Here is a 55562-nt window from a genome sequence, read left to right as displayed (position 1 = left end):
CCCGATATGCGCGGCACGGGAAGTCCGTTGTAATGCTTTAAGTGACAAATCCCGCAAAACAACGAGAACATTAGTACTCTTTTATCGATTCACTGGCGTCCAATGAACCCCTCACCAGGGACGCACATGAACCAGCCACAGCACGTACCGCACGATCCGCCGACCGGCTTCGATTTCGACTATGCGCCCGGTGCGCTGGAGGTCCGCATTTGCGAACTCGCCGTCGCCACGGCCGACCAAAGCGACCCGATCGTCGACGACGCATTGCGCACCGTCCTGCGCATCCTGCGGGAGCAGCATGCGACCGACGCCGCCTTCGTCCTCGAGCTGGTCGACGGTCGCCGCGTGCAGCGATCGCCCAACGGTGCCGCGTACGGCAGTTTTCATACGGCCTGCTTCGGCAACCCGCTCGACTTCGCCATGGCGCGCCAGGCCGTCCCGCGGACGACGAACGCCGCCTGCTATGTGAGCGTCCCGGTCGTCCTGCTCGACGGGCGGGTCTACGGCACCCTGTACGGTCCATGCTGTGATCTGGCGGAAGAGGCGCGCCAGCGTGATCTCGCGCGGCTGGAAATGACGGCACAGCTGGCGGCCCGCCTGATCGATGCGAGGCGTGCCCGGGCGCCGACGCCAGGCACGGCCGCGACGGCGCAAGCGTAGTCGCCCAAAACCAGAAAACCGCGCTCGTCTCCCGCATTTGATCCACCGCAAGGCACGGCGCGCGGCACCGGCGCAGGATGGTGACCCGACGGCTTCTCAAGGAGACACACCATGTACCGCTACATCCTGGTTCCGCTCGACGGCAGCAAGACGGCCGAGCGCGGCCTGCGCGAGGCGATCCGATTCGCCGACGCGCAGAAGACCAAAGGCAAGCTGCATCTGGTGCACGTCATCGATGAATTCCCCACATTGGTCGAGCTCTCGTCGATGAACAGCTTCGAGCTCTCGATCCAGCGCCTGCGCGACGACGGCCATGCATTGCTGGAGCGGGCTGCACGCACCGCCGCCGAAGCCGACGTGGAGGCCGACACGGCCCTGTGCGAAGTCACGCAAGGCCGCATTGCCGACGCGCTGGTGGACGAGGCCCGCAAGAGCGGCTGTGACCTCATCGTGATGGGCACGCACGGCCGCCGCGGCTTCAGCCGACTGGCGCTCGGCAGCGACGCCGACCTGGTGGTGCGCGCGAGCACGGTGCCGGTGCTGCTCGTGCGCGACACCTCGGCAGACACCTGAGGACACCGCCGTCGGCAAGCTGTCCCTCTGGCACGCCGCGGCCTTCGTCGGCGGGCTCCTGTTGCTGGGCGGGTGCGCGCCGCTGGCGGCCCCGCCGGCAGCGCTGCGCGACGGCCGCATGCCCGACTCGCGGGTCGAGTCGGGGTTCGCGTCGCTGGTGACACGACGCAGCGCCAGCGTGGTGGACATTGCGACGCTTCGCATCGGGCGCGATGCGAGCCCTGAACTCGAGTTCATGCCGGAAAACGACTTCGCCGACCGGCTGGCCTGGCCGCTCCCGGCGAGCGTGCAGCTCAGCCAGATCCGCGATCTCGCCTCGGGCCTGATCCTGTCCAGCGATGGCTACATCCTCACGAGCGCGCACGTGATCCGCAACGTGGACGACATCCAGGTGCGACTCGACGACGGCCGGCGCTTCCGTGCACGTGTGGTGGGTCTCGACGCGCGCAGCGACGTGGGCGTGCTCAAGATCGCGGCCACCGGGCTGCCCACTGCCGCCATGGGCGACTCCTCCCAACTGGCCACGGGCGACTGGGTGGCGGCGATCGGCGCGCCCTTCGGTTTCCATGGCACCTTCACCGCTGGTGTGGTCAGCGCCACCGGGCGCTTTCTCAATGGCGGGGGCGACATTCCCTTCATCCAGACCGACGTCGCCATCAACCCCGGCAGTTCCGGCGGTCCCCTCTTCAACAGCCGGGGCGAGGTGGTAGCGATCAATGCGCTGATCTACAGCGGCAATGGCGGCTACATGGGCATCTCCTTCGCGGTCCCCATCAATCTGGCGCTGAAGATTGCCCATGCGTTGCGCGACAACGGCATCGTCCGGCGTGTGCACCTGGGCGCCGAGTTCCAGGAAGTGACGCCGGCACTCGCGCAGTCGTTCGCCGCGCCCGGCACCACGGGCGCTCTGGTCGTGCAGGTGCACGACGGCGGTCCGGCGCACGCCGCCGGTCTGGCGGTCGGCGACATCGTGACCGCGATCGATGGTGTGCCCATGGCCCGCCCCATGGACCTGCTCGATGCCATCGCCGCACGGCCGGCCGGCACGCGGTGCCGCCTGACGGTCTGGCGGCGCGGCGCCAACACCACCGTCCGCGTCACGCTGGCCCTTCAACCGGGCAGCACGCCCCACGACGCCCCGCCCAGCGACCTCGCGTGGACCGATGACCTCGGCTTGACGCTGCGCGAACTCACCCCTGCACAGCGCCTGCAGCTTCGCATCGACAGCGGTCTGTGGGTGCACGATGCCGCGGGGCTCGCGCGCAGCGAAGGAGTCCGGCCGGGCGATGTGGTCATCGCTGTCAATGACCAGCGCGTGGCACACGTCGCCGACTTCAAACGCCTGCTCGCCGCATTGCCGCCGGGTGGCGGCAGTGTCGCGCTGCTGCTGATGCGTGACCGCCGGATGGCCTACCTGGCCATCGGCTTGCCGCCGAAGCCGTCCGCGCGCTGACACCCTCCAGGCCCCGCCGGCGACGCCCGACAATAGCCACTTCATTCACGGAGCATCTGCAATGGCGATCGAAATGGCTTTCTGGGCCGAGCCCGAACACATGGACGCCATCCGGGCGGCCAATGGCTTCGCGAGCGGGCTGAAGAATGTCCCCCTCTGCCCGTTCAATGTCGGCGACACCTTCAGCTACCCTGGCCCCACCCATGCCCTGGCCTACCGGGTCATCCAGCGGCATTACCAACCGATGGCGGATGGGAGTGCGAAGTGGGTCATGAAGATCGAACCCTGCGCGCACCCGGTGGCGGGGTAGTTCCTTGCCTCGCTACGCGACGCGACGCGACGAAACGCGTGGCTCCCAGACGCAAGAAAGCCCCGACTGGCGGGGCTTTCAGGGGCCTTTGATGCACCGTGAAGTGATCAGAAGCCAATTTTGGCGGAACCGGAGGGATTCGAACCCTCGATGAGGCTCTACACCCCATACTCCCTTAGCAGGGGAGCACCTTCGGCCACTCGGTCACAGTTCCTTTGGAGGCGTGATTATGCCAGTGTTCGGACCGTTTTCAGGCGGTCGGCTGGTCGAGATCGAAGGCTTTGTGCAAAGCACGCACCGCCAGCTCCATGTACTTCTCGTCGATCACGACGGAGGTCTTGATTTCGCTGGTGGAAATCATCTGGATGTTGATGCCCTCTTCGCTCAGCACGCGGAACATCTTGCTCGCCACGCCCACATGGCTGCGCATGCCGATGCCCACGATGCTGACCTTGCAGATCTTGGTGTCACCCACGATTTCGGCGGCGCCCAGCGTCGGCAGCACCTTGGCCTTGAGCAGGTCGGTGGCCTTGGCGTAGTCGTTGCGGTTGACCGTGAAGCTGAAGTCGGTCTTCCCGTCCTTGCTCAGGTTCTGGATGATCACGTCGACCTCGATGTTCGCGTCGGCGACGGCGCCGAGGATGTGGTACGCGATGCCCGGCTTGTCGGGCACGCCCAGCACCGAGATCTTCGCTTCGTCGCGGTTGAACGCGATGCCGGATACGACGGCTTGTTCCATGTTTTCGTCTTCCTCGAAAGTGATCAGCGTGCCGGACTTGGCCTCTTCATTGATGTCGATGTCCCAGGGCGTGAAGCTCGAGAGCACGCGCAGCGGGACCTTGTACTTGCCGGCGAATTCCACCGAGCGGATCTGCAGCACCTTGGAGCCGAGGCTCGCCATCTCGAGCATCTCCTCGAAGCTGACGGTCTGCAGCCGGCGTGCGTCGGGCTCGACGCGCGGGTCGGTCGTGTAGACGCCGTCGACGTCGGTGTAGATCAGGCATTCGGCCGCCTTCATCGCCGCGGCGATGGCCACGGCCGAGGTGTCGCTGCCGCCGCGGCCCAGCGTCGTGATGTTGCCGGCGTCGTCCACGCCCTGGAAGCCGGTGATGACCACCACCCTGCCGGCGGCCAGGTCGGCGCGCACGCGGGCGTCGTCGATGCTCTCGATGCGGGCCTTGGTGAAGGCGCTGTCGGTACGCACCGACACCTGCCAGCCGGCGTAGCTCACCGAAGGCACGCCCTCGGCCTGCAGCGCGATGGCCAGCAGCGCCGACGACGCTTGCTCGCCGGTGGACGCGAGCATGTCGAGTTCGCGGTCGTGGCTCGCGTCGGTCTTGCTGGACGCGAGTTCCTTCGCGAGGCCCAGCAGCCGATTGGTTTCGCCGCTCATGGCACTCGGGACCACCACCATCTGGTGGCCGGCGCGTGCCCATTTGGCGACGCGCTTGGCGACGTTCTTGATGCGCTCGGTCGAGCCCATCGACGTACCGCCGTATTTGTGAACGATCAATGCCATGGGTGAAATCAAGGAGAGAAAAAACGGACGCCGCGACCTCGGCGACGGCCCTGTGGACCGCTTCGTCGCTGGCCGGTTCAGCGCGGGGGCTGCGAGCTACGGCGAAGGCGCGACATTGTACCAACGCAGCCGGGGCCCATCCCGCTCGACGAAGCCGTCGGCCACCTTCAGCCGAATGCCGTGGCCGCGGGTGCGGCAGGCCTCGACCTGGTCGAGCAGCTGCTGCAGCTGGGCTTCGCTCGGCACCGCGCGGTGGGCGCTGCGCAGCCAGTGCCGCAAGGCGTTGGCGCGGCGCTCGCGCGACAGGGACTGCAACGCTTCGATGGCTGGCGGCATGCCGGCGGTCGCTAGGTCGATCTCCGCCAACTCGGCCAGCAAGGCCGACGCGCGCGCCGCGTTGCGCGCGCTGCGCGCGAAGGTGTCGCGGAACTGCGGCAAGGCCTCGGCCAGCGCCGGCAGCACCCGCCGGCGGATGCGGTTGCGCGTGTAGCGCTCGTCGGTGTTGCTCGGATCCTCGATGAACGGAATGCTTTCGGCCGCGAGCCACGCACGCAGGTCGGCCGCCGGCACGTCGAGCAGGGGCCGGTGGAAACGAACGCCGTGGCGGATCATCTCGCGCGGCATGGCGGCCAGGCCATCGAGCCCCGCCCCCCGGCCGAGCGCGATCAGCATCGTCTCGACCTGGTCGTCCGCATGCTGGGCGAGCAGCACGTCCTGCAGCCCCTGCGCGGACGCCAGTACCGCGAGCGCGGCGTAACGCGCGCGCCGCGCCGCGTCCTCGGGGCTGTCGCCGCTGTCGTGACGAGCATCGACCCGGCCGATGTGCAGCGGCACGCCCAGCGCGTCGCAGGTGGAAGCGCAGTGGCGCTCGAAATCATCCGCCACCGACTGCAGGCCGTGATGCACGTGCAGCGCATGCACCTGCCCCGGCCAGCGTGCCGCCGCCGCATGCAGCAGGGCCGTCGAATCGGCCCCACCGCTGTAGGCGACGCCCAGCGGAAGCGACACCGCCCACGAGGCGAGCGCATGGGCGGCGGGGTTGTCCATGGTGAAGGGCGGACCGGAACCGGTCCGCGAGCACGTCAGCGGGTGCTGTCGGCCTTGGTGTCCGAGAAACGGCCGTAGCTCTGCAGGCGCTCGTAGCGGCGCTCGAGCAGCTCCTTCACCTTCAGGTCGCTGACCTGGCGGAACGCATCGTTCAGCGCGCGCTTGAGGAAGGCAGCCATCTGCTTGTGGTCGCGGTGCGCGCCGCCGACCGGCTCGTTCACGATCTTGTCGACCAGGCCGAGCGCCTTCAGGCGGTGGGCCGTAATGCCCAGCGCGTCGGCCGCTTCCTGCGCCTTCTCGCTGGTCTTCCACAGGATCGAGGCGCAGCCTTCGGGGCTGATGACCGAGTAGATTGAGTACTGCAGCATCACCAGCTGGTCGCCGACCGAAATGGCCAGCGCGCCGCCGGAGCCGCCCTCACCGATGATGGTGACGATGATCGGCACCTCCAGCTGCGCCATCTCGAAGATGTTGCGGCCGATGGCTTCCGACTGCCCACGCTCTTCCGCGTCGATGCCGGGGTAGGCGCCCGGCGTGTCGACGAAGGTGAAGACCGGCAGCTTGAACTTCTCGGCCGTCTTCATCAGGCGCAGCGCCTTGCGGTAGCCCTCGGGCTTGCTCATGCCGAAGTTGCGCGCGGTGCGCTCCTTCGTGTCGCGGCCCTTCTGGTGGCCGATGACCATGCAGGGCACGCCGTTGAAACGCGCCAGCCCGCCGATGATCGACAGGTCGTCCGAGAAATGGCGGTCGCCATGCAGCTCGACGAAGTCGGTGAAGATCTCGTGGACGTAGTCGAGCGTGTACGGGCGTTCCGGATGCCGGGCGATCTTGGTGATCTTCCAGGGCGTCAGGTCGCTGTAGATGTCCTTGGTGAGCTGCTGGCTCTTCTTGCTGAGCTGGTCGATCTCTTCGGAGATATCGACCGCTGATTCCGTCTGCACATAGCGCAGTTCTTCGATCTTGCCTTCGAGTTCAGCGATGGGCTGCTCGAAGTCGAGGAAGGTTCGTTTCGCCAACGTCTTCTCCTGTTTTTAGTACGCGACCGGTACCGGGTCGAGCGACCGCCAAATATACCAAGTCGCCACGCTGCAATAAGGCGCCCAGCCCACACCCACCTCGCGCAGGTCGCTGCGGCTGACCGGCTCGCCCGAAAAGTAGTTCTGGCTCACGCCGTTGATCAGGCCGATGTCGTCCAATGGCAGCACGTTGGGCCGCATGAGGTGGAAGATGAGGAACATCTCGGCGGTCCAGCGGCCGATCCCGCGGATCGCCACCAGCTCGTCGATGATCATCTCGTCGGTCATGTCCTTCCAGGCGTCGATGTGCACGGCGCCGGAATCGAAATGGATGGCGAGGTCGACCAGGTACTCGACCTTGCGCGCCGACAGCCCCGCCGCGCGCATGTCGTCGACCTTGAGCTTGAGCACGTTGCGCGGCGTCATCTTGCGCGGCAGCGCCTCGAAGCGGTCCCACACCGACTGCGCGGCCTTCACGGAAATCTGCTGGCCGACGATGCTGCGCGCCAGCGTGGTGAAGGCGTCGCCGCGCGACTCCAGGCAGGCGTCGCCGAACTGCGGGATGAGCCGCTTCATCACCCGGTCTTTCTTGGACAGGTGCTTGCAGGCTTCCACCCAGTAGTCGGGCGTGATGATCTTGACGGGCGGGGAAACGGCGGGCGACATCGGGGTCTTGTCCTTCACTGCGCCGCAGCCCAGGTCGTGCCCGTGGCCGAATCCTTGAGCACGATGCCCTGCGCGAGCAGGTCGTTGCGGATGCGGTCCGCCTCGGCAAAATTCTTTGCCGCCTTGGCCGCCGCACGCTGCGCGATCAGCACCTGGATGGCCGCATCGTCGAGCGCACTGCCCGCCTGCAGGAACTGCTGCGGGTCGCCCTGCAGCAGGCCCAGCGTGCCGGCCAGCGCCTTCAGCAGGGCAGCCGTTTCGGCCGACGCCGTGCGGTTCACCTCGCCCGCCAGGTCGAACAGCACGGCGATCGCCTCGGGCGTGCCGAAGTCCTCGTCCATCGCGGCTTTGAAGCGCGCGGCCTGCGGCTGCGACCAGTCGATGGCAACGGTGGCCGGCGCCACCGAATGCAGGGCCGTGTACAGCCGCTTGAGCGCATTGCGCGCGTCGTCCAGATGCGCGTCGCTGTAGTTGAGCGGGCTGCGGTAGTGCGTGCGGACGAGGAAGAAGCGCAGCGTCTCGCGGTCGTACTTCTGCAGCACTTCTCGGATGGTGAAGAAGTTGCCCAGGCTCTTGGACATCTTCTCGTTGTCCACGCGCACGAAGCCGTTGTGCATCCACACCTTGGCCAGCGGCTTGCCGGTGGCGCCTTCGCTCTGTGCGATCTCGTTCTCGTGGTGCGGGAACTGCAGGTCGGCGCCGCCGCCGTGGATATCGAAGGTCTCGCCCAGTGTGGCGCAGCTCATGGCGGAGCACTCGATGTGCCAGCCCGGCCGGCCCGAGCCGAAGGGGCTCGCCCACTTCACCTCGGCGGGCTCGGTCGGCTTCGACGCCTTCCAGAGCACGAAGTCGAGCGGATCGTCCTTGCCGTCGAGCACCGCGACACGTTCGCCCGCATGCAGTTCGTCGAGCGACTTGCCCGACAGCTTGCCGTAGCCGGGAAACTTGCGCACCGCGTAGTTCACGTCGCCCATCGGCGAACGGTAGGCCAGGCCCTTCTGCTCGAGTGTCTCGATGATGCCGAGCATCTGCGGCACATATTCGGTGGCGCGCGGCTCGACGTCGGGCGGCTCGATCCCGAGCGCGGCGACGTCCTCGTGCATGAGCGCGATCATCTCGTCGGTCAGGGCGCGGATCGTGATGCCGCGCTTGACCGCGCGCTCGATGATCTTGTCGTCGATGTCGGTGATATTGCGCACGTAGGTCACGTCAAGGCCTGAGGCGCGCAGCCAACGCTGGACCACGTCGAAGGCCATCATCATCCGCGCGTGGCCGATGTGGCAGAGGTCGTACACGGTCATCCCGCAGACGTACATGCGCACCTGGCCGGGTTGCAGTGGAGAAAACTCCTCCAATTCACGCGACAGCGTGTTGTAGATGCGCAGACTCATGGAAATCGGAAAACGTCGGCCTGCGACTCGGGCGACGCAGGCGAACAAGGGTTTTGTCAGGGGTGTGGGGGCTGCCGCACGAGGGGTTCGGCTTGGCCCCTCGGCTACAATCGCGCCCAGTATAAACGGCCCCTGCGGGCACCTTCCGCCATTCTTCGGGCGAGTCTTGAAGCCCGCGCCGGACACTCTTCCCGAGCCTCATGAAGCAAGCCGTCACCCTCCTCCCGTTGTCGTGGTCCCTCCGTCATGCCGTGCGTCTATTCGGCATCCTGCTGTTCGCGGCGGCCGGCACGCTCGCGCATGCCGACGACTACGCCGACGTCAACCAGCTGCTCCGCCAGGGCAAGGCCGCCGAGGCACTGACCAAGGCCGATGCCTACATCGCCGGCAAGCCGCGCGACCCGCAGATGCGCTTCCTGCGCGGCGTGATACTCACCGAGCAAGGCAAGACGGCCGACGCAACCACGGCCTTCGTGCAGCTCACGCAGGACTTCCCCGAGCTGCCCGAGCCCTACAACAACCTGGCCGCGCTCTATGCGCAGCAGAGCAAGTTCGACCAGGCGCGCGATGCGCTGGAGAACGCGATCCGCCTGAACCCGAACTACGCCACGGCGCACGAGAACCTCGGCGACGTGTATGCACGGCTCGCGGCCCAGTCCTATGCCAAGGCGCAGCAGCTCGCATCCACCAACGCCAGCGCGGCACCCAAGCTCGCGCTGATTCGCCAGATCTTCACCGGCACGCCGGCCTCCATCTCGGCATTGCCGGGTGCGCCCGTCGAAGCGCGCAAGCAGACGCACACCAAGTAAGCCGTTCGCGCCTCGGGGCGCGCGGTGCCCGCCGAGGCACGTCCACTCCTGCAGAAAGCGAGTCATCCCTTGAGCTCCCACATCCTCTCGCGCCGCACGGCGCTGGTCCTGGCCACCACGCTCGCCCTGGGCACCAGCGCCTGGGCACAAGGCGCGGCACCGCGCGTGAAGCTGGCCACGTCGGCCGGCGACATCGTCGTCGAGCTGGCGCCCGAGAAGGCGCCGAAGACCGTCGCGAACTTCCTCCAGTACGTCCAGGACAAGCACTACGACGGCACGGTGTTCCACCGCGTCATCGACGGCTTCATGATCCAGGGCGGTGGCTTCACCGCCGACATGCGCCAAAAGCCGACGCGCGCACCGGTGCCGCTGGAGGCCTCGAATGGCCTCAAGAACGCCAAGTACACGATCGCCATGGCGCGCACCGGTGACCCGAATTCGGCAACATCGCAGTTCTTCATCAACGTGAAGGACAACACGATGCTCGACGCCCCCAACCCGGACGGCTACGGCTACACCGTGTTCGGCAAGGTCGTCGCGGGCAGCGAAGTGGTCGACAAGATCCGCGCCGTCCAGACCGGCAACAAGAGCGGCATGCAGAACGTGCCGCTCGACACCATCACCATCCAGTCCGCCACCGTCGTGGCGAAGTAACCCAGGAGCCATCCATGAGCAACCCCCAAGTCGAACTCGTCATCAAGGACCAGGGCACCATCACCCTCGAACTGGACCGCGCCAAGGCGCCGAAGTCGGTCGAGAACTTCATCGGCTACGTGAAGAGCGGCCACTACGACAACACGGTGTTCCACCGCGTGATCCCGGGCTTCATGGTGCAAGGCGGCGGCTTCGAGCCCGGCATGACGCAGAAGCCCACCGGCGCCGAGATCGAGAACGAGGCCAACAACGGCCTGAAGAACGACAAGTACACGGTGGCGATGGCCCGCACCAGCGCACCGCACTCGGCCACGGCCCAGTTCTTCATCAACATCGCCGACAACGGCTTCCTGAACCACACGGCGCCGTCGGCGCAGGGCTGGGGCTATGCCGTGTTCGGCAAGGTGATCGCCGGCACCGAGGTGGTCGACAAGATCAAGGCCGTCAAGACCGGCCGCAAGGGCTTCCACGACGACGTGCCGATGGAAGACGTGATCATCGAGAAGGCCACCGTCACGGTCGAGTAAGCCCGGGCGTCACGCGGCATGAGCATGGTGACCGAGCAGGCCTTCGCCGAACTCGTGGCGCCGGCCGCGTGGCACACGGTCGACCTGCTCTCCGACCTGCACCTGCAGGCCAGCGAGCCGGCAACCTTCGACGCCTGGCGCGGCTACCTCCAGACCACGCCGGCCGACGCGCTCTTCATCCTCGGCGACCTGTTCGAGGTCTGGGTCGGCGACGATGCCGCTGCCCTCCCCGGCTTCGAGGCGCAATGCGCCGACCTGCTGCGCGCCGCATCGCTGCGGCGGCCGATCTTCTTCATGCACGGCAACCGCGACTTTCTCGTCGGGCCGGATTTTGCTGAACGTTGCGGCCTCACACTGCTCGAAGACCCCACCGTGCTGGTGCTGCACGGAAAGCGCTGGCTGCTGAGCCATGGTGATCTGCTGTGCCTGGCCGATACCGACTACCTGCAATTCCGCGCGCAAGTGCGCACGCCGGCGTGGCAGCAAGCCTTTCTGGCCCGACCGCTGGACGAGCGGCGCGCGCTCGCGCGGTCGATGCGCACCCAAAGTGAACAGCGCAAGTCCACGCCCGGCATGGTCTGGGCCGATGTCGACGCCGATGCGGCCCGCGATTGGCTGGAGCGAGCCAACGCGCACACGCTGGTCCACGGCCACACCCACCGACCCGCCGAGCATGCGCTGGGCGACGGGCTGCGCCGCATCGTGCTGAGCGATTGGGATGCCGCCGCGCACCCGCCGCGCGCGCAGGTGCTGTGCGTGTCGGCCTCGGAAGCGCGGCGCGTTGACGTCCGCTGAGGGCCGGGATGTTCAAGTGGCTCCGCGGCCTGCGCGCCGCCCCCGCGATTCCCGATGCCGCCTGGCAGGCCACGCTGACCCGCTATCCGTTCCTGGCCGAGCGACCGGCGGCAGATGTCCAACGGCTGCGCGCCCTGGCAGCCGACTTCCTGCGCGACAAGGAATTCCACGGCGCGCACGGCTTCGCCATCACCGACGAGGTGGCGCTGGCCGTCGCGGCGCAAGCCGTGCTGCCCGTGCTGCACCTGCCCGGCGGGCTCGACTGGTACGGTGACTTCGTCGGCATCGTGGTGCATTCGTCCGAAGTGGTCGCGCGACGCAAGACCATGGACGAGACGGGTGTGGTCCATGAATACGACGAGGTGGTCGCCGGCGAGGCGATGGACCGCGGCCCGGTCATGCTGAGCTGGCAGGACGTGCTCGCCAGCAGCCTGACGGCGGCCGAGGGCTACAACGTCGTGATCCACGAGTTCGCGCACAAGATCGACATGCGCGACGGCGCCGCCGACGGCTGCCCGACACTGCCGCCCGGCTTCGGCGGCCACGCCAGCGCGCGCGACGCGCATGCCGCGTGGCGCGCGGTGATCCAGCCGGCCTTCGACGTCTTCCGTGAGCAGACGATCGTGGCCGAACGCTTCGGCGGCGAGCCGCCCTGGCTCGACCCCTACGGGGCCGATTCGATCAGCGAGTTCTTCGCGGTGGCGTGCGAGGCGTACTTCGTGAACCGCACGCGCTTCGGCGAGGAATTCCCACCGCTGCTGGCGCTGTTCGACGCCTTCTTCACCCCCCCGACCCGCTGAAAGACAAAAGGCCGCGCGCCCTTCGGCAACGCGGCCCATTCTCCTCAGGCTCTCAGCCTGCGGCGCTTACTTGCGCAGCAGGGCCTTCAGCGCGTTCTGCAGACGGCGCGCGGTGGCCGCGTCGTGCGCCGAGGCCAGCACCTTGCCCGCATCCTCGCCCCAGGTCTGCGCCGGCGCCGGGTCGCCACGCTTGGTCAGCAGCTTGAGCTGCAGTGCACGACGCGCGTCGATCTGGTCGGCCGGCGTCGGCACCTCGGCCGCCATCTCCAGGCGCAGCAGGGCTTCGCCCGCGTCGCCGGACGGCGGCTTGGCCACCGCCTGTGTCCATGTCGTGCGCACCGCGGGCGTCACGGCCCGACCGAGTTCCTGCACGCTCGGCAGTTCGGAGGCGTCACGCTTCTCCCAGGCACCCAGCAGGTGCGTGAGCGCTTCGCCGTGGGCCTGGGCCGCCAGCTTGCGCAGCGCCAGGTCGGCGCGCTCGAGCGCTTCGCGCTGGGCACGGAAGGCCGTGTCGCCCAGACGGGGACCGCGGTCTTCGAAACGCGGCGGACGGTCGCCGAAGCGGTCGCCACCCGGGCCGCCAGCCCGCGGGCCACGATCGTTCGGGCGCCCACCGGGGCCGCTGCGGCTGTCGCGGCGATCGCCGAAGCGGCCGGCCGGGCCTGCCGGCTCCGCCTTGCGGCTGCCCGGACGGTCGTCGCCGCGGCGCGCGGCCACCACCGGCTTCGGCGCAGCCTTGGGCGGCGCGGCCGGCGTGGCGGCCGCAGCGTTGTCGCCTTCGTCGGCGCGGGCGGAGAAGTCGGCGCTGCCGACCGGTGCGATCAGGTCGCCCGACGGCGCCGGCGCGGCGATCTGGCCTGCCTCGTCCGGTTCGGGCGCCGCCACGGGCGGCGGCGCTTCGGTTTCGCCCGGCACCGGTTGCACCGAGGCGCCTTCGCCGAACTCGGCGGCGGCCTGGCCAGGCGCGACGATCTCGGTCGCACCGACGGCCGGACCGTCGCTTCCGGACGTGACCGGAGCAGGTACAGGCGCGGGCGCCGGGCGCGCCGGCGCCTCGCCGCGCAGCGCGGCCTCGAGCTGTGCCACCGCCGCACGGATCTTCTGCACGTCACCGGAGGCGTTCGCTGCATCGAGCGCCTTGGACGCCTCCAGCACGTTCCGGTCATGCTCGCTCATCGCCGTGGAGGCCTTTTCGCGCTCGGCCGTCTTGCGGTTGAAGGCTTCGTCGATCGGGGCGCGGAACGCATCCCACAGCTTCTGTTCCTGGCGGCGGTCGAGCGGCACACTCTGGGCCTCGGCCTGCCAGCGCTGCTGCAGCGCCTTGACGGCGTCGATGCGCAGCATCGGCTGCGCGCCCAGATCGGTGGCCTCCGCGATCATGGCCTGGCGACGCTCGATGCTGGCGGCCTGCGCTGTTTCGAGCGGCGCACGGGCGGCGCCGAAGGCTGCATTCCACAGCGGCTGCAACTCGGCGAAGACTTTCTCTCCGACATGGCCGCCGTCGCGCCAGCGGTCGGCGAACTGGTGCAGCGCGCGGTTGTGCGCCTTCAGGTCGGACGCGCTGGCGTGCGCTTCGGCCCAGGCCTTCACCTCCTCGATCAACGCCACACGATGGGCGCGATGCTCGGCCGCGTCGGCACGTACCTTGTCGAGCCAGGCTTCGACCACCTTGTGAGCCTCGTTGCAGGCCTCGTCGAAGCGCTTCCAGAGCGCGTGGTTGGGCACCCCACCCTGGTCGGCCTTCTTCCATTGCTCGCGCAGCGTGCGCAGCGATTCCTGGATCTTGCGGCCGCCGAGCGCCTGGCCTTCCGGGCGCTTGAGCAGGCCTTCGGCCTTGGCGACGAGGTCTTCGCGCACCTTGTCGGCGCTCCAGCGCTGCCAGCCTTCGAGTTCGCCCGCGGCGACCAGCGCAGCGTGCACCCGGGCCTCGAGCGCCGCATCGACCTGCTTGCCGTGCTCCTTGAGCACCGCGCGCAGCGCGGCGGCTGCGCCGGCGCTGGCCTTGCCGTGGCCCTCGGCGGTTTCCTGTTCCAGCTTCGCCAGCGCGACCTCGACCGCGGCCTGGGCGGCCGCGCGCTTCTCGGGGTCGATCTTCGGGCCGGCCGGTTTGGCGGGCGCCGCAGCGGCGGCTTCGGTCGGCAGGCCGCGGGCCGCGCGCAATTCGTCGGCCCAGACAGGCACCGGCGGCAGCGGTGCCGCGGTATCGGCTGCGGCGGCGATAGCCTGCGCCAGCGCGCCGTGGAAAGCGTCGGACACAACCAGCAGCTGGGCCTTGGAGGCGTCGATCTGCGGGGCGAACTTGGCGTCCAGGCTGTTCCAGTTGGCGTCGGCGGTCAGCTCGGTGGCCTGCTGCTGCCAATGCGTCACGTCGGCACGCAGGCCTTCTTCAGCCGCCTGCGCATCGCGCCAGCCCTTGGTCGACAGCACCTCGAAGCGCTGCGCCAGAAGCACGGCGGCCTCGCGCTGGACCTGCGCGCGGTGCTGCAGGTCCTCGATCCCCTTCACGCGTTCGGCCAGCTGCACCTTGAAGCCGGCCAGCGGCTCGCGCGACAACGGCGCACCGGCCTTGGCGGCGTCGCGCTGCCAGGCGAGCGCGTCGGCGATGTTGAGTTTGGACTGCGCCAGCAGAGCTTCGGCCTTCTGTGCCCATTCGGCGGCGATCGCCTCCTGGCCCTTGGCGCGCTTGATCTCGTCGAGCTTCTCGCGCAGCAGGCGCGCGGCGCCCTTGTCACGGCCGCTGAGCTCCTTGAACACCTCCTGCATCTGGTCGGGCGACGGATTCGCCGCGAGCCACTCGCGGATGCGCTGCGCCCGTTCGCCGGACGTGGGGGCGGTGAACGCGCCGCCCGTGAGCGTGTCGAGAGACTGAAGGTCTTGGTGCTTGGAAGAGGTAGAGGTCACTGCGCGCAGGTCGTTGTCGGAGGAAAGAGGAGAAAAGCGAAGGCGCCGGCAGAAAGCCGGCGCACCCCGCCATTTTCACCGACCGGCGCGTGTTCCGTTCAACGGGTCGCCAGATTCAGTTCAGCGCCAGGTTTCCAATCGTTGCCGGAGGGGTTCGTGCGGACCGCGCCGAGGAAGAGTCGCTCGCTCGGCAACTGCTTGCCCAGGAGGTAGTCGCGCACCACCGCGCCGCGCTCCACGGCCAGCTGGCGAATGGCCTCGTCGTTGACGGTCAGGGTCGCCAGCAGCAGGTCTTCCATCTCCTTCTGCGGCAGGTCCTTGGCCAGGCCGATCAGGTTGCGCGGCTTGGTGATGTCGGCGCGCTTGTAGACGGCGGTGAGCAGTTCCGGGTACTCGGCGTCGGTGACCGAGGTCACGTCGGCCGCGTTCTGACCGGCACGCGCGGCCGTCCGGCGCTTTTCGGACAGCAGCAACTGGCGCAAGCGCTGGCGCTTGGCGGCCTCCCCTTCCTTCTCGAGGCTGGCGGTGCCCACCACGGTCAGTTGCAGGGCCGGACGGTCGGTCAGCGCCTTGGCCACCTTGTCGAGGCTTTCCTTGGCGCCCGCCGTCAGCGTGGCGCTGCCGGCATCGAAGGCGATCGCACTCGCCTCACCCGGGCCGCCACCGCCGAAACCGCCCGTCAGCAGGCTGAAGGGCGAGGTCACGGCCTTGACGATGAGGGTACCGATGGCCCTGAAGATCAGCGAACCGATGCTGAACTGCGGGTCGTTGAGCGAGCCGCTGATGGGCAGGTCGATATCGATCACCCCGTTGCGGTCGGCCAGCAGGGCCACCGCGAGCTTCACCGGCAGGCTGTTGGGGGCGCCCTGCACCTCCTCGCCGAACTGCAGCTGGTTGAGCACCAGCTTGTTCGTCGCCGCCAGGCGGCCTTCGGCGGAGATCTTGTAGTTGACGTCCATGCTCAGCTTGCCGCGCTCGATGCCATGGCCGGCGTAGCGCACCGCGTACGGCGTGAGCGGCGCCAGGTCGAGGTCGCGCATCTTGGCCGTGATGTCGAGTTCGAGCGGCTTGGCGAGCGGATTGATCTTGCCCGAGATATCGAGCGCCGCCGTCTGCTGCGCCTTGCCCCGCAGTTCGAGGTCCGCCATTTCGGGCTTGTCCGACGCGAAGGCGCTGAGCTTGCCGGTCAGCGCACTCAGGTCGGCCGAATAGTTCGGCTTGACGAACAGGTCGGTGAAGTCGATCTTGCCGTTGACCAGACTCATCGGGCCGAAGCGGATCACGGGCGCCGGGCCGCCTGCGTCACCAGTGGCTGCTGTGACCGTTGGCGCGGGGCGCGTGGATGTCGGCGCTCCACCGACCATGGCCTCGGCGGGGACCGTGGGGGTGCCCGACGCCGGTGCCTTGGCCGTCGTCGTGGTGCTGCCGCCCAGGTTGCGCCGCGTGTTGGCCTCGGGCGCCGCAGCCGCCGCCGCGTCCGCCTCCTGCTGCGACTTCTTGGTGAGGTTCTGCAGGTTGAGCCGACCCGTCGGGTCGACAATGACCCGCGCAAAGAAGTCGGTCAGCGTGGTTTCGCGCACATCGACCGTCAGCGGCGCACGCGGCACCATGGCGACCTGCAGGCCCCGGAGGCTGAGCGCCTTCCAGCTCAGCAACTGGTTGTTGGCGCGCTCCAGGCCCGGCGATTCGGACTGGGTGAGCGACGCACTGTTGGCGCGGAAATCTTCGACGGCGGTGTCGCCGGCCAGCTTCAGACCCATGCCTGCCGGCAGCGTCTCGTAGCGGACCGTGCCGCGGTAGCTGGCGAAGGCGCGACGGATGTCGATGTTGAGCGCGTCGCCGTAATAGGCCTTGAAGGCATGCGCCGGGAAGGCGGCCACCTCGAGCCGTCCCTCGGCCGACAAGGGCTTGAGCACGACCTGGCCCTTGTAGTCGAACTTGCCCGGCTCGGCGCGGCCGGCGGCGATGCGGCCCGACAACTGGACCGGCGACACGGTCGCGGTGTCGGGTGTGATCTTCTGCGCGTTGAGCTTGAGCGCGGTGACCTCGACCGCAACCGGCGTGCCGCTGGCCTTGTCGGCATAGGACACCGTGCCGCCGTCCACCACCAGCGAGGCGACGCTCAGGCGCCAGGGTTTGGTGTTCGTGCCCGCGGCCGTCGACGCGGGCGCCGCAGCCTCGGCGGACTTGGGTGCGGCGACCTTGGCCGCGGCCTGGTCCGACGCGCCGGACGGCGCCCGGAGCCAGCGCTCGAACATCCAGCGCTTCTCGTTGTCGCGCTCGATGCGGACCTTGGGGTTCGTCGCGGTGAACGAGGCGATGGCCAGCGTGTGCTGCGTCATGTCGGCCTCGGCATCGACCAGTTCGAAGCGGCCGACGCTCGCCAGGGCCGTCTTGCCCTGGGTGAGTGCCAAGCCGTCGGCCGACAGGCGGCGCGCCTTGAACTTGAGGTCGGGCGCGTTCCAGGACACCTCGATCTGTCCGCTGAGCTTGCCGTCCAGCGTCGGTTCCAGGCTCTGCGCGAGGTAGGGTGCTGCGAGCGACAGCGGCAGCGCGTCGACCTCCGCCTGCACGCTGGCGACCTTGTCGGTCGCTTCGCCCTGGAACTTGAGTCCGGCACCGGCCACCCGGGTCGACCCGCTGAACCGCGCCGGCTTCGCCGTCGGCCAGGTGATGCCGTTCGCCTCGATGGCGAGTTCCGACACATCGACCGCCGCGGCCGGTGCGGTGGTCTCGTCGCGCCAGCCGATGCGGCCACCGTTCAGCACGACCTTGTCCACCGTGATCTGCATCGGCTTTTTCTCTGCCGGAGCCACCGCCGCACTGGCCGGCGCCTTGGGCGCAGCGACCTTCTGTGTCGCGCCCGTGGCCGGATCGGTGGCCAGCAGGTTCAACTGCCCCCCCGCATCACGCGCCACGACGAGCTGCGGCGCCGCGAGCGCCACCTCACCCAGATGAATCACGCCGTCGAGCGGCCGCACGTCGACCAGTGCGACCTTCAGGGCGTCGAAGCCGAGCAGGTCGCGTCCCTTCGTATCCGCCAGCCTGGCCTGGTGCGCTTCGACCGTGCCGGTGATCTTCAGGCCCGCCACGGCGGCCTGTTCGAAGTCGATCTTGAGGTCGGCGTCCAGCAGGCCGGCCTTGACCTGGACCGGCAGGCCGGCCGGGATGTAGCCCAGGTACGGCGCAAGGTCGAGGCCCTTGAAGCGCAGTTGCGCATCGGTCTTGCGGTTGTCGGCGAACGGCGTGGTGAAGGCGGCCGAGTCGAAGGCGCTGCCATTGAGCGTGAAGGCCAGCTTGGGCTCGGTCGTGACCTCGCGCTTCGATTCCAGGTTGCTGAGGAAGGGCACCTTCAGCACCAGATCGCGCAGCGCGTGCTTGCGGCCGACCGTCTGGTCGTCGAAATCCACCGATCCATCGGTCACGCTGATGTTGTAGACCGCAAAACGCGCGGGGTCGGACTTGGGCGCATCCGGCGGGCTCGCGAGCTTGGCCAGGACGTCGTCGATGTCGTACCTGCCGTCGGCCAGATGCGTCAGGCGGACGGCCGGGCCTTCGACGCTCACCGCGTCGATCACCGGTGCCAGGCGAAGCAAGGATTGCAGCTCCGCATCGGCGTACAGCCGGCGGATGGCCAGTTGGGGCTGGCCGCCGTCCGCTGCAGCGATGCGCAGATCGGTCAGTGCCAGTTCGAGCGACCACGGCTTGAAGTCGACGGCACCGACCGTGACCTGGCGGCCGAGTTTCTCCGTGGCGATCTTCTGCAGCTGGCTCTTCGCCAGGGGCGGCACGGCCAGCCAGGCCAGAACCCAGAGGACCAACAACACCCCCAGCGCGACGCCTCCGCGACGCAACCACTTGTTCTTCTTCAACGATGCGACATCCATCGGGCGAGTGTGCCGCAAATGGAGGGGGTCGAAGCCCTGCTTCCGAGCGAAGGCTGCGCATCGAGAAGTTTGCCGCGACGGGCGCAAAAACGAGAAAGCCCGGCGGTTCGACCTGAAGTCTTGCCGCCGGGCTCGATGGCGGGCACGAGGCCCTTGCCATCTTTCGCTCGAGTGGAAGTGAATCGTTCCGCCCGTGCTGGCAGCAAGAGATTGCCGCCGTTGGCCTCCGCCGCGGGGTTCTCGAATCGCTTCTCGAACCGCTGGACTTCGGTACATGCCCGATCAGATCGGACGCCCTCAGATTAGGCTTTTCGACCCGCTGCGGCAACACAGATTGACAATCAAGATGCCCATCTGGCTATCAGAAAAGCAATCGGCGGCTTCAACCTACATAGCATATGGAAGAACATCCTTATGCTTGACCGTGTATTTGGCCGCTCCTAGAATCCGCCTCGCCCGGTTCTCACTACCTCTCCCCCCGGGCCGTCCCGATCCGCCGCCGAATACTTTCGGCCTCACCATGTTGTCAGCGCCCCTCCTTCTCGCGCTGACCTGGTACGTACCAATCCAAGCGCTGTCGTCCGACCTCTCGCCCTCCGGCGTGATCTTCAGACGCCGCACAGAAAGGAAGAGCGATGAACAAGACGTTGGAGACCACAGCCCGCGGGCTACGGACATTCGGTTCCGATGTGGTCGACGGCTTTTTTGAAATCACGCACAACGGCTTCGCCCTGCTCGGGCTTGCCACGGTGTTCGTCGTGCTGGCCTTGGCCGCACGCCCGGACCTGCGTGCCACCGGTGAAGCGCAACTCGCCACCTGGCTCGAATCGCGCAAGCCTGCGCCCGAAGCCACGGCGCTGACGCCCACCGCCATCGACCGCACGACGGCCGCGAGCCCGCTCGACCTGCCTAAGCAGCAAGCTGCCGTGGCTTACTGGCTCAGCAAGAAGTACCGGGTGGCCGCGGAGCCCCTGAGCGTTCTGGTGGCGGAAGCTTATGAACTCGGCAAGCGCACCAAGCTCGACCCGACGCTGATCCTCGCGATCATGGCGGTGGAGTCGAGCTTCAACCCCTTCGCCCAGAGCCATGTGGGCGCCCAGGGCCTGATGCAGGTCATGACGCGTATCCACGAGGACAAGTACGAAAGCGCGGGCGGCACGCTCACGGCCTTCGACCCTGTCACCAATATGCGCGTGGGCGTCAAGGTGCTGCAGGAATGCATCGCCCGCGCCGGCTCGCTCGAAGCCGGTCTGCGCTACTACGTGGGCGCCGCGAACCTCGACGACGACGGCGGCTACGCCGCCAAGGTGATGGCCGAACACGCGCGCCTGGTTCAGGTCGCGGGCGGCAAGGCACCGCCGGTCGCCCCGCCGGCGCTGCGTGCACAGGCACCGCAGAGCCAGCCCGTGCAGGTGGTTGCGCCGGCCAAGCCGGACGGGACAGCCGTGACGCCCCCGGAAAAGGTGGCGCTGCTCGCGGACTCCTGATCGATCCTCGCCGCCGGCCGAGGGCATCGCCCCTCGGCTACACTCGCGAGGTACGCGACTGGCGATAGGCGCCGCGCCCCCCACAGGGCCGACAGCGCTGACGTGGACTACCACTGGGAAGCGTACCGCCCGGCAACCGCCGGGCGATCAGCCGTTCGCCTGGGCAGCCCTTGTTTGATTGAAGAACAAGGACCACCGTCTTCAAAGGACTGCCATGTACCACCGCGACATCCTGGTCGAACAGACCGACCCCGAAATCTGGGCTGCTATCCAGGCCGAGAATGCCCGCCAGGAACACCACATCGAGCTGATCGCGAGCGAGAACTACGCCTCGCCGGCCGTCATGGCCGCCCAGGGCTCGCAGCTCACCAACAAATACGCCGAAGGCTACCCGGGCAAGCGCTATTACGGCGGTTGCGAGTTCGTCGACATTGCCGAGCAACTGGCGATCGACCGCATCAAGCAGATCTTCGGTGCCGACGCCGCCAACGTGCAGCCGCATTGCGGCGCCTCGGCCAACGAAGCCGTCATGCTCGCCTTCCTGAAGCCCGGCGACACCATCATGGGCATGAGCCTGGCCGAAGGCGGCCATTTGACCCACGGCATGCCGCTGAACATGAGCGGCAAGTGGTTCAACGTGGTGAGCTACGGCCTGGACGCGAACGAAGCCATCGACTACGACGCGATGGAGCGCAAGGCGCACGAATCGATGCCCAAGCTGATCATCGCGGGGGCCTCGGCCTACTCGCTGCGCATCGACTTCGAGCGCTTCGCCAAGGTAGCCAAGGACGTCGGCGCGATCTTCATGGTCGACATCGCCCATTACGCCGGCCTGGTGGCCGCGGGCGTGTACCCGAACCCGGTGCCGTACGCCGACGTCGTGACCTCGACCACCCACAAGAGCCTGCGCGGCCCGCGCGGCGGCATCATCCTGATGAAGTCGCAGCACGAGAAGGCGATCAACAGCGCCATCTTCCCCGGCCTGCAGGGCGGCCCGTTGATGCACGTGATCGCCGCCAAGGCCGTGGCCTTCAAGGAAGCGATGGCGCCCGAGTTCAAGGCGTATCAGCAGCAGGTCGTGAAGAACGCGCAGATCGTCGCCGAGACGCTGACGGCGCGTGGCCTGCGCATCGTGAGTGGCCGCACCGAAAGCCACGTCATGCTGGTCGACCTGCGTTCCAAGGGCATCACCGGCAAGGAAGCCGAGGCCGTGCTGGGCAGCGCCCACATGACCATCAACAAGAACGCGATTCCCAACGATCCTGAGAAGCCGATGGTCACCAGCGGCGTGCGCATCGGCACGCCGGCCCTGACCACCCGGGGCTTCAAGGACGAGGAAGCCCGCGCCACCGCCCACCTGGTGGCCGACGTGCTCGACAACCCGCGCGATGCGGCGAACATCGAGGCCGTGCGTGCCAAGGTGCATGCGCTGACCAGCCGCTTCCCGGTCTACCGCTGAGCACGAAGAAGGTCTGACCGCATGAAGTGCCCGTTCTGCGGTCATGCCGAGACGCAGGTCGTCGAGACCCGCGTCTCGGAAGATGGCGACTTCGTCCGTCGCCGCCGCCAGTGCGGCGACTGCGAAAAGCGCTTCACGACCTACGAACGACCGGACGTCAACTTTCCGGTGGTGGTGAAGAAGGACGGGAGCCGCGCCGACTTCGACTCGACCAAGGTCCGCGCATCGATGATGCTGGCCCTGCGCAAGCGGCCGGTCAGCATCGAGCTGATCGACGGCGCCCTCTTTCGCATCGAGCAGAAGCTGCTGTCCAGTGGTCTGCGGGAGATCGAGTCGACCAAGGTCGGCGAACTCGTCATGCGCGAACTCAAGAAGCTGGACAAGGTCGCCTACGTGCGCTTCGCCTCGGTGTACCGCAGCTTCGAGGATGTGGACGAGTTTCGGCAGCTGCTGCGGGACATTTGAGCTTGATCCGCTTGCCGCAGCAGTTCACCTGCCCGCGGCATTGCACTGGCTGGTGGCGCAATCGCCTTTCTTGTCGGGATCACAAACCCTTGGGCGTCCCGATGCCGAGACCACCACGGCGCTGCGACGCCCGCTTTCTGCCTTGAACGCGATACAGCCCATCTGGTACGCATCGCCCTTGCGCGAGAAGCCATTGGCGTCGTAGCTGAGCTTGCCTTCCAAGGCATTGCCCAGTCCCGCATCCACGGTCACGCCGCCAGGCAACGCATCGAAGGCGCGCAAAGTGGTGGCGACGCCCTCGACGGTGCTCTTGATTTCCCAACCGCTGTTCCAGTCGTTGATTGTTCTGGGGGTCAGCGTGACGGTCTGCGAACGCTTGAGCGCTTCGGCGCGTGCCATGCTCAGCGCCGCGACGAACTCGCTGGTGCTCGCCGCCAACCGCTGGTTTAGCAGAAGATCCCGGAAGCTGGGCACGGCGATCGCGCTCAGCACGGCCACCAGCGTGACGACGACCATCAGTTCGATGAGCGTGAAGCCACGCAGGCGCGCCGAAAGGTGCGTGCGCCGCCTCATTTCCAGCACCGTTCCTTGTCGTCGCCACTGCAACTCTTCTCACCCCGGCTGTTGATCGAGATGTCACCCACCCGCGGATCGGTCAAGCCATCCTTCAACCGAGCCGTCAGCGTCACACAACGCCGGACGTCGGGTGCCCCCTCGCAGACGCTCGCCGCCAGCGTGTACTTTCCACTGCCCGGCGTGTCCCCCGAGTCGGCCTTGAAGACGGGTGTTCGGTAGCTGCTCACCTGCGTGTAGAAGCGCTCCTGCTGTTGCATCTCTTGCATCAGTGCCGTGCGCGCTTCGGCGCGCCAGCCTTTGCGCACGGCGTCCATGTACGACGGATAGGCGATGGCTGCAAGGATCGCGATCACCGCGACCACGATCATCAACTCGATCAGGGTGAAACCGCGCGTCGAGACGCAGCGACCGCATGAAAAAGGCCGCTTCATTGCTTGATGTCCTTGTAGTTGAGGACCTGCCGCCAGTTGAGCCGACCCGCGATCTGCGAGACCTTGCCGCCCTCAATGGGACGCGTGATGGTCGCCCCGGGGCCGTCGCCCGCTCCCGTCCCCAGGTTGATGACGGCGACCTTCTTCGTCTCCTGCCGGCGTCCGAAGGAATCCGTGGACGTGTAGGCGCCGTCCCCCTCCTGGATGACCAGCGGCGAACTGAGAAGGCCGATGGTGGACGGGATGCAGGTGCTGCCGGACGACAGGCCGGTCATCGCATTGACCGCACAGCTGTGCCCTCCCCCTCCCGCACCACACGCATTCGGGTTCGGGATGAGCGTGTTGAAGACGAGATAGCCATCGCTCAGCACCATCCGCGAGACCTGCCGCTCGCCGTTGTTGGTGGCCTCCGGCAGGTCGAAGTACCAGCCTCGGCGCCGGGAGGTCTTGTCGTCGTAGGTCCCGTGGACGAACGCGTCGCCGGTGATGCTGAACTGGCCCTTGGCGTCCGGCGCTACTTCGCGCGACTGGAGCTGCGTGCGCGCCTGGTCCACCGGGATCGCCGAGTCGTTGTCGTAGACGCCGTAGATGGTCTGCGCCCGCCGTGTCGACAGGTCGCTGACCTCGACGAACTTCCCCGTGCCGAAGAGCACGATCGCGCCGCCGTTCGGACCGGCGCCCACCTCGGGCGCGACGGTGATGGGCTGGCGTTGCCCGATGCCGTCCTGCGCCACCACCAGCGGGGTGCCGTTCAGGGCCAGGGCCTTGCCGCTTTCGCTCCAGGGCGCATCTTCGGTGAAGCTGAACTTCCACAGATTGCCCTGTGTGTCGCCGGCGTACAAGAGGCGCGTGGAATTGTCCGAGGCCGCGAAATCGCCCACCGGGCCGAGCGCGTTGACCATCGTCTTGTCGGCCGGGTCCGGCAACACGATCTTGTGGTAATTGACGCCGCGCTGCCAAGGCGCTGCGGCCGCCTTGTCGAGCGAGAGCAGGAAGAGTGCCGCGGCCTTTGTCTTGTTGCCGTTGTTGAAGCCCGAAGGCACCACAGCGAACCAGCGATAGACGGCCGGCTTGCCGTCCTTGGCCGCAACGGTCCGGAATTTCAGCAGACGCGGCGCTTGCGTCACATGGCCCATGTCCGCGTCATCCTCGCCGGTGAACTCCCACAGGACGCTGCTGGCACCGAACGCCGACGGATCGGTCACGTCGAGTGCGAAAACGCCACGGCCACCGCCACCCAGGCCCGACACCAGCGCCGTGCGCCAGGTGCCATTCGCCAATTGCACTTCACCAGCGGCTGCGCTGCCGTCGACGTAGGGCTGATGGATGTAGTCCGGCGACGTGTAGCTCCCGAGCTTGGCGTACAGCGAGCCCGGCACATAGGCGAAGAGTTCGGCACCGCTGTCCGCGGCGAAGGCATGCAGCATGCCGTCGTTGGCGCCGACGTACACGGCATGCTGCCGGCCCTTGTGGGCCGTCATGAAGGCGTCGTAGCCCGCGCCCTGCACCGTGGCGCTGGGCGCACCGACCAGGAGCGGCGTCGAGTTGACGACGTCGCCCATGACCGAATCACGCACCCGGAAGATGCCACCCACCTTGTCGGCTTCCGCGCGCCGATCGCCGCGCAGATACGCCACCCGCTTCTCGCCCAGATCGTCCTTTGCACCCGTCTGCGAGAAAGGCTCCGCATTCAGGGCATCGGCCCGGGCTTTGTCGCTGCCCAGCACGGTCCAGTTGAACTCCGCACCGGCCCTGGTGCCGAGCTGCGTGTAGATCTTTCGTGCCTCCGGCTTGTTCGCAGCGGTCAGGAGGCTGCCCGCGCTCCAGGTCGGCGTGTCGGCCTTGCTCACCGCGCCGGCCTTGGCGTCGTAGCTCAGCGGGTACGCCAGCAGCGACCCCGACCAGCGCGTGCTGTCCAGTTGCGGGATGTAGACACGCGTGCCGCTCGCCGCGACGCGGGTGCCGGACAGCGCACCGCCCGCAATCGTGCCGCTGGCAGCCCCCGCCTTGGCGAAGATCTGACGAATCGCGGCGATCATCTCGTCGGGCTTGCTCGCCAGGAAGTAGTTCGCCGGCTTCGGCAGGCCGTCGTCGTCCACACCGGACTGCCACTCGGTGTTCGAGAGCAGCTCTTTGTCGCCGGCGGCCGGCGCGGTGACGAACGGGTTCCCGTCCTTGTTCTTGTCGTCGAAGCCGCCGTACTTGGCAGCCAGGTAGTAGGCGCTGCCGCGCTTTCGCTGGCGGATCGTTCCGTCGCCCCCCTCGTCGACGTCGATGGTGTAGGTCTTCACCCGAACGTCCGGATAGTCGGCGCGAATCCTTTGCGTGTTCGCCCAATACGCCAGGCCCGCCCACCCCAGCGCCCCTTGATCGGACCCACTGTCCAGGCTGGCCATGTTGGACGATGTGATCGGCGTCCCGTTCTTGTACTCGTAGGCGCGCGGACCGGCCTCGTTACCGCGTGTCGTCAACCCCGCTGGACCACCGGGCACGGTGTAGCCGAGGGTCTCCGCGTTCTCGAAGGCCCCCACGACGCTGGACCACAACGCCGTGTCGGGCTCCAGTCTGGACAGGTCCGCGGCCCGAAAGCCGGAGGGCCAGCCATCCAGCCCATCGTTGTGCAAACCAGGCAGCGAATGTTCGTGGTGGGTGTTCAGGTCACCGATCGCCACGACATAGTTGCGCTGGCAGCTTGCGGTCACGGGGTCCCAGCCGGTCTGCGCGCCGCCGCCCCACTTCGGGGTCTCGTTGTAGACCGGGAAGCCATCCTTCATCGCATCCGTCATGCCGGCCGTGGCTTGTGGGCTGGGCGCTTGGCCCTGGAGGTACCGCAGCGATTCGTAGTACAGCTCGCCGAGGGTGTCGAGGGTCTTGTAGGTGCCGGGGACCCGCCCCGTCCGGCCAAAGCGGTTCAGGTAGTTCACGACACCGCTTGAGCCTTCGGTACTGGCCAGAGGATTGGCGGCGAACACGCCGGTGGTCGCATCCCACTCCGCAGCTTCGTTGGCGATCTTCTCGAACTTGGCGTTCTCCGCGGTGGGGCCGGCGAACTTCATCGGCGCGCGCAGCACACCGCCGTAACGTGCGTTGGTGTTGTCCATCAGGTAGCCGAAGGCGGCAAAGCGCATCTTCTCGGAATACGTCTGGATGGTGCCGACCGGCTTGTAGTAGCCGCTGGGCTGCTTGGCGCAGAGGTCGCTGCGCAGCGGCCCTTCGACGGACGAGCAGACTTGCACGCGCGCGAAGTACGGGCCGGCTCCTGCGGGCCCATAAAGTTGATCGGTGCCCGGGTTGGTACAGCTGCCGGTGGACGTGGCGCCGATGAACAGCTGGTCGCGGCAGTTCGCGATGCGGATGCTCCCGTTGGCCCCCAACGTGCCCGACAGCGGCGTCAGCTTGTCCAGATTGCCATCCAGGACTCGCGCGGGAAAGTTGAAGCCCGCGTTGTAGAAGTTGTCCTGCAACACCGCACGCTGCAGCACCGTGTTGGTCGTGCTGTCCTCCACGCGATCGCCGCCGGTCATGGCGTAGCGCAGCATGTCGATGGCCGACGATGCGGCCCAGTTCAGCATGTTCCCGCTCCATCGCTGCGCGCAGACGATGGCCTTGCCGGACAGGCTGGCGCTTGCCGTCCGCTTGAACTGGCGATCGGCCAGCACGTAGTCGTAGCAGCCCATCGGGTCCCAATAGCCGATGTACGACTTGGTGATGTCGAAGTCGCCGCGATAGGCGGCGCCGGTCGTCGGAAACTCCACGGACAGGTCGAGCACCATGTTGGGCTTGACCCGCGAGGTGGTGGAGAACAGCGGCTCGTCGGACAGCCTGGCGTCGGGCGGCAGCGGGGCCGTGGGGGCGGCACCCGCCAACAGGGTGGCCGTGCACAGCCACAACACCATCGCCATGGCTGCGGCTTTCAGGTCGCCTTGTCGAATCTCGAACATGGGAAAGTCCTCTCAAGGGCAGCCGGCACTGACGGCCGGCTTGTACAGGTTGGTCTGCAAGACCACCTGCGTGTCGGTATCGACGCCGAAGCCGATGGCTGTCACGCGGAAGATGTGGGTGGCTTGGCCCGCGCGGGCACTCTCCAGCCGGTTGGCCTGCCAGCCCCCGTTGTTGCGCATGACCTCGACGATGTAGCGCGGCAAGGCCGCCGGCGCTGCCCCCTTGCCGACGACAAAGGTCTGGCCGGTGAAGGTGCCGTAGGCGACCGAGGTCTTGCTGCCAGGCGAGAGATCGGCCTTCATCCACGCGGGCGTGGTGCCCGGCGCGCTCGGCGCGCAGAGGCCCAGGTTGGTATTGCTGCCACACCCCTCCACGAAGGGCGCGACATCCTTGTTGTTGAAGAGACAGAGGCGGGATGCCGCGTTCGCATTGGGGCCGAGGATGTCCAGTTCGGCATCGACCAGTGCGGCCTCGGCCGCCTGCAGCGCCATCTCCTGGTCACGGTCGCTGCGAGCGCTGCGCTCGTTCACGAGCGAGAGCCGCGCGGCGCCCACGCCGAGCACGGTGACCACCACGAGGAGCAGCAATACCACGATCAGGGAGAAGCCGCCCGAACGATCACGTCGCAATGAGGGCGCGATGGACCTGCTCATGCCGGGTCCTTCACCACGTTGCGCAGCATCAGCGTGAACGTCGCGACGGACCGGAAGCGACCATCGTCCGGCGGCTCGAAAGCCACGTCCTTGAACGCCGGACCGAGCGGGTACAGCGTGTAGGACTGCCCTTCGATCTTCTTCAGGTCGCCATTCGCACGATCGCTGCGCACGACGATGCCCACGCGCACCGCGACGACCTTCCGCCACTCGACGCTGACCTGCGTCCCGGCGGCTTTGGCGCGGGCATCGATCGCCTTGGCATCGAGCCAGGTTTCCGGCACGCTGTCGCCATCGCCGTCGTAGCCGTAGACGACCTTGAATTTCTCGACGCCGCGGGCCAGTTGCTCCGAGTGGAAACCTCCTGCTTTCGTCCGAAATTTGCAGTAGAGGGCGGGCACGTCGTCGCTGCCGACCGACACATAGAAGAAGCTCCAGACACGATCGGCGGCTGTCGGCGTGGCAGACGGCCCTTTCTGGGGATGCCCCAGGCAGTCGATGATCGTGTCGTCGGCGACGTCCGCGTCGGCCTTGCTGCGGCCGAAGAAGCGGACCAGGAGCGAATCGTTCTGTGCCTTGTCGTCGGTATCGTGGGCGCCGATGCTGCCGTCGTTGCTCTTGACCGTCGCATTGGTCGCACCGACGACATTGAGCTCGTCGGTCCCGGCACCGTTGCCCAGGAGCACCGCATTGCTTGCGATCACCGCGACACCGTCGCTCAGCCGGTCCGGCGCGTAGTCGGCATAGCCGGCCTGGCGCACCACGCTCTGCACGACGTAGCGGGCAAAGCGCAGCGAATCCTGGGTGGCCTGAACGTCGGCGTCGGCGTTGAAGAGCTTCTTGCCGGCCAGGAAGGCGATGCTCGCCGCAAGGATCACGAGGAGGCCGATGGTCATCGCGACCATCAGTTCGACCAGGGTGACCCCGCACTGCGTGCCGCGACGGCCCTCAGAAGCTCTTCGGCGTGAAGTCATCGTAGTCCTGTCCGGGGATGAGTTGCATGACCACGCGCGGCGGGCGCTTCGCCTGATCCTTCTCGTCTTCCATGGGCATGCGAGGCGTCCAGCCGAGCTTGACGACAAGGTTGCGGCCGGTCTTGCTGCAGGGCCAGGCGTAGTGGCCGTCCTTGGCCGGCGGGTTGTCGTCGAAGCAGACCGCGACGCGTGCCTCGGGCAAGGTGGCGTCGACCCGTTCCAGCCAGGTACGGACGTCCCAGGCGGCCAATGCCTTGTCCCCGCAGGCCGCGGCCATGCCGATACAGGCCGTTTCGGTCGCGCCGGGCAGTGCGCCGCCGCTCTTCCAGTCGTCGACGACGTAGGCGTTCTCAGCGTTGTTGCGCGCTGCGATGTTCTTGTTGATCCGCGCTGTCTCGGACAGCTCGCGGACCAGGTTGACGGCGGTGGTGAACGAACCCGATTCGTTCGTGCTGCGCACGGCCGCCAGCAGCATGCCCACCGCCCCCAGCAACCCGATGCTGAGCACGACGATCGAGATCAGCACCTCGAGCAGGGAAAAGCCCCCCTCGGCGCGCCTGGATGACGCCATACCTTTCACTCCCTGATGTCGATCTGTCGCAGGCAGAGGCCCCGCGCAGTCGTTTTGCGAAGTCTAGGTTTGCGCCAAGGCCGGTCGTGCGCCGTTCATCCCGTGCAGCGCTACCGCTCGTATGATTCGAAAGACCGCTCGTGCAATTTCTCGCGCCGCTGCGCCACGCGAAGATCCAACGCACCACCCCCACCTCTTCCCCTCATGCCGCTCACTCCCGAAGACGCCGCCCGAAGCGCACACGCGCACCGTCTCGCTCTCGACAGCCTCCTGATGACGGACCCCAATCCCCGCGTCGGCTGCGTTCTGACCGATGCCCACGGCCGCATCCTCGGCACCGGCCACACCCAGCCCGTCGGCGGCCCGCATGCCGAAGTGATGGCGTTGCGCGATGCGGCGGCGCACGGCCTGTCGGTCGAGGGGGCGACCGCCTACGTCACGCTGGAGCCCTGCTCGCACCACGGCCGCACCGGCCCGTGCTGCGACGCGCTGATCGCCGCCGGTATCCGCCGGGTCGTGGCGTCCATCGCGGACCCGAACCCGCTCGTGGGTGGCAATGGCTTTGCGCGCCTGCGCGCCGCCGGGGTCGACGTCGAGGTCGGGCCCGGCGCGGTCGAATCGCGCGAACTCAACCTCGGCTTCTTCAGTCGCATGGTCCGCAGGACGCCCTGGGTCCGCATGAAGACCGCGGCCTCGCTGGATGGCAAGACGGCCCTCCCCAACGGCGCGAGCCAGTGGATCACCGGCGATGCCGCCCGGACCGACGGCCATGCCTGGCGCGCACGGGCCAGCGCCGTGCTGACCGGCGTCGGCACGCTGATCGAAGACGACCCGCGCCTCGATGTGCGCGGGATCGAAACGCCCCGCCAACCGAACCTGGTGATCGTCGACAGCCGGCTCCAGACGCCCCCCGGCGCCCGGCTGTTCGACATTCCCGGCCGCCAGGTCTGGATCTACGCGGCCCGCCGCGACGAGGCCCTCGCCGCGGCGCTGGAGGCCAAAGGCGCCACGGTGACGGTCCTGGCCAACACCGACGGCAAGGTCGACCTGGCCGCCATGCTGCGCGACCTGGCCATGCGGGAGGTCAACGAACTGCACGTGGAGGCCGGCCACAAGCTCAACGGCTCGCTGATGCGTGAAGGCCTGGTCGACGAACTGCTGGTGTACCTGGCGCCCAAGTTCCTGGGCGATGGCTTCGGGATGGCGAGCCAGCCCCATGCCGGTGGCCCGCTGACGGCGCTGGCCGACGCCCTCGCCCTGGACTTCCATTCGGTCGACCGTTTCGGGCCCGACCTGCGGATCCTCGCGCGGGTGCAGGGACACGATTCGTTCTGAGCGCCGGGCGTCCGGGGAGCGCCTTCGCGTTCTCTGCGAAAATGCGGGAATGTTCACCGGCATCATCACCGGCGTGGGGCGCATCGCCGCCGTACGCAACCTCGGAAGCTCCTCCTCCCACGGCAAGCGACTCAGCATCGCCGTACCGCCGGGCTACCTCGACGACGTCGGCCTCGGCGACAGCATCGCCCTGAACGGCGCCTGCATGACGGTCACCTCGCTCGACCCGGCGCAACAGCAGTTCACCATCGACATCTCGGCCGAATCGCTCGACAAGACGGCAGGTCTCGCCGAGGAAAGTGCGTCGGTCAACCTCGAGAAGGCGCTGCGCGCGAACGATCGGCTGGGCGGGCACATCGTCTCGGGCCACGTCGACGGCATCGGCCGCGTGACCCGCTTCGCACCCGTCGGCGAAAGCTGGGAACTGCGCATCCTGGCGCCGCAGGCGCTGGCCCGCTTTCTGGCGTACAAGGGCTCGATCACCATCAACGGCGTGAGCCTGACGGTGAACACCGTGACCGACAACGCCGAGGGCAGCGAGATCAGCATCAACCTCATCCCCCACACGGTGGAGAACACCTCGCTCGGCACCTTGAAGGAAGGCAGCGCGGTGAACCTCGAGATCGACACCGTGGCGCGCTACGTGGAGCGCATGCTCCAGGCCGGCGCCCTCCCCGTTCCGCAGAAAGACAGCACCCCATGAACGCCTCCGTCACGCCCATCGCGGGCACCCGCAACGGACGCACACCCGCGCCCATCTCCCCCGTGAGCGAGATCGTGGCCGAGCTCGCCGCCGGCCGTATGGTCATCCTGGTGGACGAGGAAGACCGCGAGAACGAAGGCGACATCGTCATCGCGGCCGACCACATCACGGCCGAGTCGATCAACTTCATGGCACGCCATGCGCGCGGCCTGATCTGCCTGACCCTGTCGCGCGAGATGTGCGAGCGGCTCAACCTGCCGCCGATGGTGGCGCGCAACGGCGCCAAGCATTCGACCGCCTTCACGGTGTCGATCGAAGCCGCCGAAGGCGTGACGACCGGCATTTCCGCCGCCGACCGCGCCCGCACCGTGCAGGCGGCGGTCGCGCGCGACGCCGTGGCGGCCGACCTGGTACAGCCAGGCCACATCTTCCCGCTGCAGGCGGTCGACGGCGGCGTGCTGATGCGCGCCGGCCACACCGAAGCCGGCTGCGACCTGGCCGCCATGGCCGGCTGCTCGCCCGCCTCGGTGATCTGCGAGGTGATGAACGAGGACGGCACGATGGCGCGCCTGCCCGACCTGCAGATCTTCGCCGCCGAACATGGCCTCAAGATCGGCACCATCGCCGCCCTGATCGAGCACCGCAGCCGCACCGAAACGCTGGTGCAGAAGGTCGGCTGCCGTGAGATCCAGACGGCCTGGGGCGGCTTCACCGCCTACGCGTTCCAGGACAAGCCCAGCAACGGCGTGCACCTGGCGCTGGTGCGCGGCAGCTGGGGCGCAGACGAGACGGTCGCAGTGCGCGTGCACGAGCCGCTGTCGGTACTCGATGCGCTGGAAGTCAACCGTTCGCTGCATTCCTGGAGCCTGGACGCCAGCCTCGCCTACATCGCAGCGCAGAACAAGGGCGTCGCCGTGCTGCTGAACTGCGGCGAGACCGGCGAAGACCTGCTGGCCCAGTTCGACGGCACCGCGCGCCCCGCGCAGGCCCCCGAGCGCGGCCGCATGGACCTGCGCAGTTACGGCGTGGGCGCGCAGATCCTGCGCGCATGCGGCGTGCACAAGATGCAACTGCTGGGCACGCCGCGCCGCATGCCCAGCATGGCGGCCGGCTACGGCATCGAGATCACCGGCTACATCCACAAGGACTGACATCGTGCTTCATGCAAACAAGGGCGCCGAAGCGCCACTCGACGGCAAGGGCCTGCGCATCGGCGTCGTCCAGGCGCGTTTCAACGCGGACATCACCGACGCGCTGGCCTCGGCCTGCCTGGCCGAACTCGCCGCCCTGGGCGTGGCCGAGGGCGACGTCGACCATGTCCAGGTCCCGGGGGCCCTCGAAGTACCCATCGTGTTGCAGGCCATGGCGCGGCGCGGCGGCTACCACGCGCTCGTCGCGCTCGGCTGCATCATCCGCGGCGAGACCTACCACTTCGAGCTCGTCGCGAACGAATCCGGCGCGAGCGTCAGCCGCGTCGCGCTCGACGCGCACCTGCCGATCGCCAACGCGATCCTCACCACAGACAACCTCGAACAGGCCGTTGCGCGGCAGACCGACAAGGGTCGCGACGCGGCCCGGGTCGCCGTCGAGATGGCGCGCCTCTTGGCAACGCTCAAATGACCGACTCCTCCCCCAAAGAACCCAGCGCCAAGACGCGCCAGACCCGTACCGGCCTGACCGCCACCGGCGCCCGCAAGGCCGCGGCCAAGTCCAACCGCAGCCGCTCGCGCGAGTTCGCCCTCCAGGCGCTCTACCAGCACCTGGTGGGCCGCAACGACCCGACCGACATCGACCATTTCACGCGCGACCTGGCCGGCTTCCACAAGGCCGACGCGGCGCACTACGACGCCCTGCTGCACGGCTCGATCCGCGAAGAAGTCGAACTCGACGCGATGATCGTGCCGCTGCTCGACCGCAAGCTGGCCGAGATCTCGCCTGTCGAACATGCCGTGATGTGGATCGGCGTCTACGAGTTCAAGCACTGCCTCGACGTGCCATGGCGCGTGGTACTCAACGAATGCATCGAGCTCGCCAAGGAGTTCGGCGGCACCGACGGCCACAAGTACGTCAACGCCGTGCTCAACGGCCTGGCGCCACAGCTGCGCAGCCTGGAGGTCGAAGCGGACCGCGCATCGGGGAAGGCGCGCGCATGAGGATCTCTTCGCGCGCCGAGAAGATCGAACCCTTCTATGTGATGGAGGTCGCCAAGGCGGCCGGCGCGCTGGCGCGCGAAGTGGCAGCCACCGACCGCCCGATGATCTTCCTGAACATCGGCGAGCCGGACTTCACCGCGCCGCCGCTGGTGCAGGAAGCGGCCGTGCGTGCGGTGCGTGCCGGCGCCACGCAGTACACGCAGGCGACCGGGCTCGACCTGCTGCGCGAGCGCATCAGCGATTGGTACCGCCAGCGCTTCAATGTCGAAGTGCCGGCCCGTCGCATCGTGATCACCGCCGGCGCATCCGCCGCATTGCAGCTGGCCTGCCTGGCCCTCATCGAGGCTGGCGACGAGATCCTGCTGCCCGACCCCAGCTACCCCTGTAACCGGCATTTCGTGACGGCCGCCGAGGGCACCGCCGTCCTCGTGCCGACCACCGCCGCCGAGCGCTTCCAGCTGAGCGCCGCCAAGGTCGAGGCCGCCTGGACCGACAGGACGCGCGGCGTGCTGCTGGCGTCGCCGTCCAACCCCACCGGCACCTCGATCGCGCCCGACGAGCTGCGCCGTATCCACGAGGTGGTGGCCAGGCACGGCGGTATCACGCTGATCGACGAGATCTACCTGGGCCTCTCGCACGACGACCTGTTCGGCCAGACCGCGCTGGCCATCGACGACCAGGTCATCAGCATCAACAGCTTCAGCAAGTACTTCAACATGACCGGCTGGCGCCTGGGCTGGCTGGTGGTGCCGGACGCGATCGTCCCGGCGGTCGAGCGGCTCGCGCAGAACCTGTTCATCTGCGCCAGCACGGTCGCGCAGTACGCGGCGCTCGCCTGCTTCGAGGCCGAGAGCATCGTCGAGTACGAACGCCGCCGCGCCGAATTCAAGGCCCGGCGCGACTGGTTCATCCCGCAGCTGAACGCCCTGGGCCTGACGGTGCCCGTTGTGCCCGACGGTGCCTTCTACGCCTGGGCGGATTGCTCCGCCTTCGCGCGCAAGCTCGGCATCGAGGGCAGCTGGGACTTCGCCTTCGAGGTGATGAAGCGCGCGCACGTCGCCGTCACGCCGGGCCGCGACTTCGGCACGGCCGAGACTGCGCGCTTCGTCCGCTTCTCGACCGCCAGTTCGATGGCGCACCTCGAAGAAGCGATCGCGCGGCTCAAGACGCTGGCCGGATGAGTTTCCAGTTCCCGATCCGCATCTACTGGGAAGACACGGATGCCGGCGGCATCGTGTTCTACGCCAACTACCTGAAGTTCATGGAACGCGCGCGCACCGAGTGGCTGCGCTCCCTGGGCATCGGGCAACAGGCGCTGCGCGAGCGAAGCGGCGGCATGTTCGTCGTGAGCGAGACGCAGCTCAAGTACCACCGCCCCGCCCGGCTCGACGACGAACTGCTTGTTACGGCCGAGTTGCGTCAGACCGGCGCCGTGTCAGCCACAATCGCCCAGCGCGTGCTCGCCAAAAACGAGCCGACCCTGCTGCTGTGCGAAGGCACGATCCGCATCGGCTGGGTCGACACCGCCACCATGCGGCCGTCGCGCATTCCTGCCGATGTCGCGGGAACCCTCGAGCGCGAATGCAGCTCCATCTCCCAACCGTTGAAGCCATGAACAACCAAGACCTCTCGATCATCAACCTTCTGCTGCACGCCAGCTTCGTCGTGCAACTGGTCGTGGCGCTGCTGATCGGCATCTCGATCGCGAGCTGGGCCGCCATCATCCGCAAGTACTTCGCGCTCAAGCGCATGCGTTCGCTCAACGACGACTTCGAGCGCGAGTTCTGGTCGGGCACCAGCCTGAACGAGCTGTTCTCGTCGGCCGCGCAGAACGCCAAGTTCGCCGGCCCGATGGAACGCATCTTCGCCTCCGGCATGCGCGAGTACCAGAAGCTGCGCGAGCGCCACATCTCCGATGCGTCCACCCTGCTCGACGGTGCCCGCCGCGCGATGCGTGCCAGCTTCCAGCGCGAGATGGACGTGGCCGAATCCAACCTGTCCTTCCTGGCGACGGTCGGCTCGGTGTCGCCGTACGTCGGCCTGTTCGGCACGGTCTGGGGGATCATGCATGCCTTCACCGGCCTGGCCGCGCTCGCCCAGGTGACGCTCGCCACCGTGGCCCCCGGCATCGCCGAGGCGCTGGTGGCCACCGCCATCGGCCTGTTCTCCGCCATTCCCGCGGTCGTGAGCTACAACCGCTTCGCTCGCGAGATCGACAAGATCGCCATCGCGCTGGAGACCTTCACCGAAGAGTTCTCCAACATCCTGCAGCGCAACCTGTCGACGCACGTGGCGTCGCAGGGTTCGGCCACCGGCCGCTGAGCGAACGCCCGCACGCACAAGGACCCGACCCGATGGCATCCGTTTCCTCCCGCGGCCGCGGCCGCCGCACGATCAACGAGATCAACATGGTCCCGTTCATCGACGTGATGCTGGTGCTGCTGATCATCTTCATGGTCACCGCGCCCCTCATCACGCCGAGCGTGATCAACCTACCCAGCGTCGACCGTGCCAACAAGCAGCCCGACAAGCCGATCGAGATCGTCATCAAGACCGACGACGAGATCCAGGTCAAGAAGGACCCCTCGACCGGCACCGGCGGCACGAACGTGCCCTTCACCCAGATCGGGACCGCCGTGAAGGCGGCGCAGGGCGGTGACGCCCAGCGCCCCGTGGTCATCAGCGCCGACAAGTCGGTCAAGTACGAGACGGTCGTGAAGGCCATGAACGAGCTCAAGCGCGCCGGCGTCGAGCGCGTCGGCCTCTCGGTGACGACGACGGGCGCGAAGTAAGGCATGTCGCTCGCAGCAGACCGCCCCGAGTTCGCTCCCCCACCGACACGCGGCACACCGCGTGCCGTGGCGCTCGCCCTCGTCGCGCACGTGGTGCTGATCGCTGCGCTGACCTGGGGCGTGCACTGGAAGCGCGACCCGGAAAGCGATGCGGTCGAAGCCGAGATCTGGTCGACCACCGTGCAACAGGCCGCGCCGCGCCTGTCGCAGCCGTCCGCGCCGACACCGGCCCCGGCGCCCGCGCCCACCCCGGCACCTCCCCCACCGCCGCCTCCGCCCCCACCGGCCCCGCAGGTGCGCGCGCCCGAACCGCCGCCGCCACGCGAGCCCGACATCGCGCTCGAGCGCGAGAAGAAGCTCAAGGAGCAGAAGGAACGCGAGCGCGAACTGGAACAGGCCAAGCAGCAGCAGGCGAAGGCCGAGGCCGCCCGCAAGGCCGCCCAGGAGAAGAAGGAACTCGAGGCCAAGCGCCGTGCCGAGGAAGAGGCCGAAGATCGCCAGGAGGCCAAGGAAAAGGCCCAGCTCGAAGCGCGCAAGAAGAAGGAAGCCGAAGCCAAGCAGCAACAGCAGCAGGCCGAAGCCGCCAAGAAGAAGGAGGCCGATGCCAAGCAGGCCGCCGCCGACCGTGCCGCCACCCTCAAGCGCATGCAGGGGCTGGCGGGCGCCAGCGGCAGCGACAGCGCCACGGGCACCGCGCTCAAGTCCTCCGGCCCGTCGGGCAGCTATGGCGGGAAGGTGGCCGCTGCCGTCCGACCCAACGTGGTGTTCCCCGATGCCGACCTGGTCAGCGGCAACCCGGGGGCGGAATTCGACGTGCGCCTGGCGCCTGACGGCACCATCGTGGGCACACCGCGCCTGGTCAAGTCGAGCGGCCTGCCCGCCTGGGACCAGGCGGCGCTGCGCGCCCTGCAGAAAACCGAGAGGCTGCCGCGCGACGTCGACGGCCGCGTGCCGCCGGCGCTGATCGTGGAACTCAAGCCCAAGCGCTGAGCCCGTCTGCAGCGCCCGCGCAGGTCAGCGGCGGGCGCTCTTCACCTTGGCCACCGCGTCCCAGATCTGCGCCTTGGCGCTGTCGCGCAGTGGGTTGCGCCCGACCGGCGAAGGCGCGATGCCGAAGCGGCCCATCACCCGGCGCGAGGCGTGGTTGAAGCTCAACGCGCGGCGCCAGGCCATGCTCTGCGCGGTATTGAAGATGATCGACATCGAGATCGACACGTCGTCCCCGCCGTTGCGCACATGGTGGCCGGCGACGAAGGGAATGTGGATCGCCTCACCGGGCGCGAACTCGAACTTGGTCCCCAGCGCATCGGCCTCGGGCGACCAGGACAGGCGGGAATTCGCATAAGCCACATAGGCCTCGCGGCTGACCGACGGCACCACGCGCTCGTCCCACTGCGGGAACACCGTGACCTCCTTGCTGCCGCGGAACTGCATCAGGAAGGTCGAGTAACGGTCGATGTGGAAGGGCGTGACGGCGTTGGGCGACGCGATGAACAGGTAGAGCTGCGGGTCGATCGCCTCGGTGCCCACGCCGCGGCGGCGCATCAGGGTCTGCACATCGGCGAGCAGTTCCCGGTGCAGCGGCGCGAACGACGGATCGACCTCCGGTCCCTGCACCATCACATAGCCATCGCTCACGCGGATGCTCTCGATGGTTTGCTCGATCGTGCGGTCGGCCGGGCGCTGCTTGAAGGTCGCCTCGAAGTCATCGCCCTTCTGCAGCAGCGCCTTGGAGTACATGACGCGTTCCTGGGGAAGCGATGGAATCACCCGCTGCAGGTTTTCCAGGCTCAGCGCCGGATGCCCCATGAGCTTGTGCTTGAACTTGAAGGCCTCCCGGTCCAATTGGTCGAGCACGGGGCTGTCTTCGAAACACTGCATGGACGTCCTCTTTAGGCAGCGGCGGGCCTGTTACAACGGGCGACGAATGTAATACTTTTTATTGATAAATACAAGGCCACGGGGCCGTCGGCCACCCTCAGTCGTAGATGACGGCCGCCTTGCCGGCCTCGGCCTGCGCGGTCCAGCTGGCCAGCGCCGCGTCGGTCGGAAAGAACTTGGCGCTGTCGCCCAGTTGCAGTTCCACCTGCGCGCCGTTGCGCGCCAGCGAAAGGCGTACCGGCAACCCGTTGCGCAGCTCGCCCGCCTCGCTCACCTCGACGCGCGGCGGAAAGTCCTTCACCAGGCGGGCGATGTCCGGCGCCTTGCCGTTGACCGCCACCCGCAGGAACTTGCCGAAGCGGCAGCGAGCCGCGGCCAGGTCCCAGACCTGCTGCACCTGGAAGCGCGCCTCGAAGCCGCCGCGGCCGGGCTGCAGCCGCCCGCTGACGATGACGAGTTCGTCGTCCTTGAGCGTGTTGCGGTTGGCGTCGAGCACGGCCTGGTCGGCCGTCGCCTCGATCGAATCCGACTTGTCGTCGAGCTTGAAGATCGCCAGCCGGCCGCGCTGGCCGTTGATGACGCGCAGGTCGCTCACGATGCCGGCGATGACCTGTTGCTCGCGACCGTCCAGCAGCTCGTCGATCGGCCGCTTGCAGAAGCGCCGCACCTCGTGCGCCACCTCGTCGAACAGGTGGCCCGACAGGTAGAAACCGACGGCCGTCTTCTCGTAGGTCAGCCGTTCCTTCACGCCCCAGGGCGTGGCCTCGACCAGCTCGGGCTCCTGCGCGGCCGAGCCGTGCTCGCAGTCGCCGAAGATGTCGACCTGGGCGGCGTTCGCATCGGTCGCCGCGGCGAAGTCGAAGGCGCGGTCGATCGACGCGACCAGCGACGCCCGGTTCTGCTGGATGGCGTCGAAGGCGCCGGCCTTGATCAGCGCCTCGACCGTGCGCTTGTTGATGCGCTGGCGGTCGATGCGCACGCAGAAGTTGAACAGGCTGGTGAAGGGGCCGCCCTCTTCCCGCGCCTTGACGATGGCTTCCACGGCCAGCTGGCCGGTGCCCTTGACCGCGCCGAGCCCGTAGCGGATCACCTTGTCGGTGACCGGCTCGAAGCGGTAGCGGCCGCGGTTCACGTCCGGCGGCTCGAAGGTCATGCCGAAGTTCTTGACCGCGTCCTCGAACAGTACCTTGAGCTTGTCGGTGTCGTCCATTTCCACGGTCATGTTCGCGCAGTAGAACTCCGCCGTGTAGTGGACCTTGAGCCAGCCCGTGTGGTACGCCAGCAGCGAGTAGGCCGCGGCGTGCGACTTGTTGAAGCCGTAGCCCGCGAACTTCTCCATCAAGTCGAAGATTTCGTCGGCCTTCTCCTGCGTGATGCCGTGGGTGGCGAGCGCACCGGCGCGAAACTTCTCGCGGTGCTCGGCCATTTCCTCGGCCTTCTTCTTGCCCATCGCGCGGCGCAGCAGGTCGGCGCCGCCCAGGCTGTAGCCGCCCAGGATCTGCGCGGTCTGCATCACCTGTTCCTGGTAGACCATGATCCCGTAGGTCTCGGACAGCATCTCCGCCACGGCCGGGTGCGGGTACTCCACCTCCTCGCGGCCATGCTTGCGCGCCACGAAGCTGGGGATCAGGTCCATCGGGCCCGGGCGGTACAGCGCGTTGAGTGCGATCAGGTCTTCCAGCCGGGTCGGCCGCGCGTCCTTCAGCATGCCCTGCATGCCGCGCGATTCGAACTGGAACACGGCCTCGGTCTTGCCGTCGGAGAACAGCCGGTAGGTCGGCACGTCGTCCAGCCGGATGTTCTCGTACGCGAAATCCTCCTGCCCTTTGTGGCGCTGGACGATGAACTCGCGCGCGATCTCCAGGATGGTCAGCGTGGCCAGGCCCAGAAAGTCGAACTTGACCAGGCCCACGGCCTCCACGTCGTCCTTGTCGTACTGACTCACGGCCGAGTCGCTGCCCGGCTGCTGGTAGAGCGGCGTGAAGTCGGTGAGCTTGCCCGGCGCGATCAGCACGCCACCGGCGTGCATGCCGATGTTGCGGGTCATGCCTTCGAGCTTCTGCGCGAGCTCGACCAGCATGCGCACTTCCTCTTCCTTCTCGATGCGCGCGGCCAGCAGCGGCTCGGCGGCGATCGCGTACTTCTCCTTGTCGGCTTCCGACAGATTCGGCGGTGGGTACTGGATCGTCACCGGCTTGCCCGGCTTGTTCGGGATCAGCTTGCTGATGCCGTCGCAGAACATGTAGCTCATGTCCAGCACGCGGCCCACGTCGCGGATGGCGGCGCGCGCGGCCATGGTGCCGAAGGTGGCGATCTGGCTGACGGCGTCGCGGCCGTACTTGTCCTTCACGTAGTCGATCACGCGGTCGCGGTTGCCCTGGCAGAAGTCGATGTCGAAGTCGGGCATCGAGACGCGCTCGGGGTTCAGGAAACGTTCGAACAGCAGGTTGTATTCGAGCGGATCGAGGTCGGTGATCTTCAGCGCGTAGGCCACCAGCGAGCCCGCGCCCGAGCCCCGGCCCGGGCCGACCGGACAGCCGTTGCCCTTGGCCCACTTGATGAAGTCGCCCACGATCAGGAAGTAGCCGGGAAAGCCCATCTTCAGGATCGTGTTGATCTCGAACTCGAGCCGCTCGACATAGCGGGGACGCTCGGCGTCGCGCTTGGCGACGTCCGGGTAGAGATGCGCCAGGCGCGCTTCGAGACCCTCGAAGGATTCGAGACGGAAGAACTCGTCGATCGGCATGCGCACGCCTTCGCTGACGAAGGGCGTCGGAAAGTCAGGCAGCTGCGGCTTGCCCAGCACCAGCGTCAGGTTGCAGCGCTTGGCGATCTCGACCGTGTTGGCGATGGCGCTCGGCACGTCGGCGAACAGCGCCTCCATCTCGGCTGCCGACTTGAAGTACTGGTCGCGCGTGAACTTGCGCACGCGCCGCGGATTGCCCAGGATCTCGCCTTCGGAAATGCAGACGCGCGCCTCGTGGGCCTCGTAGTCCTCGGCGGTGGCGAACTGCACCGGGTGCGTCGCGACCACCGGCAGCTTGAGCCGGGCCGCCAGTTGCACCGCGGCGATCACGTGCGGCTCGTCTTCCGGCCGGCCCGCGCGCTGCAGCTCGATGTAGAAACGATGCGGGAACAGGCCGGCCAGTTGCAGCGCCACCTCGGCCGCGCGCTCCGCCTGGCCCTGCAGCAGCGCGGCGCCCAGCGGGCCGGCCTGCGCCCCCGACAACGCGATCAGCCCGCCGTTGAGTTCCTGCAGCCACGCCAGCTTGCAGGCCGGCTGCGCCTGCCCGCGGCCGACGTTCTGCGTCCACGCGCGCGCCAGCAGTTCGGACAGGTGCAGGTAGCCCTCGGTGTTCTGCACCAGCAGGATGATCCGGGTCAGCACACCGGGCTCGCCCAGCCCGTCGACGAACACTTCCGTGCCCAGCACCGGCTTGACGCCGGCGCCACGCGCTTCCTTGTAGAACTTGACGCCGCCGAACAGGTTGTTCAGGTCGGTGATGGCCAGCGCGGGCTGGCGGTCGGCCTTGGCGGCCGCGACGACTTCGTCGATGCGGTTGGTGCCATCGACGACGGAGAATTCGGTGTGGAGACGCAGGTGCACGAACATCGCGTCATTGTAGGAAGCCGGCCGCCCGGGCGGCGTGCGCCGGCCTGTGTTAGGGCCGTGCTGTCGCATCCCTTGCCGCGGCGCGGCGTCGCCATTTCGCATCGGTCGCGAGCGATACCCCCAGGGGGCGTGAACTTATGCCGAAAGAGGGCCGCACGCCCGGGCAAAGCCATCCAGAATCAGCGACACGCCGAGGCATTTTCTCGGCGCTGCGATGCGAAAGGCGCTGCCGGTCGGCGCCGTTCAACCCACCAGGAACAGGCGATGCTCGTACGGTGCTATTGGCTGCTGCGAACCTTCGCACTCCACGTCGGGGCCGCCCTGGCGGTGTGCATCGCAATGCACACGCTCCTGCGCACCGCGGATGACACCTCCGCACCGGTGCTGGGGCTCGAGTTGCTCGGCATCGGTTGCACCGCGGTGCTGGCTTTCGTCTACGGGCTGTTCTGCGCGCACGGCGATCCGAAGTCCGTGGCGTTCCTGCTGATGCGGGAGAACACGGCCGAATGCGCCGCCATCGTCTGGGCCCTCTTCGGCGGGCTGACGGTCTGGGCGGCGCTCTACGACCCGATGGCGCTGCCGCTCACCGCGGCAGCGGCGCTGGTCGCGCTCGGCTGGTGGCGCCTCGCACGCAAGACGCACAGCCTGGTCGACCATGTGGTCAGAACCGGCTTCGCCGTCACGACCGAAGGCTTTTGAAGACAGGCGCTCCCCGCGCGGTGCCGGTCAGCCCGCGCCGTCGATGCCCAACCGGGCCGCCAGATCCGCCAGCGCCTTCCAGCTGCCCTCGCCCAGTTCGATGTGCGCCGCATGCCGCTCGCGGTTGCGCGCCTCGTACTCGCCCGGGTACTGCACGCCCTCGCCGCCGGGCTGCGGCGGACACGACAGCAGGTAGTCGATGAAGGCGCCGGCCTCGTGCGCTTGCCAGGCCGGCGTGCCGGCCGACGCGGGATCGAACACCAGGGCGAACAGGTGGTTGGTGGCCAAGCCGGCGCGCGGGTTCTCGGGCTGGATCGTGCCGCCACCCGACAGCACGCCGGCCAGCAGTTCGGCCACCACCCCCAGCGCATAGCCTTTGTGGGCCCCGAAGGGCAGCAGCGCACCGGGCGGCTTGGCGAACATCACCGCCGGATCGCAGGTCGGATGGCCCTGCGCGTCGATCAGCGCGCCCGCCGGCGCCGACTCGCCGTTGTCGGCCAGCACGCGCGCCTTGTTGAACGCGATGGCGCTGGTCGCCATGTCCAGAATCAGCGGCGGCCGGCCATCCGGCAGCGGGCTGGCGAAACACAGCGGGTTGGTCGTGAGCCGCGCCTCGGCGCCGCCGAAGGGCGCGACCATGGGCGGCCGATTGGTCACGTTGGTGAAGGCGACGAGGACCATGCCCGCCGCAGCCGCCTGCTCGCCGTAGTGGCCCATGCGGCCCAGGTGGTGGCTGTCGCGCAGCGTCACGACGCAGTGGCCGTGGCGGCGCGCGGCGTCGATGGCGGACGCCACCACCTGCTTGCCGACGTGCTGGCCGAAGCCGTGATGGCCGTGCCAGGACTGGAAGGGGCCGCTGTCGGTCAGCCGTTCGGGCCGCGCCGCGCCATCGAGTTGCCCGTCGGCCAGCGCCTTGGCGTAGCCCGGCAGGATGGAGATGCCGTGGCTCGCGTAGCCCACGCGGTCGGCCTCGATCAGGTGCGCGGCGACATCGTGGGCGATGTCGTCGGGCACCTGCTGCTTGTGCAGCACGTTGACGATCAGGCGGGTGGCCGCGTCGAGCGAAAGGCGTATGGCCATGGAAGCGGTGTCCTCGAAGAAGTCGGATCGATGCGTGATGCGCGAAAAGCGGGAACCGGCACAGTGCCCGCCCTGCGCGCCTATGTCCAGCCCAGCCAGCGCCAGTAGGTGGCACTGAACACCAGCAGCAGGACATAGCCGATCACCGTGACCACCCCGCCGACCCGGGCGAACTGGCGTGCATTGAAGGTATCGGTTCCCAGGCACACCATGTTCTGGGGTGCATTGACGGGCAGGATGAAGCCGAAGCTCACCGCGAAACCCAACACCATGGTCAGCCCCAGCCGATTGAAGTCGCCGGGCAGGATGGCCAGCACGGAGATGAGGATCGGCAGCAGGGCCGACGTCAGCGCCGTGGCGCTCGCAAAGCCCAGATGCACCGCAATCAGGAACGCCGACAGCACCGCCAGGATGCCCAGCGACCCGAGCGACGCCAGGCCCGTACGGGCGATGACTTCATTGGCCAGCCATTGCCCGGCCTGCGTGGTCAAGAGCGCCGTGCCCAGGCTGATGCCCACGCCGAAGACGATCACCGTGCCCCAGGGAATGCGCGACTGCACGTCTTTCCAGCTCATCACGCCCCAGCGTGGCAGCAGCAGCAGCACGAGCCCGGCATAGGTGGTGGAGGTGGTGTCGAAGCTGTGCAGCTTGCCCTCGGTCGACCAGGCCAGCAGCAGCGCCACCGCCACGCCGAGCAGCCGCTTCTGCGCGCCGGGCATCGGACCGAGCGCTGCCAGCTCGCGTTCCACCGCCTCGCGTCCCCCGGCGATGCGGTCCGACTCGGGCGGCAGCATCCACAGCACGGTGAAGTACAGCACCGCCGACATCAGCACCGCCCAGGGCGCGCCGGCCACCAGCCAGTCGATCCAGCTGACGCGCTGACCCAGCATCTTCTCCATGAAGCCCACCGTCAGCAGGTTCTGGGCGGCCGCGGTCTGGATACCGACGTTCCAGATGCTGGTCGCCTGCGCCACGACGATCATGAGGCCGGCGGCCACGTTGGAGCGGCGTTCGACCCCGAACGCGGCGATCACCCCCATCATGATCGGCACCACGCAGGCGCTGCGGGCCGTGGCGCTCGGCACCACCAGGCTCAGCAGCACCGTCACGGCAATGGCGCCCAGCAGGATGCGGCGCGTGCTGGTGCCGACGCGCGACAGCGTGTAGAGCGCGATGCGGCGGTCGAGCCCGGTGTGCGTCATCGCGGCAGCAAGGAACAGCGCGCCGGCCACCAGCGCCAGCGCCGCATTGGAAAAGCCCGTGAGCGCCATCGTGATCGCGGCCGAGGTGCCGTAGAGCTTCGCGGGGTCGGCCACCGTCGGCGCCGTGCCGATCAGGAAGGCCATCAGCGAGGTGATGATGATCGCGCTGGCCTCGTAGGAGACAGCTTCGGTGATCCACACCACGACCGCGAACGCGAGGATGGCAAGCATCCGTTGGCCGGCCGGCGGCAGCGTGCCGCCGAGCGGCAATGCGAGCACCACCAGCAGGGCAGCGATGCCCAGGGCCAGCCCCCATGGCACCGAGGCACGCGCTGCGGGTGGTTGGATGGGCGAGGTGGCGGCCGGTGAGGTCATGCGAGAAGGCGTCCCATGCGGATCGATGGCGCCGGCCCGCAGGGGTGCGCACCGGCGGTTCATTGTGGGAGGCCGAGGCGGGGCGGCGATTGACGGGCATCAACCGACGGCCCGTTCATTGCCGCGGTGCATCGGGCATGAACGCCTGCGTTTCTACAATCCCCGCATGCCCGAGATTCTCAATATTGCCGCCTACCTGTTCTCCGCCATCGACGATCCGCACACGCTGCGCACCACGCTGCTCGACGCGGCCCGGGCGCGGCAGCTCATGGGCACCATCCTCGTGGCGCCCGAAGGCATCAACCTCTTTCTTGCCGGCGCACCGGACGAGGTTCGCGGCTTCGTCGCAGAACTGCGCGCCGACCCGCGCTTCGCCACGCTCGAGACCAAGGAAAGCTGGTCGGCCACGCAACCTTTCCGCCGCATGCTGGTGAAGGTCAAGCGCGAGATCATCCGCATGGACCATCCGGCGATCCAGCCGGCGGCCGGCCGCGCACCGGGGGTCGAGGCCGCCACGCTCAAGCGCTGGCTCGACCAGGGGCACGACGATGCGGGCCAGCCGATCGCCCTGCTCGACACGCGCAACGCCTTCGAGGTCGACCACGGCACCTTCGAAGGCGCCATCGACTGGCGCATCTCGAAGTTCACCGAATTCCCGCCCGCCCTGCTGGCGCACAAGGACGAACTGGCCGGCAAGACGGTGGTGAGCTTCTGCACCGGCGGGATCCGCTGCGAGAAGGCGGCGATCCTGATGCGTGAAGCCGGTGTGGAGAACGTGCTGCAGCTCGAAGGTGGCATCCTCAAGTACTTCGAGGACGTGGGCGGCGCGCACTACCGCGGCGACTGCTTCGTGTTCGACGGTCGCCGCACGCTGGCGCCCGACCTGAGCGCGACCGGCAACGCCGCCAGCGCCCGGGCCGCCGAAGACCCGGACCTCGCGCGCAAGCACTGACCGCGGGGGCTCAGACCGGCGTGGTGCCGGTGTCCGGTTCGGGGCTCTGCACCTTGAAGGGGTGCCCGGGCAGCGGGATGAATTCGGTTTCGCCAGGCACGTGCCCCATGCGCTGCGCCGCCCAGTCGTCGCCGGCCTGCAGGATGCGTTCACGCCGGCTCGAGACGAAGTTCCAGGTGATGAAGCGCGGCCCGTCGAGCGGCGCGCCGCCGATCACCACCAGCCGCACGGCGTCCGCAGCCGTCAGCGTGGCGCCCTGCCCGTCCGGCAGCGCCACCATCGTGTGCGCACCGATCGGCGTGCCGTCGATGGCCAGGTGGCCGTCCACGACATAGATGGCGAGTTCGGCCGCCAGCGCCGGCAGCACGAAGGTCGATCCCGCCTGCAAGGCGACATCGAGATAGACCGTGGGGGCGAAGGTCTTGACCGGAGAGGCCAGGCCGAAGGCTTCGCCGATCAGCACGCGCACCTGCGCGCCCTGTTCGTCGCGCTCGGGAATGGCACGGGACGCGGTGTGCGTGAAGCTGGGCTCGACCTCCTCGAAGGCCTGCGGCAGCGCCGCCCACAGCTGCAGGCCATGGTTGACATACTCGGCGCCCATGAGGCGCTCGGGCTTGCGCTCGGAATGCACGATGCCGCGCCCGGCGGTCATCCAGTTGATGGCGCCGGGCAGGATCTCCTGCACGCTGCCGAGGCTGTCGCGATGCATCATCGCGCCCTCGAACAGATAGGTGACCGTGGCCAGCCCGATGTGCGGATGCGGCCGCACATCGTGCTGGTTGCCCGGCGTCTCGGTGGCCGGGCCGAAGTGGTCGAAGAACACGAAGGGCCCCACCGAACGGCGCTTCGCGGCCGGCAGCAAACGCCGGACCTTGAAGCCACCACCGAGGTCCTTGTCGTTGGGCTGGAGGACGAGTAGTTCGTTCATCGTGGGGCGGCGCGGCCCAAGGCCGCGCATCAGGGTGTGGATCAGCCGTGCAGCTTAGCCGCGATGGCGGCCACGCGTGCGCCGTAGAGCTTCGCGGTGTCGAGGTCGCCCTGCGGCACTTCGGCGGCGCTGGCATCCGACGGCGACTGCACCAGCAGGCCGACCGAGCCACCCAGGTTGTTCACGTCGTTGCGCGTGGCGGCCTTGGTGTTGGCTGGCGGCAGACCCAGGCTGACCCACAGGCCACCGTGCTGCGACGCGAGCGTGTTCAGGTACTGCAGCGTGACCTGCTTGTCGCCGTTGAAGCTGGCGCTGTTGGTGAAACCGCCAAAGACCTTGTCCTGCCAGCCGCGGGTGAACCAGACCTTGGACGAGGCGTCCGCGAACTTCTTGAACTGCCAGCTGGCACCGCCCATGTAGGTGGGCGAGCCGAAGATGATGGCGTGGGCCGCGTTCAGCGTTTCCCAGCCGCCTTCGGGCAGGTTGCCGTCGGCATCGATGGTGATGAGTTCTGCACCGGCGCCGTCGGCGACGGCCTGTGCAACGCGCTGCGTGTGGCCGTAGCCGGAATGGAAGACGATGGCGATCTTGGACATGGTGTGAGTTTTCTTTGGTCGGGATTCAGGGATTCGGAGGGATTCAGGATTCGGCGCTCAGCGCTTGTCGACACTCAGGCGACCGGGACCGAAGGCCCAGACAGTGAGCAGGCCGCCGACCACGGCGATGTTCTTGAAGAACATGAGCTGGTTGACGAAGGCCTTGTCGGCCGGCATGGCCCAGTAGTTGTGGAAGGCGAAGGTGGCGACCAGCGTGAACAGCGCGATGCCCAGGGCGGCCCAGCGCGTCTTGAAGCCGACCAGCAGCATGATGCCCAGGCCGAGTTCGACCAGGATGGCGACCGCGGCAGCCACCTGCGGCAGCGGCAGCCCGACCGAGCTGATGTAGCCGACGGTGCCGGCAAAGCCCATGAGCTTGCCGAAGCCGGCCGGGATGAACAGTGCGGCGATCAGCACGCGCCCGATCAGGGCGACGACATCCTGGCTGCCGGTGGTGGTGACGCCTGCGGCGCGGTTGGCGGTGACGGTGGACATGGAAAGACTCCTCAGTGGATTGAAAAAAGAACAAGGAAACCGCTGCCCGAAGGCAGCCGAACAGAAGAAGCCGCTGCCCAGGGGCAGCGGCGGGGACATCAGGCTCAGGCGGCGAGGTCGAACACCAGCACTTCGGCGTCGTTGCCGGCGGTCAGTGCCAGCTGCGTCTCGCCTTCGAGCATCGCGGCATCACCAGTCGCAAGCTTCGCGCCATTGACCTCGAGCTCGCCGCGCACCAGGTGCACGTAGCTCTTGCGCGCCGGGTCGAGCGTCAGCGAGGCCTTTTCGTCGCCGTCGAGCAGGCCGGCGTAGAGCCTGGCGTCGGCATGCACCGTCACCGAGCCGTCGCTGCCGTCCGGCGAGGCCACCAGGCGCAGGCGACCGCGCTTGTCGGCCGCATCGAACTGCTTCTGCTCGTAGCCCGGCTCGATGCCCTTGACGTTGGGCTGGATCCAGATCTGCAGGAAGTGCGTGGTCTGGTCGGCCTTGTGGTTGAACTCGCTGTGCATCACGCCGCGGCCGGCGCTCATGCGCTGGACGTCGCCGGGCGGAATGCTCTCGACATTGCCCATGCTGTCCTTGTGCGCCAGCTCGCCCGACAGCACGTAGCTGATGATCTCCATGTCCTTGTGGCCGTGCGTGCCGAAGCCGGCACCCGCCGCCACGCGGTCTTCGTTGATCACGCGCAGGTTGCCGTAGCCCATGTGGGCCGGGTCGTAGTAGCCGGCGAAAGAGAAGCTGTGAAAAGACTTGAGCCAGCCGTGATCGGCGTAGCCACGTTCCTGGGATTTGCGAATCGTCAACATCGTTGAACTCCTTGGCCCCTCGGGGCCTTTCGATTGCCGCGCCGTATGCGCAGCGGATGAGGTGAACTTTAGGGCGACTGAGCCGCCTGAAAGTCGTCCGCATTTGATGGCATCATTCAGTTTTTTTGAATGAAGGATCGCCATGCCCAGCGCCCGCGACGTGCTGACCCCCGATGCCCTCGCCATGCTCCAGACGGTGGTGCGCGCGGGCAGCTTCGCCGGCGCCGCACGCGCGATGGCCATGGTGCCCAGCGCCCTGAGCTACCGGGTGCGGCAGATCGAGGACGCGCTCGACGTGCTGCTGTTCGACCGCAGCGCGCGCCAGGCACGGCTCACCGAAGCGGGGGCCGAGCTGCTGCGCGAAGCCCCGCGGCTGCTGGCCGACCTGGAGGCGGTGGCCAACCGCGTCAAGCGCGTGGCCACCGGCTGGGAGCCGCTCTTCACCATCGCGATGGACAGCGTGATCGCCCGCGACCCGATGCTCGACCTGGTCGGCGCCTTCTATGCGCTGGAACCGCCCACGCGCCTGAAGCTGCGCGATGAAACGCTGCTCGGCACCGTCGAAGCGCTGGCCAGCGGCGAGGCCGACCTGGCGGTGGGCTCGGTCCTCGACGCATCGAGCCTGAGCTTTACCGCACCGGGCATCCGCACCCGGCCGCTGGGCGAATTGCGCTTCGTCTACGCGGTGGCGCCGCACCACCCGCTGGCCCGGCTGCCGCAGCCGCTGAGCGATGCCACGCTGCGCAATTACCGCGCCGTGGCTGCGGCCGACTCCTCGCGAGCCGGGCCGACGATGAACGTCAACCTGATCGGCGGACAGGACGTGCTCACCGTGCCCACGATGCAGGCCAAGCTGGCGGCTCAGCTGCACGGCCTGGGCAGCGGCTTCCTGCCGGAGGCGCTGGCGCGGCCCTACATCGAGGCCGGCCACCTGGTCGAGCTGCAGACCGAACGCGTGCGCCCGGTGGGCCAGATGCACCTGGCCTGGCGGGTGCGCTCCGCGGCCCGGCCGGGCCGTGCGCTCGAATGGTGGCTCGCGCAGTTCGAGCACGAAGGCACGCGCCGCGCGCTGCTCGAGCAACACCGGGGCCGCTGAAAGCCGATGTAGAGTCGACGGCCATTCCGCCCTGCTCGCCATTCGAAGAAAGAGACCCGTCATGAACACGTCCGCACCGACCGACCGTCACCGAACCCCCAGCCCGGCGCCGAAGCATTTCGCGATCGTGGGCGCCGGCATGGCGGGCATCGCCTGCGCACGCACGCTGGTCCAGGCCGGCCACCAGGTCACCGTGTTCGAGGCCGAAGACGGCGCGGGCGGCCGCATGGCCAGCGAGTCGACCGCCTTCGGCCGATTCGACAGCGGCGCGCAGTACTTCACCGTGCGTGACGAGCGCTTCGCCCTCGCGCTGCAGACCGTGCCCAAGCTTTGCCGACCCTGGAGCGCCAACCTCGTGCGTGTGCTCGACCCGCACGGCCGTGTGGCCGAAGCCGCGCTCCCCTCGCTCGAACCGCACTACGTGGCCCAGCCGGGCATGGACGCGGTGGTGGCGGCCTGGGCCAAACCGCTGGGCGACAGCCTGGTGACCGGCGTGCAGGTGACGCAGATCGAGCCCGACGCGCTCGACCGCCGCCGCTGGCAGCTGCACACCGAAGGCGGCCCCGGCGTGCCGGTCCACTCGGGTTTCGACGCCGTGCTGCTGGCCATTCCGCCAGCGCGCGCGCGGCTGTTGCTGGGCCGCAGCAAGGTATCGGCCACGCTCGAGCGCAGCATCGCGAAGGTGCACGCCTCGCCGTGCTGGACGCTGATGATCGCCTTCCCGCAGGCCAACCAGCCGACCATGTCGCACCTGGGCCCGCAATGGAACGCGGCACGCAGCACGCACCACCGCGTCGCCTGGCTGGCGCGCGAATCGTCCAAGCCGGGCCGCGACCCGGTCGAGCGCTGGACACTGCAGGCCAGCCCGACCTGGTCGCAGGAACACCTGCGCGACGACGCGCCGCGTGTCGAAGCCAAGCTGCTGCGCGCCTTTTCCGAGATCACCGGCATCTACGCCACGCCCAACTACGCCCGCGCCCGCTGCTGGCCCGAGGCGCAGACCCAGGCCCCGCTGGGCAAGCCGCACCTGTGGGACGCCAAGGCCCGCATCGGCCTGGCCGGCGACTGGTGCATGGGCCACCGCGTCGAGGACGCATTTCTCTCCGGCCTCTCGCTGGCCCTGACCGTGGCGTGACGCCGACCGGCCGGTTCGCGCCCTCGCCCACCGGGCCGCTGCACGCGGGCTCGCTGGTGGCGGCGCTGGCCAGCTGGCTCGACGTGCGCGCACGCGGACCGCAAGCCCGCTGGCTGGTGCGCATCGAGGACGCCGATACCGAGCGCTGCCTGCCCGGTCTGGGCGAGCACATCCTGGGACAGCTCGCCGCCTGCGGCCTGGTGCCGGACGACACGCCGGTCTGGCAGACGCAACGCACCGCGCGCTACCAGGCGGCGCTCGACGCGCTGATCGCGACAGACCGCGCCTACCCCTGCGGCTGCTCGCGCAAGGACATCGACGCCGCCCTGGCGGCCCGCGGCATGACGCACACGCGTCACGGCGAACGGGTCTACCCGGGCACCTGCCGCCACGGCCTGCAGGGCAAGCCGGCGCGTGCGTGGCGCTTCGCTGTCGACCCGCTGGCGGCACCGTCCGACCTGTCTGCTCACGATGTGCAGTGGACCGACCGTCGCCTGGGCCCGCAACGCCAGGACGTCGCCGCCGAGGTCGGCGACTTCGTGCTGCGCCGCGCCGACGGCCCCTGGGCCTACCAGCTCGCCGTGGTGGTCGACGATGCCGACCAGGGCGTGACCGACGTGGTACGCGGCGAGGACTTGGCCGACAACACGGCGCGCCAGATCCTGTTGCAGCGCGCGCTCGGCCTGCCGACGCCCAGCTACCTGCACACGCCGCTGGTGCTCGCGCCGGATGGGCAGAAGCTCTCCAAGCAGAACGGCGCAACGCCGCTCGACCTGGGCACGCCGGCCGCCGCCTTGGAGGCGCTCGACCGGGCCGCGCAGGCGCTCGGACTGCCTGCCACGCCGGCCACGACGACCGCCGATGCGCTGGCCGGTTGGGTCGGCCCCTGGCGCCATCTCTACAATTCGCGCCCGTGACAAACCTGCCCGCGACCGACCTCCCCCCCGACGTACCGGGCCCCACCGATCCTGCCGGCGCTGCCGACCCGGCCGCGACCAACCCACGCTATGGCCAACGCCTCAAGAGCTTCGTGAAACGAGGCGGCCGCACGACCGACGGCCAGCAGCGCGCCTACGACGAACTCGGCCCCACCTACCTGCTGCCCTACCGCGCCGCGCCGCTCGACTTCGCCGCCACCTTCGGCCGCGAGGCGCCCACCGTCCTGGAGATCGGCTTCGGCATGGGCGAGGCCACGGCGCACATCGCGGCCGTGATGCCCGAGACGAATTTCCTCTGCTGCGAGGTGCATGAGCCCGGCGTCGGCGCGCTCCTCAAGCGCATCGGCGAGCAGGGCCTGACCAACATCCGCATCTGTGCACACGACGCGGTCGACGTGCTCGACCACATGCTGCCGGCCGGCACGCTGGCCGGGGTGCACATCTTCTTCCCAGACCCGTGGCACAAGAAGCGCCACAACAAGCGCCGGCTGATCCAGTCGCCGCTGGTGGCCAAGCTGGCCGATCGGCTCAAGCCCGGCGGCTACCTGCACTGCGCCACCGACTGGCAGCCTTACGCCGAGCAGATGCTCGAGGTGCTGTCGGCCGAACCGATGCTGCGCAACACCGCCGACGGCTGGGCGGAGAAACCGCACTACCGGCCGCTCACCAAGTTCGAGAACCGCGGCCTCAAGCTGGGCCACGGCGTCTGGGACCTGGTGTTCGCGCGCCGCTGAACCGACCCGTCACGCGCGGGCACGTCCCGGTGGGCGCTGGATGGCACGGGGCTTGCGTAGCCTTTTGTTACTACCTTGGCCAGGAGCATCCATGGCGATTTCACGCAGGCAATGGTTGTCGTACGGCGCGAGCTGCCTGGGTGGCGGCTTCGGGGCGCCGCTTCTCGCGCAGACGGCGCCGGGGCCCCGGCGTGTGGTCTGGGGCCAGTCCGTTCCCTTGACAGGGCCCGCCAGCGAGATCGGCCTGGCCTTCGCGGGCGGTGCCAAGCTGTATGTCGATGCCTTCAACGACGCCAACCCCGGCGCGCGCATCGACCTCCGGCAGGTGGACGACGGCGCCGACCCGGCGCGTGCCGCCGCCAACGCGCAGAAGCTGCTGGCCGACGGCGCCGACCTGCTCTTCGGCTTCGTCGGCACCGCCAGCAGCAACGCCGGCGCCGCGGTCGCCCAGCAGCGCGGCGCCCTCTTCTTCGCGCCCTTCGGCGCAGCCGACACGCTGCGCAGCGCCGCGAACCCCCATGTCTTCCACGTGCGCCCGAGCATGGCCGACGAGGCCTTCAAGATGGTGCGGCACTGCACCACCATCGGCCAGTCGCGCATCGCCGTGCTGGCCGAGGACAACCCCCTGGGCCACGCCGGGCTGCAGGCGGTGAACGACGCCATCGCCGAGCTGAAACTGCCGCCGCTGGTCGGGTCGGCCTTCGTGCCGGCCGGCAGCACGACGGTCGACGCCGCTGTGGCGAGCCTCAGCAAGCTGCAGCCGCAGGTCGTGATCCAGGCGGCGCTGTTCCAGACCACGGCCGCGGTCATCCAGGAAATGCGCAAGGCGGGTTACGTCGGCCTCTTCATGAACTACTCGGTGGTTGGCCTCAACCCCCTCTTCCTGGCGCTGGGCAAGGACATCCGGGGCGTGGTCATCTCGCAGGTGGTGCCCTCGCCGCGCAGCACCTCGGTGGCCGTGGTGCGCGAGTACAACGCCGCCATCGACACGTCCGACCAGACGGCGACCTACGAAAGCCTCGAAGGCTTCATCGCCGCCAAGGCCCTGGCTGAAGGCATCCGCCGCACCGGCCGCACCTTCACGGCCGCGGCCCTGCAGCGCACCCTCTCGGGCATGACGGCCTACGACGTCGGCGGCTTCCGCATCAACCTGCGCGCCGGCGCCCGCGACGCGGCCTGGGGCATCGAGCTGGTGACCGTGACGGCGGACGGGCGGGTGGTGCGCTGAGGAAAACGGAGCCTGGTGGCGGTCGACGGTGCTTGCAGTCACTCGCCCGGATGGCACAGCAGATGCCACCGCACGACTGGCTGCCCGCAATAGCGCGCCTGCACCCGGGGGGCGGCCTCCGCGTCCCCCGACATGAGCCAGCGCCGGTCGATCCATATCATGGCTTCGTAGAGCGACCCGGGATCGCCCGTCGCATCGAACCGATCCAGCAGGACGTCGATGAGCGCCAGGTTCGAGAGCGTGTCGCCGCTCGACGCTCGGCCGCGCAACGGCTCGAGCATCGAAGCATCGGCGTCGAAGGGCCGCACAGCGATACCGCCCGAAGCGGGCCGATGGGGTACGGCCGCATTGGAAGATGCCGAGTTCAAGGCGCATCCCAGGGGCACGCCGAAAGCGACGCCCACGGTCAACGCGACGAGCAGTGGAAGCCCGCGCACGTGCCTGCCCAAGCCAGCGCGAAGCGCCAGGGGATCAAGGTATCGGATCGCAGGGTGCATGAATCGACGTCCTGGTTGCGCGAGGAACCACCGCGGGGGTTCGAGGCAAGTCGGCTCCTCGAAAAAGAAGGCGACTTTGCACCGTTGCGTCGTTGCCATCCATACGGCGCACGGCCTACTGCGGACAGCGTGTTTCGTGGTGGCCGCAGGACCTGGCAGGCCGCGCAGCGGCGTCGATGCGCCAGGGCGCGAGCGGGTCAGCGGTGCTGGTGGGCCGTGTCTTCGTTCGGGATGCCCTCGATCGGCGCCTCGGCCGTGCCGATGGTGCGGCGCGTGATCGCTTCGACCCTCTCGCGCGTGCCCTTCGGATCGGCGATCCACTGCCTGTAGAACTCGTAGGGGCAGTCGACCACGCCTTGGTCGCCTTCGTGCGAGTTCAGGATGCCGGTGTAGCCGCGGTGCACCAGCTTGAAGAGATGGTTCTCCGACTGGCCATGCTTGCGGAAGTCGCGGATGAGCGATTTGCTGAGCGCCGCGTACTGGATGCCCATTTCTTCCGTGCCGCATTCGCCCAGCGTGCGGCCGTCGAAGCCGATCAGCGCCGAATGGCCGAAGTACGAGTACACGCCGTCGAAGCCGGCCGCGTTGGCCACCGCCACGTAGGTGTTGTTGGCGAAGGCCATCGCCTTCGACATCAGGATCTGCTGCTCCTTGGCCGGGTACATGTAGCCCTGGCAACGGATGATGAGCTCGGCGCCCTTCATCGCGCAGTCGCGCCAGATCTCCGGGTAGTTGCCGTCGTCGCAAATGATGAGGCT

52 protein-coding genes, 1 tRNA gene and 1 riboswitch (1 of these 54 cut by a window edge) are annotated in these 55562 nt (G+C 68.2%); of the genes, 29 read left to right on the top strand and 24 right to left on the bottom strand.

Features of this window, described 5'->3' with window-relative positions; all coding sequences use genetic code 11:
* Window positions 1-126: 126 nt before the first annotated feature.
* The 4 genes from QTH86_RS03200 (at window position 127) to QTH86_RS03185 (ending at window position 2996) form a co-directional block, all read left to right on the top strand.
* Window positions 127-660 (top strand): hypothetical protein, encoded by a 534-nt coding sequence (locus QTH86_RS03200; protein ID WP_286646105.1) that lies wholly within the window; start codon window positions 127-129, stop codon window positions 658-660.
* 111 nt (window positions 661-771) lie between these two features.
* Entirely contained in the window at window positions 772-1233 is a 462-nt protein-coding gene (locus QTH86_RS03195; protein ID WP_286646106.1) for a universal stress protein, read from the top strand.
* 118 nt (window positions 1234-1351) lie between these two features.
* On the top strand, window positions 1352-2686 hold the full coding sequence (locus QTH86_RS03190) for a trypsin-like peptidase domain-containing protein (RefSeq protein WP_286646107.1): 1335 nt from the start codon (window positions 1352-1354) through the stop codon (window positions 2684-2686).
* A 61-nt stretch (window positions 2687-2747) separates the two neighbouring features.
* Entirely contained in the window at window positions 2748-2996 is a 249-nt protein-coding gene (locus tag QTH86_RS03185; RefSeq protein ID WP_286646108.1) for a hypothetical protein, read from the top strand.
* A 121-nt stretch (window positions 2997-3117) separates the two neighbouring features.
* Here the strand turns inward: QTH86_RS03185 and QTH86_RS03180 are convergent.
* The 6 genes from QTH86_RS03180 to cysS all read right to left on the bottom strand — a co-directional run bounded on the left by QTH86_RS03180 (window position 3118) and on the right by cysS (window position 8635).
* Window positions 3118-3210 (bottom strand) — tRNA-Ser (locus QTH86_RS03180).
* 36 nt (window positions 3211-3246) lie between these two features.
* Window positions 3247-4515: an aspartate kinase gene (locus tag QTH86_RS03175; RefSeq protein ID WP_286646109.1), complete on the bottom strand. Its 1269-nt coding sequence runs from the start codon at window positions 4513-4515 to the stop codon at window positions 3247-3249.
* Window positions 4516-4611: 96 nt separating this feature from the next.
* Window positions 4612-5562, bottom strand: coding sequence for a tRNA lysidine(34) synthetase TilS (gene tilS, locus QTH86_RS03170; protein WP_286646110.1), 951 nt, complete (start codon window positions 5560-5562; stop codon window positions 4612-4614).
* A 35-nt stretch (window positions 5563-5597) separates the two neighbouring features.
* The gene (locus QTH86_RS03165; RefSeq protein WP_286646111.1) at window positions 5598-6578 is read right to left on the bottom strand and encodes an acetyl-CoA carboxylase carboxyltransferase subunit alpha; all 981 of its coding nucleotides are present in this window, start codon (window positions 6576-6578) and stop codon (window positions 5598-5600) included.
* Between the two features lie 15 nt (window positions 6579-6593).
* Window positions 6594-7244: a DNA-3-methyladenine glycosylase family protein gene (locus tag QTH86_RS03160; RefSeq protein WP_286646112.1), complete on the bottom strand. Its 651-nt coding sequence runs from the start codon at window positions 7242-7244 to the stop codon at window positions 6594-6596.
* 14 nt (window positions 7245-7258) lie between these two features.
* Window positions 7259-8635: a cysteine--tRNA ligase gene (gene cysS, locus QTH86_RS03155; protein ID WP_286646113.1), complete on the bottom strand. Its 1377-nt coding sequence runs from the start codon at window positions 8633-8635 to the stop codon at window positions 7259-7261.
* A gap of 200 nt (window positions 8636-8835) precedes the next feature.
* On the opposite strand from cysS, the gene QTH86_RS03150 reads away from it, so the two are divergent.
* The 5 genes from QTH86_RS03150 to QTH86_RS03130 all read left to right on the top strand — a co-directional run bounded on the left by QTH86_RS03150 (window position 8836) and on the right by QTH86_RS03130 (window position 12220).
* The gene (locus tag QTH86_RS03150) at window positions 8836-9444 is read left to right on the top strand and encodes a tetratricopeptide repeat protein (protein WP_286646114.1); all 609 of its coding nucleotides are present in this window, start codon (window positions 8836-8838) and stop codon (window positions 9442-9444) included.
* A gap of 102 nt (window positions 9445-9546) precedes the next feature.
* On the top strand, window positions 9547-10098 hold the full coding sequence (locus QTH86_RS03145) for a peptidylprolyl isomerase (protein WP_444813785.1): 552 nt from the start codon (window positions 9547-9549) through the stop codon (window positions 10096-10098).
* 14 nt (window positions 10099-10112) lie between these two features.
* The gene (locus QTH86_RS03140; RefSeq protein WP_286646115.1) at window positions 10113-10625 is read left to right on the top strand and encodes a peptidylprolyl isomerase; all 513 of its coding nucleotides are present in this window, start codon (window positions 10113-10115) and stop codon (window positions 10623-10625) included.
* Window positions 10626-10649: 24 nt separating this feature from the next.
* On the top strand, window positions 10650-11420 hold the full coding sequence (locus tag QTH86_RS03135; protein ID WP_444813784.1) for a UDP-2,3-diacylglucosamine diphosphatase: 771 nt from the start codon (window positions 10650-10652) through the stop codon (window positions 11418-11420).
* A gap of 8 nt (window positions 11421-11428) precedes the next feature.
* Entirely contained in the window at window positions 11429-12220 is a 792-nt protein-coding gene (locus QTH86_RS03130; protein ID WP_286646117.1) for a M90 family metallopeptidase, read from the top strand.
* A 66-nt stretch (window positions 12221-12286) separates the two neighbouring features.
* Here QTH86_RS03130 and QTH86_RS03125 read toward each other — a convergent pair whose 3' ends face one another.
* Complete coding sequence (locus tag QTH86_RS03125; RefSeq protein ID WP_286646118.1) at window positions 12287-15121, bottom strand: DUF349 domain-containing protein; 2835 nt, start codon at window positions 15119-15121, stop codon at window positions 12287-12289.
* Between the two features lie 98 nt (window positions 15122-15219).
* Window positions 15220-19008, bottom strand: coding sequence for a DUF748 domain-containing protein (locus QTH86_RS03120; protein ID WP_286646119.1), 3789 nt, complete (start codon window positions 19006-19008; stop codon window positions 15220-15222).
* A 635-nt stretch (window positions 19009-19643) separates the two neighbouring features.
* Here QTH86_RS03120 and QTH86_RS03115 point away from each other — a divergent pair.
* The 3 genes from QTH86_RS03115 (at window position 19644) to nrdR (ending at window position 22419) form a co-directional block, all read left to right on the top strand.
* A complete protein-coding gene (locus QTH86_RS03115) occupies window positions 19644-20495 on the top strand; it encodes a lytic transglycosylase domain-containing protein (protein WP_286646120.1) in 852 nt (283 codons plus the stop codon).
* Window positions 20496-20539: 44 nt separating this feature from the next.
* Window positions 20540-20667: riboswitch (ZMP/ZTP riboswitch) on the top strand.
* A 42-nt stretch (window positions 20668-20709) separates the two neighbouring features.
* On the top strand, window positions 20710-21954 hold the full coding sequence (gene glyA, locus QTH86_RS03110) for a serine hydroxymethyltransferase (RefSeq protein ID WP_286646121.1): 1245 nt from the start codon (window positions 20710-20712) through the stop codon (window positions 21952-21954).
* A gap of 21 nt (window positions 21955-21975) precedes the next feature.
* The gene (gene nrdR / locus QTH86_RS03105; protein ID WP_286646122.1) at window positions 21976-22419 is read left to right on the top strand and encodes a transcriptional regulator NrdR; all 444 of its coding nucleotides are present in this window, start codon (window positions 21976-21978) and stop codon (window positions 22417-22419) included.
* A gap of 24 nt (window positions 22420-22443) precedes the next feature.
* Here nrdR and QTH86_RS03100 read toward each other — a convergent pair whose 3' ends face one another.
* Genes QTH86_RS03100 through pilV form a run of 6 tightly spaced genes read right to left on the bottom strand, consistent with a single transcriptional unit; the run spans window position 22444 to window position 29566 of the window.
* Window positions 22444-22992 carry a GspH/FimT family pseudopilin gene (locus QTH86_RS03100; RefSeq protein ID WP_286646123.1) on the bottom strand — a complete coding sequence of 183 codons (549 nt, stop codon included), beginning with the start codon at window positions 22990-22992 and terminating at the stop codon, window positions 22444-22446.
* The gene (locus tag QTH86_RS03095) at window positions 22989-23426 is read right to left on the bottom strand and encodes a type IV pilin protein (protein WP_286646124.1); all 438 of its coding nucleotides are present in this window, start codon (window positions 23424-23426) and stop codon (window positions 22989-22991) included. The genes QTH86_RS03100 and QTH86_RS03095 overlap by 4 nt, the downstream gene beginning before the upstream one ends.
* Window positions 23423-27367: a pilus assembly protein gene (locus QTH86_RS03090; RefSeq protein WP_286646125.1), complete on the bottom strand. Its 3945-nt coding sequence runs from the start codon at window positions 27365-27367 to the stop codon at window positions 23423-23425. The genes QTH86_RS03095 and QTH86_RS03090 overlap by 4 nt, the downstream gene beginning before the upstream one ends.
* 12 nt (window positions 27368-27379) lie before the next feature.
* Entirely contained in the window at window positions 27380-28021 is a 642-nt protein-coding gene (locus QTH86_RS03085) for a pilus assembly PilX family protein (RefSeq protein WP_286646126.1), read from the bottom strand.
* On the bottom strand, window positions 28018-28995 hold the full coding sequence (locus QTH86_RS03080; protein ID WP_286646127.1) for a PilW family protein: 978 nt from the start codon (window positions 28993-28995) through the stop codon (window positions 28018-28020). The genes QTH86_RS03085 and QTH86_RS03080 overlap by 4 nt, the downstream gene beginning before the upstream one ends.
* Entirely contained in the window at window positions 28970-29566 is a 597-nt protein-coding gene (gene pilV, locus QTH86_RS03075; protein ID WP_286646128.1) for a type IV pilus modification protein PilV, read from the bottom strand. The genes QTH86_RS03080 and pilV overlap by 26 nt, the downstream gene beginning before the upstream one ends.
* A gap of 204 nt (window positions 29567-29770) precedes the next feature.
* On the opposite strand from pilV, the gene ribD reads away from it, so the two are divergent.
* From ribD to tolA, 10 genes are read left to right on the top strand one after another with little or no spacing between them, the layout of a single operon-like run.
* Window positions 29771-30901 carry a bifunctional diaminohydroxyphosphoribosylaminopyrimidine deaminase/5-amino-6-(5-phosphoribosylamino)uracil reductase RibD gene (gene ribD / locus QTH86_RS03070; RefSeq protein WP_286646129.1) on the top strand — a complete coding sequence of 377 codons (1131 nt, stop codon included), beginning with the start codon at window positions 29771-29773 and terminating at the stop codon, window positions 30899-30901.
* A 49-nt stretch (window positions 30902-30950) separates the two neighbouring features.
* Complete coding sequence (locus tag QTH86_RS03065; protein ID WP_286646130.1) at window positions 30951-31604, top strand: riboflavin synthase; 654 nt, start codon at window positions 30951-30953, stop codon at window positions 31602-31604.
* Window positions 31601-32755: a bifunctional 3,4-dihydroxy-2-butanone-4-phosphate synthase/GTP cyclohydrolase II gene (ribBA, locus tag QTH86_RS03060; protein ID WP_286646131.1), complete on the top strand. Its 1155-nt coding sequence runs from the start codon at window positions 31601-31603 to the stop codon at window positions 32753-32755. Before QTH86_RS03065 ends, ribBA begins: the two co-directional genes overlap by 4 nt.
* A 4-nt stretch (window positions 32756-32759) precedes the next feature.
* The gene (ribH, locus tag QTH86_RS03055) at window positions 32760-33224 is read left to right on the top strand and encodes a 6,7-dimethyl-8-ribityllumazine synthase (protein WP_286646132.1); all 465 of its coding nucleotides are present in this window, start codon (window positions 32760-32762) and stop codon (window positions 33222-33224) included.
* Entirely contained in the window at window positions 33221-33757 is a 537-nt protein-coding gene (gene nusB / locus QTH86_RS03050; protein WP_286646133.1) for a transcription antitermination factor NusB, read from the top strand. The genes ribH and nusB overlap by 4 nt, the downstream gene beginning before the upstream one ends.
* On the top strand, window positions 33754-34938 hold the full coding sequence (locus tag QTH86_RS03045; RefSeq protein ID WP_286646134.1) for a pyridoxal phosphate-dependent aminotransferase: 1185 nt from the start codon (window positions 33754-33756) through the stop codon (window positions 34936-34938). Before nusB ends, QTH86_RS03045 begins: the two co-directional genes overlap by 4 nt.
* On the top strand, window positions 34935-35372 hold the full coding sequence (gene ybgC / locus QTH86_RS03040; RefSeq protein WP_286646135.1) for a tol-pal system-associated acyl-CoA thioesterase: 438 nt from the start codon (window positions 34935-34937) through the stop codon (window positions 35370-35372). Before QTH86_RS03045 ends, ybgC begins: the two co-directional genes overlap by 4 nt.
* Window positions 35369-36079: a protein TolQ gene (gene tolQ, locus QTH86_RS03035; RefSeq protein WP_286646136.1), complete on the top strand. Its 711-nt coding sequence runs from the start codon at window positions 35369-35371 to the stop codon at window positions 36077-36079. The genes ybgC and tolQ overlap by 4 nt, the downstream gene beginning before the upstream one ends.
* Before the next feature lie 32 nt (window positions 36080-36111).
* Entirely contained in the window at window positions 36112-36549 is a 438-nt protein-coding gene (locus QTH86_RS03030) for an ExbD/TolR family protein (RefSeq protein WP_286646137.1), read from the top strand.
* Between the two features lie 3 nt (window positions 36550-36552).
* Window positions 36553-37539 (top strand): cell envelope integrity protein TolA, encoded by a 987-nt coding sequence (gene tolA / locus QTH86_RS03025; protein ID WP_286646138.1) that lies wholly within the window; start codon window positions 36553-36555, stop codon window positions 37537-37539.
* Between the two features lie 24 nt (window positions 37540-37563).
* On the opposite strand, the gene QTH86_RS03020 is transcribed toward tolA, so the two are convergent.
* Together QTH86_RS03020 and dnaE are read right to left on the bottom strand one after the other, a co-directional pair.
* Complete coding sequence (locus tag QTH86_RS03020) at window positions 37564-38430, bottom strand: cupin-like domain-containing protein (RefSeq protein WP_286646139.1); 867 nt, start codon at window positions 38428-38430, stop codon at window positions 37564-37566.
* A 97-nt stretch (window positions 38431-38527) separates the two neighbouring features.
* A complete protein-coding gene (gene dnaE / locus QTH86_RS03015) occupies window positions 38528-42043 on the bottom strand; it encodes a DNA polymerase III subunit alpha (RefSeq protein ID WP_286646140.1) in 3516 nt (1171 codons plus the stop codon).
* Between the two features lie 264 nt (window positions 42044-42307).
* On the opposite strand from dnaE, the gene QTH86_RS03010 reads away from it, so the two are divergent.
* Window positions 42308-42742, top strand: a complete 435-nt coding sequence (locus tag QTH86_RS03010) for a hypothetical protein (RefSeq protein ID WP_286646141.1) — start codon at window positions 42308-42310, stop codon at window positions 42740-42742.
* 27 nt (window positions 42743-42769) lie between these two features.
* Here QTH86_RS03010 and QTH86_RS03005 read toward each other — a convergent pair whose 3' ends face one another.
* Both QTH86_RS03005 and QTH86_RS03000 read right to left on the bottom strand, forming a co-directional pair.
* Entirely contained in the window at window positions 42770-43816 is a 1047-nt protein-coding gene (locus QTH86_RS03005; RefSeq protein ID WP_444813783.1) for an Ldh family oxidoreductase, read from the bottom strand.
* Between the two features lie 86 nt (window positions 43817-43902).
* On the bottom strand, window positions 43903-45399 hold the full coding sequence (locus QTH86_RS03000) for a DASS family sodium-coupled anion symporter (protein WP_286646143.1): 1497 nt from the start codon (window positions 45397-45399) through the stop codon (window positions 43903-43905).
* A 166-nt stretch (window positions 45400-45565) separates the two neighbouring features.
* Here QTH86_RS03000 and QTH86_RS02995 point away from each other — a divergent pair, with 166 nt between their 5' ends.
* On the top strand, window positions 45566-46351 hold the full coding sequence (locus QTH86_RS02995; protein WP_286646144.1) for a sulfurtransferase: 786 nt from the start codon (window positions 45566-45568) through the stop codon (window positions 46349-46351).
* A 10-nt stretch (window positions 46352-46361) separates the two neighbouring features.
* Here QTH86_RS02995 and QTH86_RS02990 read toward each other — a convergent pair whose 3' ends face one another.
* From QTH86_RS02990 to QTH86_RS02975, 4 genes are all read right to left on the bottom strand, one after another.
* A complete protein-coding gene (locus QTH86_RS02990; RefSeq protein ID WP_286646145.1) occupies window positions 46362-47279 on the bottom strand; it encodes a pirin family protein in 918 nt (305 codons plus the stop codon).
* A gap of 41 nt (window positions 47280-47320) precedes the next feature.
* Window positions 47321-47875, bottom strand: a complete 555-nt coding sequence (locus tag QTH86_RS02985; RefSeq protein ID WP_286646146.1) for a flavodoxin family protein — start codon at window positions 47873-47875, stop codon at window positions 47321-47323.
* 57 nt (window positions 47876-47932) lie between these two features.
* Window positions 47933-48370: a DoxX family protein gene (locus QTH86_RS02980; RefSeq protein WP_286646147.1), complete on the bottom strand. Its 438-nt coding sequence runs from the start codon at window positions 48368-48370 to the stop codon at window positions 47933-47935.
* 104 nt (window positions 48371-48474) lie between these two features.
* On the bottom strand, window positions 48475-49176 hold the full coding sequence (locus tag QTH86_RS02975) for a pirin family protein (protein WP_286646148.1): 702 nt from the start codon (window positions 49174-49176) through the stop codon (window positions 48475-48477).
* Window positions 49177-49318: 142 nt separating this feature from the next.
* Between QTH86_RS02975 and QTH86_RS02970 the strand changes: the two genes are divergently transcribed.
* The 5 genes from QTH86_RS02970 to QTH86_RS02950 all read left to right on the top strand — a co-directional run bounded on the left by QTH86_RS02970 (window position 49319) and on the right by QTH86_RS02950 (window position 54307).
* Window positions 49319-50272, top strand: a complete 954-nt coding sequence (locus QTH86_RS02970; RefSeq protein ID WP_286646149.1) for a LysR family transcriptional regulator — start codon at window positions 49319-49321, stop codon at window positions 50270-50272.
* A 40-nt stretch (window positions 50273-50312) separates the two neighbouring features.
* The gene (locus tag QTH86_RS02965) at window positions 50313-51407 is read left to right on the top strand and encodes an NAD(P)/FAD-dependent oxidoreductase (protein WP_353505992.1); all 1095 of its coding nucleotides are present in this window, start codon (window positions 50313-50315) and stop codon (window positions 51405-51407) included.
* Entirely contained in the window at window positions 51404-52324 is a 921-nt protein-coding gene (gene gluQRS / locus QTH86_RS02960) for a tRNA glutamyl-Q(34) synthetase GluQRS (protein WP_286646151.1), read from the top strand. The genes QTH86_RS02965 and gluQRS overlap by 4 nt, the downstream gene beginning before the upstream one ends.
* Window positions 52321-53079, top strand: coding sequence for a tRNA (guanosine(46)-N7)-methyltransferase TrmB (gene trmB / locus QTH86_RS02955; RefSeq protein WP_286646152.1), 759 nt, complete (start codon window positions 52321-52323; stop codon window positions 53077-53079). Before gluQRS ends, trmB begins: the two co-directional genes overlap by 4 nt.
* Window positions 53080-53170: 91 nt before the next feature.
* Window positions 53171-54307: an ABC transporter substrate-binding protein gene (locus tag QTH86_RS02950; RefSeq protein ID WP_286646153.1), complete on the top strand. Its 1137-nt coding sequence runs from the start codon at window positions 53171-53173 to the stop codon at window positions 54305-54307.
* 38 nt (window positions 54308-54345) lie between these two features.
* Here QTH86_RS02950 and QTH86_RS02945 read toward each other — a convergent pair whose 3' ends face one another.
* Window positions 54346-54804: a hypothetical protein gene (locus QTH86_RS02945; RefSeq protein ID WP_286646154.1), complete on the bottom strand. Its 459-nt coding sequence runs from the start codon at window positions 54802-54804 to the stop codon at window positions 54346-54348.
* A 197-nt stretch (window positions 54805-55001) separates the two neighbouring features.
* Window positions 55002-55562, bottom strand: partial view of an aliphatic amidase gene (locus tag QTH86_RS02940; RefSeq protein WP_286646155.1) — the 3' portion only. 483 nt of this gene lie beyond the right edge of the window; 561 of the gene's 1044 nt are visible here — the last part of the coding sequence; the start codon falls outside the window, past its right edge — the gene reads right to left on this strand; its stop codon occupies window positions 55002-55004.

The organism is Variovorax sp. J2L1-78 (genome assembly GCF_030317205.1).
GTDB lineage: Bacteria > Pseudomonadota > Gammaproteobacteria > Burkholderiales > Burkholderiaceae_C > Variovorax > Variovorax arabinosiphilus.
Note: the sequence above shows the minus strand (reverse complement) of the source record. Positions and strands in the feature narration are given on the sequence as shown.

Bases quoted from the DNA above. Each gene is read 5' to 3' on its own strand.
- QTH86_RS03200 (WP_286646105.1), top strand. From the start codon at position 127: ATGAACCAGCCACAGCACGTACCGCACGATCCGCCGACCGGCTTCGAT.
- QTH86_RS03000 (WP_286646143.1), bottom strand. From the start codon at position 45,399: ATGACCTCACCGGCCGCCACCTCGCCCATCCAACCACCCGCAGCGCGT.
- QTH86_RS02990 (WP_286646145.1), bottom strand. From the start codon at position 47,279: ATGAACGAACTACTCGTCCTCCAGCCCAACGACAAGGACCTCGGTGGT.
- QTH86_RS03080 (WP_286646127.1), bottom strand. From the start codon at position 28,995: ATGACTTCACGCCGAAGAGCTTCTGAGGGCCGTCGCGGCACGCAGTGC.
- QTH86_RS03190 (WP_286646107.1), top strand. From the start codon at position 1,352: ATGCCCGACTCGCGGGTCGAGTCGGGGTTCGCGTCGCTGGTGACACGA.
- QTH86_RS03195 (WP_286646106.1), top strand. From the start codon at position 772: ATGTACCGCTACATCCTGGTTCCGCTCGACGGCAGCAAGACGGCCGAG.
- QTH86_RS03120 (WP_286646119.1), bottom strand. From the start codon at position 19,008: ATGGATGTCGCATCGTTGAAGAAGAACAAGTGGTTGCGTCGCGGAGGC.
- QTH86_RS03095 (WP_286646124.1), bottom strand. From the start codon at position 23,426: ATGAAGCGGCCTTTTTCATGCGGTCGCTGCGTCTCGACGCGCGGTTTC.
- tolQ (WP_286646136.1), top strand. From the start codon at position 35,369: ATGAACAACCAAGACCTCTCGATCATCAACCTTCTGCTGCACGCCAGC.
- QTH86_RS03135 (WP_444813784.1), top strand. From the start codon at position 10,650: ATGGTGACCGAGCAGGCCTTCGCCGAACTCGTGGCGCCGGCCGCGTGG.
- ribD (WP_286646129.1), top strand. From the start codon at position 29,771: ATGCCGCTCACTCCCGAAGACGCCGCCCGAAGCGCACACGCGCACCGT.
- dnaE (WP_286646140.1), bottom strand. From the start codon at position 42,043: ATGTTCGTGCACCTGCGTCTCCACACCGAATTCTCCGTCGTCGATGGC.
- QTH86_RS02985 (WP_286646146.1), bottom strand. From the start codon at position 47,875: ATGTCCAAGATCGCCATCGTCTTCCATTCCGGCTACGGCCACACGCAG.
- QTH86_RS03010 (WP_286646141.1), top strand. From the start codon at position 42,308: ATGCTCGTACGGTGCTATTGGCTGCTGCGAACCTTCGCACTCCACGTC.
- QTH86_RS03160 (WP_286646112.1), bottom strand. From the start codon at position 7,244: ATGTCGCCCGCCGTTTCCCCGCCCGTCAAGATCATCACGCCCGACTAC.
- QTH86_RS02980 (WP_286646147.1), bottom strand. From the start codon at position 48,370: ATGTCCACCGTCACCGCCAACCGCGCCGCAGGCGTCACCACCACCGGC.
- QTH86_RS03185 (WP_286646108.1), top strand. From the start codon at position 2,748: ATGGCGATCGAAATGGCTTTCTGGGCCGAGCCCGAACACATGGACGCC.
- QTH86_RS03090 (WP_286646125.1), bottom strand. From the start codon at position 27,367: ATGTTCGAGATTCGACAAGGCGACCTGAAAGCCGCAGCCATGGCGATG.
- nrdR (WP_286646122.1), top strand. From the start codon at position 21,976: ATGAAGTGCCCGTTCTGCGGTCATGCCGAGACGCAGGTCGTCGAGACC.
- QTH86_RS03150 (WP_286646114.1), top strand. From the start codon at position 8,836: ATGAAGCAAGCCGTCACCCTCCTCCCGTTGTCGTGGTCCCTCCGTCAT.
- ybgC (WP_286646135.1), top strand. From the start codon at position 34,935: ATGAGTTTCCAGTTCCCGATCCGCATCTACTGGGAAGACACGGATGCC.
- glyA (WP_286646121.1), top strand. From the start codon at position 20,710: ATGTACCACCGCGACATCCTGGTCGAACAGACCGACCCCGAAATCTGG.
- QTH86_RS02995 (WP_286646144.1), top strand. From the start codon at position 45,566: ATGCCCGAGATTCTCAATATTGCCGCCTACCTGTTCTCCGCCATCGAC.
- QTH86_RS02950 (WP_286646153.1), top strand. From the start codon at position 53,171: ATGGCGATTTCACGCAGGCAATGGTTGTCGTACGGCGCGAGCTGCCTG.
- QTH86_RS03065 (WP_286646130.1), top strand. From the start codon at position 30,951: ATGTTCACCGGCATCATCACCGGCGTGGGGCGCATCGCCGCCGTACGC.
- QTH86_RS03045 (WP_286646134.1), top strand. From the start codon at position 33,754: ATGAGGATCTCTTCGCGCGCCGAGAAGATCGAACCCTTCTATGTGATG.
- QTH86_RS03100 (WP_286646123.1), bottom strand. From the start codon at position 22,992: ATGAGGCGGCGCACGCACCTTTCGGCGCGCCTGCGTGGCTTCACGCTC.
- cysS (WP_286646113.1), bottom strand. From the start codon at position 8,635: ATGAGTCTGCGCATCTACAACACGCTGTCGCGTGAATTGGAGGAGTTT.
- QTH86_RS02975 (WP_286646148.1), bottom strand. From the start codon at position 49,176: ATGTTGACGATTCGCAAATCCCAGGAACGTGGCTACGCCGATCACGGC.
- ribBA (WP_286646131.1), top strand. From the start codon at position 31,601: ATGAACGCCTCCGTCACGCCCATCGCGGGCACCCGCAACGGACGCACA.
- tilS (WP_286646110.1), bottom strand. From the start codon at position 5,562: ATGGACAACCCCGCCGCCCATGCGCTCGCCTCGTGGGCGGTGTCGCTT.
- QTH86_RS03175 (WP_286646109.1), bottom strand. From the start codon at position 4,515: ATGGCATTGATCGTTCACAAATACGGCGGTACGTCGATGGGCTCGACC.
- QTH86_RS03030 (WP_286646137.1), top strand. From the start codon at position 36,112: ATGGCATCCGTTTCCTCCCGCGGCCGCGGCCGCCGCACGATCAACGAG.
- nusB (WP_286646133.1), top strand. From the start codon at position 33,221: ATGACCGACTCCTCCCCCAAAGAACCCAGCGCCAAGACGCGCCAGACC.
- pilV (WP_286646128.1), bottom strand. From the start codon at position 29,566: ATGGCGTCATCCAGGCGCGCCGAGGGGGGCTTTTCCCTGCTCGAGGTG.
- QTH86_RS03020 (WP_286646139.1), bottom strand. From the start codon at position 38,430: ATGCAGTGTTTCGAAGACAGCCCCGTGCTCGACCAATTGGACCGGGAG.
- QTH86_RS03140 (WP_286646115.1), top strand. From the start codon at position 10,113: ATGAGCAACCCCCAAGTCGAACTCGTCATCAAGGACCAGGGCACCATC.
- QTH86_RS02945 (WP_286646154.1), bottom strand. From the start codon at position 54,804: ATGCACCCTGCGATCCGATACCTTGATCCCCTGGCGCTTCGCGCTGGC.
- QTH86_RS02970 (WP_286646149.1), top strand. From the start codon at position 49,319: ATGCCCAGCGCCCGCGACGTGCTGACCCCCGATGCCCTCGCCATGCTC.
- QTH86_RS03085 (WP_286646126.1), bottom strand. From the start codon at position 28,021: ATGAGCAGGTCCATCGCGCCCTCATTGCGACGTGATCGTTCGGGCGGC.
- tolA (WP_286646138.1), top strand. From the start codon at position 36,553: ATGTCGCTCGCAGCAGACCGCCCCGAGTTCGCTCCCCCACCGACACGC.
- QTH86_RS03115 (WP_286646120.1), top strand. From the start codon at position 19,644: ATGAACAAGACGTTGGAGACCACAGCCCGCGGGCTACGGACATTCGGT.
- QTH86_RS03130 (WP_286646117.1), top strand. From the start codon at position 11,429: ATGTTCAAGTGGCTCCGCGGCCTGCGCGCCGCCCCCGCGATTCCCGAT.